Origin of the sequence: Methylosinus sp. KRF6 (genome assembly GCF_018887255.1) — a bacterium.
GTDB classification, from domain to species: Bacteria; Pseudomonadota; Alphaproteobacteria; order Rhizobiales; family Beijerinckiaceae; genus Methylosinus; species Methylosinus sporium.
In genome coordinates this window covers 3768004-3823653 of record NZ_JAHLJF010000001.1, presented here as the reverse complement: position 1 = coordinate 3823653, position 55650 = coordinate 3768004, and the positions used below count along the sequence as shown (strand labels likewise).

Annotated in this window: 55 protein-coding genes (1 of these 55 only partly in view); 32 read left to right on the top strand and 23 right to left on the bottom strand. The window is 66.1% G+C overall.

Annotated elements, in window-relative coordinates; translation table 11 throughout:
* Together KP010_RS18175 and KP010_RS18170 are read right to left on the bottom strand one after the other, a co-directional pair.
* Window positions 1-958: the 5' portion of a glycosyltransferase gene (locus KP010_RS18175; RefSeq protein ID WP_185966498.1), read on the bottom strand. Its footprint begins 41 nt before the window's first position; only the first 958 of its 999 coding nucleotides appear in the window; the start codon lies at window positions 956-958; its stop codon lies off the left edge, out of view.
* 236 nt (window positions 959-1194) lie between these two features.
* Window positions 1195-1662, bottom strand: coding sequence for a hypothetical protein (locus KP010_RS18170; protein ID WP_142863013.1), 468 nt, complete (start codon window positions 1660-1662; stop codon window positions 1195-1197).
* Window positions 1663-2149: 487 nt separating this feature from the next.
* Here KP010_RS18170 and minC point away from each other — a divergent pair, with 487 nt between their 5' ends.
* From minC to KP010_RS18150, 4 genes are all read left to right on the top strand, one after another.
* Window positions 2150-2929, top strand: coding sequence for a septum site-determining protein MinC (minC, locus tag KP010_RS18165; RefSeq protein ID WP_371824218.1), 780 nt, complete (start codon window positions 2150-2152; stop codon window positions 2927-2929).
* Between the two features lie 15 nt (window positions 2930-2944).
* Window positions 2945-3760: a septum site-determining protein MinD gene (gene minD, locus KP010_RS18160; protein WP_108916739.1), complete on the top strand. Its 816-nt coding sequence runs from the start codon at window positions 2945-2947 to the stop codon at window positions 3758-3760.
* Window positions 3757-4038 (top strand): cell division topological specificity factor MinE, encoded by a 282-nt coding sequence (gene minE / locus KP010_RS18155; protein ID WP_108916740.1) that lies wholly within the window; start codon window positions 3757-3759, stop codon window positions 4036-4038. Before minD ends, minE begins: the two co-directional genes overlap by 4 nt.
* Before the next feature lie 176 nt (window positions 4039-4214).
* Entirely contained in the window at window positions 4215-5378 is a 1164-nt protein-coding gene (locus KP010_RS18150) for an SGNH/GDSL hydrolase family protein (RefSeq protein WP_142863014.1), read from the top strand.
* A gap of 259 nt (window positions 5379-5637) precedes the next feature.
* Here KP010_RS18150 and KP010_RS18145 read toward each other — a convergent pair whose 3' ends face one another.
* Window positions 5638-6444, bottom strand: a complete 807-nt coding sequence (locus KP010_RS18145; RefSeq protein ID WP_142863015.1) for an ABC transporter permease — start codon at window positions 6442-6444, stop codon at window positions 5638-5640.
* Window positions 6445-6955: 511 nt separating this feature from the next.
* On the opposite strand from KP010_RS18145, the gene KP010_RS18140 reads away from it, so the two are divergent.
* From KP010_RS18140 to coaA, 11 genes are all read left to right on the top strand, one after another.
* Window positions 6956-7549, top strand: coding sequence for a prepilin peptidase (locus tag KP010_RS18140; RefSeq protein WP_246659851.1), 594 nt, complete (start codon window positions 6956-6958; stop codon window positions 7547-7549).
* 279 nt (window positions 7550-7828) lie between these two features.
* Complete coding sequence (locus tag KP010_RS18135) at window positions 7829-8344, top strand: hypothetical protein (RefSeq protein WP_142863017.1); 516 nt, start codon at window positions 7829-7831, stop codon at window positions 8342-8344.
* 104 nt (window positions 8345-8448) lie between these two features.
* A complete protein-coding gene (locus tag KP010_RS18130) occupies window positions 8449-9624 on the top strand; it encodes a DNA cytosine methyltransferase (protein WP_246659852.1) in 1176 nt (391 codons plus the stop codon).
* A complete protein-coding gene (locus KP010_RS18125) occupies window positions 9621-10064 on the top strand; it encodes a very short patch repair endonuclease (RefSeq protein WP_142863018.1) in 444 nt (147 codons plus the stop codon). The genes KP010_RS18130 and KP010_RS18125 overlap by 4 nt, the downstream gene beginning before the upstream one ends.
* A gap of 123 nt (window positions 10065-10187) precedes the next feature.
* Window positions 10188-10781 carry an imidazoleglycerol-phosphate dehydratase HisB gene (hisB, locus tag KP010_RS18120; RefSeq protein ID WP_142863019.1) on the top strand — a complete coding sequence of 198 codons (594 nt, stop codon included), beginning with the start codon at window positions 10188-10190 and terminating at the stop codon, window positions 10779-10781.
* A gap of 15 nt (window positions 10782-10796) precedes the next feature.
* Window positions 10797-11270, top strand: coding sequence for a DUF2628 domain-containing protein (locus tag KP010_RS18115; RefSeq protein ID WP_142863020.1), 474 nt, complete (start codon window positions 10797-10799; stop codon window positions 11268-11270).
* Window positions 11267-11914, top strand: coding sequence for an imidazole glycerol phosphate synthase subunit HisH (gene hisH, locus KP010_RS18110; protein ID WP_142863021.1), 648 nt, complete (start codon window positions 11267-11269; stop codon window positions 11912-11914). Before KP010_RS18115 ends, hisH begins: the two co-directional genes overlap by 4 nt.
* Window positions 11902-12663 (top strand): 1-(5-phosphoribosyl)-5-[(5-phosphoribosylamino)methylideneamino]imidazole-4-carboxamide isomerase, encoded by a 762-nt coding sequence (gene hisA / locus KP010_RS18105; RefSeq protein WP_142863022.1) that lies wholly within the window; start codon window positions 11902-11904, stop codon window positions 12661-12663. The genes hisH and hisA overlap by 13 nt, the downstream gene beginning before the upstream one ends.
* A 1-nt stretch (window position 12664) precedes the next feature.
* Window positions 12665-13438, top strand: a complete 774-nt coding sequence (hisF, locus tag KP010_RS18100) for an imidazole glycerol phosphate synthase subunit HisF (RefSeq protein ID WP_018264699.1) — start codon at window positions 12665-12667, stop codon at window positions 13436-13438.
* Window positions 13435-13761: a phosphoribosyl-ATP diphosphatase gene (locus KP010_RS18095; protein WP_142863023.1), complete on the top strand. Its 327-nt coding sequence runs from the start codon at window positions 13435-13437 to the stop codon at window positions 13759-13761. Before hisF ends, KP010_RS18095 begins: the two co-directional genes overlap by 4 nt.
* Window positions 13758-14723, top strand: coding sequence for a type I pantothenate kinase (gene coaA / locus KP010_RS18090; protein WP_142863024.1), 966 nt, complete (start codon window positions 13758-13760; stop codon window positions 14721-14723). The genes KP010_RS18095 and coaA overlap by 4 nt, the downstream gene beginning before the upstream one ends.
* 6 nt (window positions 14724-14729) lie before the next feature.
* Here the strand turns inward: coaA and KP010_RS18085 are convergent, their stop codons facing one another.
* Window positions 14730-16136: a PLP-dependent aminotransferase family protein gene (locus KP010_RS18085; protein WP_142863065.1), complete on the bottom strand. Its 1407-nt coding sequence runs from the start codon at window positions 16134-16136 to the stop codon at window positions 14730-14732.
* A 95-nt stretch (window positions 16137-16231) separates the two neighbouring features.
* Between KP010_RS18085 and KP010_RS18080 the strand changes: the two genes are divergently transcribed.
* From KP010_RS18080 to KP010_RS18060, 5 genes are all read left to right on the top strand, one after another.
* Window positions 16232-16651, top strand: a complete 420-nt coding sequence (locus KP010_RS18080) for a cupin domain-containing protein (RefSeq protein WP_142863025.1) — start codon at window positions 16232-16234, stop codon at window positions 16649-16651.
* Window positions 16648-17109 (top strand): carboxymuconolactone decarboxylase family protein, encoded by a 462-nt coding sequence (locus KP010_RS18075; RefSeq protein ID WP_142863026.1) that lies wholly within the window; start codon window positions 16648-16650, stop codon window positions 17107-17109. Before KP010_RS18080 ends, KP010_RS18075 begins: the two co-directional genes overlap by 4 nt.
* Before the next feature lie 83 nt (window positions 17110-17192).
* Complete coding sequence (locus tag KP010_RS18070; RefSeq protein ID WP_142863027.1) at window positions 17193-18551, top strand: anion transporter; 1359 nt, start codon at window positions 17193-17195, stop codon at window positions 18549-18551.
* Between the two features lie 108 nt (window positions 18552-18659).
* Window positions 18660-19706, top strand: coding sequence for a DUF3298 domain-containing protein (locus KP010_RS18065; protein ID WP_142863028.1), 1047 nt, complete (start codon window positions 18660-18662; stop codon window positions 19704-19706).
* An 84-nt stretch (window positions 19707-19790) separates the two neighbouring features.
* A complete protein-coding gene (locus KP010_RS18060) occupies window positions 19791-20159 on the top strand; it encodes a PRC-barrel domain-containing protein (RefSeq protein ID WP_166142997.1) in 369 nt (122 codons plus the stop codon).
* Window positions 20160-20421: 262 nt separating this feature from the next.
* On the opposite strand, the gene lpdA is transcribed toward KP010_RS18060, so the two are convergent.
* The 6 genes from lpdA to KP010_RS18030 all read right to left on the bottom strand — a co-directional run bounded on the left by lpdA (window position 20422) and on the right by KP010_RS18030 (window position 25344).
* Window positions 20422-21858, bottom strand: a complete 1437-nt coding sequence (gene lpdA / locus KP010_RS18055) for a dihydrolipoyl dehydrogenase (protein WP_142863029.1) — start codon at window positions 21856-21858, stop codon at window positions 20422-20424.
* A 102-nt stretch (window positions 21859-21960) separates the two neighbouring features.
* The gene (locus KP010_RS18050) at window positions 21961-23208 is read right to left on the bottom strand and encodes a hypothetical protein (RefSeq protein WP_142863030.1); all 1248 of its coding nucleotides are present in this window, start codon (window positions 23206-23208) and stop codon (window positions 21961-21963) included.
* Window positions 23209-23247: 39 nt separating this feature from the next.
* Window positions 23248-23613: a 50S ribosomal protein L20 gene (gene rplT / locus KP010_RS18045; protein WP_018264711.1), complete on the bottom strand. Its 366-nt coding sequence runs from the start codon at window positions 23611-23613 to the stop codon at window positions 23248-23250.
* A gap of 46 nt (window positions 23614-23659) precedes the next feature.
* The gene (gene rpmI / locus KP010_RS18040; protein ID WP_018264712.1) at window positions 23660-23860 is read right to left on the bottom strand and encodes a 50S ribosomal protein L35; all 201 of its coding nucleotides are present in this window, start codon (window positions 23858-23860) and stop codon (window positions 23660-23662) included.
* 178 nt (window positions 23861-24038) lie between these two features.
* Entirely contained in the window at window positions 24039-24794 is a 756-nt protein-coding gene (locus KP010_RS18035; RefSeq protein ID WP_142863031.1) for an esterase family protein, read from the bottom strand.
* A gap of 352 nt (window positions 24795-25146) precedes the next feature.
* The gene (locus KP010_RS18030) at window positions 25147-25344 is read right to left on the bottom strand and encodes a hypothetical protein (protein ID WP_024880697.1); all 198 of its coding nucleotides are present in this window, start codon (window positions 25342-25344) and stop codon (window positions 25147-25149) included.
* Window positions 25345-25467: 123 nt separating this feature from the next.
* On the opposite strand from KP010_RS18030, the gene KP010_RS18025 reads away from it, so the two are divergent.
* A complete protein-coding gene (locus tag KP010_RS18025) occupies window positions 25468-26259 on the top strand; it encodes a class III extradiol ring-cleavage dioxygenase (protein WP_142863033.1) in 792 nt (263 codons plus the stop codon).
* 42 nt (window positions 26260-26301) lie between these two features.
* Here KP010_RS18025 and KP010_RS18020 read toward each other — a convergent pair whose 3' ends face one another.
* From KP010_RS18020 to KP010_RS18005, 4 genes are all read right to left on the bottom strand, one after another.
* Window positions 26302-27219 carry a GNAT family N-acetyltransferase gene (locus KP010_RS18020; protein WP_216281279.1) on the bottom strand — a complete coding sequence of 306 codons (918 nt, stop codon included), beginning with the start codon at window positions 27217-27219 and terminating at the stop codon, window positions 26302-26304.
* A gap of 188 nt (window positions 27220-27407) precedes the next feature.
* On the bottom strand, window positions 27408-29420 hold the full coding sequence (locus tag KP010_RS18015; RefSeq protein ID WP_142863034.1) for an OmpA family protein: 2013 nt from the start codon (window positions 29418-29420) through the stop codon (window positions 27408-27410).
* Between the two features lie 166 nt (window positions 29421-29586).
* A complete protein-coding gene (locus KP010_RS18010; RefSeq protein WP_142863035.1) occupies window positions 29587-31353 on the bottom strand; it encodes an ATP-binding protein in 1767 nt (588 codons plus the stop codon).
* A 149-nt stretch (window positions 31354-31502) separates the two neighbouring features.
* Entirely contained in the window at window positions 31503-33041 is a 1539-nt protein-coding gene (locus tag KP010_RS18005) for a YifB family Mg chelatase-like AAA ATPase (RefSeq protein WP_142863036.1), read from the bottom strand.
* Between the two features lie 257 nt (window positions 33042-33298).
* Between KP010_RS18005 and KP010_RS18000 the strand changes: the two genes are divergently transcribed.
* Window positions 33299-34159 carry a lytic transglycosylase domain-containing protein gene (locus tag KP010_RS18000; protein WP_246659853.1) on the top strand — a complete coding sequence of 287 codons (861 nt, stop codon included), beginning with the start codon at window positions 33299-33301 and terminating at the stop codon, window positions 34157-34159.
* A gap of 22 nt (window positions 34160-34181) precedes the next feature.
* Here KP010_RS18000 and KP010_RS17995 read toward each other — a convergent pair whose 3' ends face one another.
* The gene (locus KP010_RS17995; protein ID WP_142863067.1) at window positions 34182-34835 is read right to left on the bottom strand and encodes a hypothetical protein; all 654 of its coding nucleotides are present in this window, start codon (window positions 34833-34835) and stop codon (window positions 34182-34184) included.
* A gap of 395 nt (window positions 34836-35230) precedes the next feature.
* On the opposite strand from KP010_RS17995, the gene KP010_RS17990 reads away from it, so the two are divergent.
* The gene (locus KP010_RS17990; protein WP_142863037.1) at window positions 35231-36004 is read left to right on the top strand and encodes a Bax inhibitor-1/YccA family protein; all 774 of its coding nucleotides are present in this window, start codon (window positions 35231-35233) and stop codon (window positions 36002-36004) included.
* Between the two features lie 72 nt (window positions 36005-36076).
* Here KP010_RS17990 and KP010_RS17985 read toward each other — a convergent pair whose 3' ends face one another.
* The gene (locus KP010_RS17985; RefSeq protein ID WP_142863038.1) at window positions 36077-36505 is read right to left on the bottom strand and encodes a DUF2794 domain-containing protein; all 429 of its coding nucleotides are present in this window, start codon (window positions 36503-36505) and stop codon (window positions 36077-36079) included.
* 534 nt (window positions 36506-37039) lie between these two features.
* On the opposite strand from KP010_RS17985, the gene htpG reads away from it, so the two are divergent.
* The 3 genes from htpG to KP010_RS17970 all read left to right on the top strand — a co-directional run bounded on the left by htpG (window position 37040) and on the right by KP010_RS17970 (window position 41545).
* A complete protein-coding gene (htpG, locus tag KP010_RS17980; protein ID WP_142863039.1) occupies window positions 37040-38959 on the top strand; it encodes a molecular chaperone HtpG in 1920 nt (639 codons plus the stop codon).
* Window positions 38956-39840 (top strand): peptide chain release factor N(5)-glutamine methyltransferase, encoded by an 885-nt coding sequence (gene prmC, locus KP010_RS17975; protein ID WP_371824217.1) that lies wholly within the window; start codon window positions 38956-38958, stop codon window positions 39838-39840. Before htpG ends, prmC begins: the two co-directional genes overlap by 4 nt.
* 745 nt (window positions 39841-40585) lie before the next feature.
* Window positions 40586-41545: a DUF4167 domain-containing protein gene (locus KP010_RS17970; RefSeq protein WP_142863040.1), complete on the top strand. Its 960-nt coding sequence runs from the start codon at window positions 40586-40588 to the stop codon at window positions 41543-41545.
* A gap of 21 nt (window positions 41546-41566) precedes the next feature.
* Here KP010_RS17970 and KP010_RS17965 read toward each other — a convergent pair whose 3' ends face one another.
* Window positions 41567-42886 (bottom strand): hemolysin family protein, encoded by a 1320-nt coding sequence (locus tag KP010_RS17965; protein WP_371824216.1) that lies wholly within the window; start codon window positions 42884-42886, stop codon window positions 41567-41569.
* A 244-nt stretch (window positions 42887-43130) separates the two neighbouring features.
* On the opposite strand from KP010_RS17965, the gene clpB reads away from it, so the two are divergent.
* Entirely contained in the window at window positions 43131-45746 is a 2616-nt protein-coding gene (gene clpB, locus KP010_RS17960) for an ATP-dependent chaperone ClpB (protein ID WP_142863042.1), read from the top strand.
* Between the two features lie 139 nt (window positions 45747-45885).
* On the opposite strand, the gene KP010_RS17955 is transcribed toward clpB, so the two are convergent.
* The 4 genes from KP010_RS17955 to KP010_RS17940 all read right to left on the bottom strand — a co-directional run bounded on the left by KP010_RS17955 (window position 45886) and on the right by KP010_RS17940 (window position 48731).
* Window positions 45886-46362, bottom strand: coding sequence for a GNAT family N-acetyltransferase (locus KP010_RS17955; protein ID WP_142863043.1), 477 nt, complete (start codon window positions 46360-46362; stop codon window positions 45886-45888).
* Entirely contained in the window at window positions 46359-47069 is a 711-nt protein-coding gene (locus tag KP010_RS17950) for an aminotransferase class IV family protein (protein ID WP_142863044.1), read from the bottom strand. The genes KP010_RS17955 and KP010_RS17950 overlap by 4 nt, the downstream gene beginning before the upstream one ends.
* Complete coding sequence (locus KP010_RS17945; protein WP_142863045.1) at window positions 47021-48220, bottom strand: aminodeoxychorismate synthase component I; 1200 nt, start codon at window positions 48218-48220, stop codon at window positions 47021-47023. Before KP010_RS17945 ends, KP010_RS17950 begins: the two co-directional genes overlap by 49 nt.
* A 76-nt stretch (window positions 48221-48296) precedes the next feature.
* The gene (locus KP010_RS17940; protein ID WP_142863046.1) at window positions 48297-48731 is read right to left on the bottom strand and encodes a MarR family winged helix-turn-helix transcriptional regulator; all 435 of its coding nucleotides are present in this window, start codon (window positions 48729-48731) and stop codon (window positions 48297-48299) included.
* Between the two features lie 79 nt (window positions 48732-48810).
* On the opposite strand from KP010_RS17940, the gene KP010_RS17935 reads away from it, so the two are divergent.
* The 4 genes from KP010_RS17935 to KP010_RS17920 all read left to right on the top strand — a co-directional run bounded on the left by KP010_RS17935 (window position 48811) and on the right by KP010_RS17920 (window position 53509).
* Window positions 48811-49572 (top strand): SDR family NAD(P)-dependent oxidoreductase, encoded by a 762-nt coding sequence (locus KP010_RS17935; protein ID WP_142863047.1) that lies wholly within the window; start codon window positions 48811-48813, stop codon window positions 49570-49572.
* Window positions 49573-49696: 124 nt separating this feature from the next.
* Window positions 49697-50572 (top strand): TIGR00282 family metallophosphoesterase, encoded by an 876-nt coding sequence (locus KP010_RS17930; protein WP_108918078.1) that lies wholly within the window; start codon window positions 49697-49699, stop codon window positions 50570-50572.
* Complete coding sequence (locus KP010_RS17925) at window positions 50569-51486, top strand: neutral zinc metallopeptidase (RefSeq protein ID WP_142863048.1); 918 nt, start codon at window positions 50569-50571, stop codon at window positions 51484-51486. The genes KP010_RS17930 and KP010_RS17925 overlap by 4 nt, the downstream gene beginning before the upstream one ends.
* Window positions 51487-51595: 109 nt before the next feature.
* Window positions 51596-53509, top strand: coding sequence for a S9 family peptidase (locus KP010_RS17920; RefSeq protein ID WP_142863049.1), 1914 nt, complete (start codon window positions 51596-51598; stop codon window positions 53507-53509).
* 371 nt (window positions 53510-53880) lie between these two features.
* Here the strand turns inward: KP010_RS17920 and KP010_RS17915 are convergent, their stop codons facing one another.
* The gene (locus KP010_RS17915; RefSeq protein WP_142863050.1) at window positions 53881-54411 is read right to left on the bottom strand and encodes a transposase; all 531 of its coding nucleotides are present in this window, start codon (window positions 54409-54411) and stop codon (window positions 53881-53883) included.
* 81 nt (window positions 54412-54492) lie between these two features.
* Complete coding sequence (locus tag KP010_RS17910; protein ID WP_142863051.1) at window positions 54493-55233, bottom strand: hypothetical protein; 741 nt, start codon at window positions 55231-55233, stop codon at window positions 54493-54495.
* Window positions 55234-55407: 174 nt separating this feature from the next.
* Between KP010_RS17910 and KP010_RS17905 the strand changes: the two genes are divergently transcribed.
* A complete protein-coding gene (locus tag KP010_RS17905; protein WP_142863052.1) occupies window positions 55408-55644 on the top strand; it encodes a hypothetical protein in 237 nt (78 codons plus the stop codon).
* Window positions 55645-55650 lie beyond the last annotated feature (6 nt).

The following is a 55650-nucleotide window of genomic DNA, read 5'->3' as shown; positions in this document are numbered from 1 at the left end:
AGAAAGAAAGCCACTTTCTCACCGTCGCTTCGGAGTAGAAATCGGTCGCTCGGTCGGCCTGCTCGCGAACGATATCGTTGCGCAACGTCTTGTCGCGACGCAACAGCTCCAGATAGCCCGCGGGGATGGAAGGATCGAGCGCGTCGAATTTGACGCCGGCCGGCCCCATTGTTTCGCCCACGGCGGTGCCCGCATAGGCGAGCACGGGACAACCGACGGCGAAGGCTTCGAGCACCGGCACCATGAAGCCTTCGTGCTCGCTCATGGAAAGGAATGCGTCGGCCGCGGCGAACAGCGTCTTGATCGTGAGTCCGCTCGCATTTTGATAGATTTTGACATCGGACAAGACGCCGCCTTGCACCGCCCGCGCGAGCAGAGCATGGAAATATTCGTCGCCCCAGATTTTGCCGGCCAGATGCAGCGACGCCGACCGCCCGAAGAGTTTCTTATAGGCCGCCAGAGTGTCGATCAGGAGGTCGTGCCGTTTATTGGGAACGAAGCGTCCGACGAATACGATATTGACCTCGGATGCGGCCTTTATGTCGAAGTATAATTGATTGTCGAGCTCGCGCGACGTGAAGAAAGCGTCGTTGAAGAAGACCGGGATCGTCTCCGGCGCGCGAAAGCCGAATTCTTTCAGTTCCGCCGTGTTGTAATCGGAATCGCCGACGCCTTTCTCGAAAGCGCTCGCGAAGCGCCGCATCTGCGCGCGGGAGTGGTCGCACATATCGCCGAGCCAGCTCATCGAGCCTTGGTTGCGGAAAAAATGGCCGGGAGTGACGTTGTGATAGATCAGAATCTTGCGAACAGGCAGGTCCAGCAGGCTTTCGAATTCTTCATTGAAAAACGAATAATGCAGCAATAGCAGGTCCGTGTCGCGCCAATCGAGGCGCTTCAACATGGAGAGCGAGAGCGTCGCATAATCACTTTTGGCCAGATTGGAATCTGCGCAGGCCACATAGGATGAAACGCCCCGCTGTCGAAGAAGTTGATGCAGGGAAGAAATGGAGGCTCCGATTGCGTCCGCGCTAATTACCGAGGGATGATATTGAACGACACGTGACATTCATCCTCACTGAGAAGATATTTTCGACATCGAGGCGCCAGGATATGGAGACGGCGTCTCGTTCGAAGTCCGGACGTATTCGAACGAGGCGAAGCATTTTGATTCGTTCATCTCGACGGGACGGCGCGTCACTGCCCGGAAGTCTCCTGCGCCGTCGAAGGGGAGGAGGAGCGCGCCAGAGGTTCGAAAACCTTCATCTGCTGCTCGAATTGTTGCGTCACTCCTGCGACGACCGCTTCGGCGACGTCGTTCATTTCCTGTTTGGCGTCCTCGACGGCCTGCTGCAGCGTCTCTCTTTCTCGCCGCAGGCCATCCACTTCGCCGCCGATCTTGGCGATTTCGGACGAAAGGCGATCGATCGTCGCCGAGAGGGTCGTGATCTGCGCCGAAACCTGCGCGGAAAATTTGAGGAGGTAATTTCTCTGCTCGGTCAAATGAAGCAGCAGGGAGTCCATTGTCGAAACGCCGCCGGTGAACGTAAGTGGCGGCAACTCGCTCGATGTTTCGCCCTGTGGTTGCGATCTCGCGCGTGTGACCAGAGCATGTGCGAATTCGGACAGTCGACGCTTTTCCGTCACCGACATTACTTTATTCATTGGAGCAGTCCATTTTCGTTGCTCTTGCAGCCGGATGTATAATGTGCGCACTCGATATGTCAATGAGCGTTCGGCTCTATGCCGATAGCGATAGACCAAATCTTCCGCGCACGGAAGATATCGGGCGCGACGCTCGAGGGCGAGGCGTTGGCGATGTTTCGGATCGCGAGCAGACGGCGCCGTCGGATTGAGCGCAGAGCGCTTTTTTTGCCATCTCGGCGCCCGCGCGCCAGGCAAACGCGCCAGGCAAATTGGACGCGCGCGCTCGCCCGCGCCGGGGACGCCGACATATTGTCATGCTCCGTGTCGTCGCGTCTCGAGATCGACAGCGCAGGATCGGCGGCGATCGATCCCGTGAGCGCGCCTTTCTCGAGCGTCCGGCGCCCGAGGCGCCCCGCCGGGCGGGTCCGAATTTACCTTTAGGTAATTTAACGCATTGTTAACCATGCGGGCGCGAAATATCGGCGCAGCTGGAGCCCCGTCCGCCGTGACCCGACCTTCGACCCATATTCGTTTTCGCGGCCGATCCTTTCCCGTCTTGGCGCTCGAGCCGGATGCGCCGATCGCCGGCTGGTTCGAGCGGCTCGACGCCTGCCTCGAACATTCGCCGGCATTCTTCTCCCGAAAAGCGATCGTCATCGACGTTTCGAGGCTCGGCCTCGATCGCGACAGCGTGTCGGAGTTCGTCGAGCAGCTGTCCGGGCGGGGCGTCCGCATCATGGGATTGACCGGCGTCGATCCTGGCTGGGCTTGCGACGATCTGCCTCCGATTCTCACCAATGGCCGGGCCATCGCGTCGGGCGAGGGGCCCGCCGAGGGCGTCGAAGGCGCGGCGACGCTGACGCTGGACGAGCGCGCCGCCTTCGACGAGATCGCTCAGACCCTCGGCGGCGGCCAGGCGGGCGAGACGGAGCCGGCCGATCCGGCGGCGAGGAGCGCCGCCCCGCTCGTCGTCGAGACGGCGGTGCGTTCGGGACAGTCGATCTTCCATCCGGACGGCGACGTGATCGTGATCGGCTCCGTCTCCTCCGGCGCCGATGTGATCGCGGGCGGCTCTGTCCATGTCTATGGAACCGTCCGCGGCCGTGTCATGGCCGGCGCCTATGGCGACTCCCGCGCCCGCATCTTCTGTCGCCGCCTCGAGGCGGAGCTTCTCGCCGTGGGCGGCTTCTACATGACCGCCGACGAAATTCGAGACGAGGTGCGTGGACGCGCGGTTCACGCAAGGCTCGAGGACGAAACGATCGAGATCACCAAGCTCGACTGAGAGGGACGGTAAAAAATGCCCAAGATATTGGTCGTCACTTCCGGCAAAGGGGGCGTCGGCAAAACGACGTCGACCGCCGCGCTCGGCGCGGCGCTGGCCCAGTCGAATCAGAAGGTCGCGGTCGTCGATTTCGACGTCGGCCTGCGCAATCTCGATCTCGTCATGGGCGCGGAGCGTCGGGTCGTCTATGATCTCATCAATGTCGCGCAGGGCGACGCCAAGCTGCATCAGGCGCTCATCCGCGACAAGCGGCTCGAAAATCTCTATCTGCTGCCGGCGTCCCAGACGCGCGACAAGGACGCTCTGACGGAAGAGGGCGTACGCCGCGTCATCGACGAGTTGCGCGAGCGGTTCGACTGGATCGTCTGCGACAGTCCGGCCGGCATAGAGCGCGGCGCGACGCTCGCCATGCGCTTCGCCGATGTGGCCGTCGTCGTCGCCAATCCGGAAGTCTCTTCCGTGCGCGATTCCGATCGCATCATCGGTCTTCTCGACGCCAAGACCGAGATCGCCGAGAAGGGCGGCCGCATGGAGAAGCATTTGCTGCTCACGCGCTATGACGCCGGCCGCGCCGCGCGCGGCGAGATGCTGAATGTCGATGATGTGCTGGAGATTCTGTCGATCCCGCTGCTCGGCATTATTCCCGAGAGCGAGGATGTCCTGCGCGCTTCCAATGTCGGAACGCCGGTCACGATCCACAGCGGCACGAGCGCGCCGTCGCGCGCCTACGCCGACGCCGCGCGGCGCTTGTGCGGCGCGCAAGTGCCGATGGACATTCCTTCCGACAAGAAGGGACTTCTCGTCAGACTCTTTGGACGGAGGGCGGCATGAAGCTGTTCAATTTCTTCAATCGCCGCACATCCGCGCCGGTCGCCCGCGAGCGCCTGCAAATTCTTCTCGCGCATGAGCGCGCGTCGGTGTCCAATTCCAACCTCGTCGCGCTGCTGCACAAAGAAGTGCTCGCGGCCGTCTCGAAGCATATAGAGATCGATCCGGACAAGGTGGAGATCAAGCTGCGCGAAGGCGACGCAGTGTCGCTGCTGGAGATCGACATAGAGATATCGGCCAATGCGCCGGCGCGCGACGCGCCCGCGGGAGTCGCTGCTTGAGACAGGCCGCGTGATTTGGAGCGAGCGGTCGTCGGCCGCTCGCTCGCTTCGACCGCGACAGCGGCCTTCCCCCGATGGCCCTCGCGTAATCTACGCAGATTGACGCTCGCCGTCGTCGTCGCCTAAGCCTCCTCGTCATCGACGTCAAAAGGCGTCCTCGTCGAGCGGAGGAAGCGATGGCGGTCTCGGCCGGAAATGCGCGCGCGTTGCGTCTCGCACGCGTCATTCTCGTCAATGTGGCGCTCGCGATCGCTCTGCTCGCCGCGACGGAATTCGTCCTCCATCGTCTCTATAATTGGACCAATCCGTTCCTCGATCACGGCGAGAATGCGCTGCGGTCGCGCGATCCCGTGTTCACCCATACGCTGCGGCCCAATTTCGACGGCTATGACGTCTGGGGGCCGGTCACGCCGCGGATTTTCACCAATTCGCTGGGCTTCAAGGATGGCGCGACGCGCAGCGTTCCCGCGATTTCGGATCGTAAGCGGATCGTCTTCATCGGCGATTCCTTCACCGAAGGCGTCGGGCTGCCCTATGAGCAGACCTTCGTCGGCCGCTTCGCGCAGGCGTTTCCCGAGCTCGACGTGCTGAACGCCGGAGTCTCGAGCTATGCGCCATCCGTCTATTACGAGAAGCTGAAATTCTATCTGGACAAAGGCCTGAAGTTCGACGAGGCGATCGTCTACATCGACATTTCGGACATTCAAGACGAGAGCATTTCCTATCGCTATGATCAGAATGGCGCGCTGGAAATCGGGGTTTTCACGCCAAATCCGGAGCAATGCCTGCCGAGCGCCTATCAGCTGCTGACGCGCTCGCCGCCGGGCTGGCTCGAGAAAAGGTCTTTCGTCGCAGAATTCGTTTCCAATCTCATATTCGTGAAAAAGGCCAATGCGGCGAACGCCGGCGCCAGCCTGCGAGAGCTGATGCAGCCGGGGCGCGTGTATAGTCGCGACTGGAGCCGCGCGGTCTGGACCTTCGACGATCAGGCGAGCTGTTATGGCGAGGCGGGCGTCGCCGGCGGCGTTCGCAAAGCGCTGCGGCAGATGGACCGTCTCCACGCGCTTTTGTCGGCGCAGGGTGTCGCGCTTTCGGTCGGCGTCTATCCCTGGCCGCACCAGCTGCTCTATGATGTCGAAAATTCACGCCAGGCGCAAATCTGGCGCGATTGGTGCGCGGGAAAATGCCGCCGGTTCTTCGATCATTTCCCGGCTTTTTTCCAATATAAGGACACGCATCCCGACTATGTGCGGGATCTGTTCTTTTGGGCCGACGTGCATTTCAACGATCGTGGAAACAGCCTCCTCGCGGATGACCTCGTCGCGCAATACCGCCGATGAGACCCCGGACGTCGGAACGCGAGGCCTCAGGCGAGACGCCGAGGCCAAATCCGCCATCCAAACAGCTTCGCGCGCGGCGCCGAGCTTTCCGAATGCGCGGTTTGAACGTTCGCGCCGCCCAACCCAAATCGCCCCGCCAGTTTCGTTCCCGCTTCCGTCGCGCCGGAACCGCGAGGCCGCGAAACGCCAATTCTTTTTTTTATCGCGGCTTTGATGCGGTTCGATGACGATCGGCGCCGGCTGTTTTTTTCCCGGGGTCTCAGCGCAGGGCCAGAAGGTGGCCGCGTGTCATGCGCTCGACCAAGAGGCTCATGAAGATCGCGCCGATCGCGAACTCCATGACATAGGCTCGGTCCAAGAATCCTACGCCCACTCCGTCGTAATAGGCGAAACGCATCCATTCGATCGACTGCGCGATCGGATTATAGGATTGCATCGTGCGATAGGGCTCCGGAAGATTGTCCGGCAGAAAAATCGTTCCAGACGTGAACCATAGCAGGATGCGGAAGAGCGAATAGACCAGCGACCACATGGGCACGGCCAGAGCCAGCGTGCCGTTGAAAAAGCCGACGCCGATGCCGAGGAGGATAGCGGCGGCATAGGCGTAAGCCGCTTGCTCTATGTCGCGCGGCGTCAGATTCTCGCCGACGGACCATCCGATGATGAGGAGGAGCAGGACGACGGCGCAGGAGGAGAGAACCTCCAGCACGATGCTCGCGAGCAGGACGTCCATCACCTTGACTTCCGGCAGGCTGAAGAGGGCGCGATTCTGAAGGACAGAAGTCATCATGAAGGTCGATAGATAGGCCTGCGCTTGGAATGGGACGGCGCCGGTCGCGATGAACAGCAGCGTGCTCTCTCCGACAGGGGCCATGCGGCTGTTGAATATGAATAAAGTAATGATCAGCAGAGTATGCGCGAGCGGCCAGGCGAGCGCGATCAGATAGCCGAGGCCGTGACCGAAAAACCGGGTGCGAATATTGCGCAGAATGACGGCGAACATGACGCGGCGTTGGCGCTGAAAGGCGTCCATGAGCTCCGATGTCGCGCTTTGCGTGGCGTACATGGGCTAGGCTCCACTCGGTTTCGGCGATGTCCCTGGTCGGGCGGACCGGGGCGAGGACTTGGCCCCGAATTGGATTCGGCCTCGAATAGGTTCCGATTGTGGCGCTCGTGCGGCGCAAATCGCGCGGGGCCGAGCTTCGACTTTCGCTCCCGGATTCCGGCGCCCCGAATTCCGCCGCGGGACTTCGTCGCGCGGCGAAATCGCCGATCGCCCGGCCGCGAGGCGCTGAATGGCGCGCTTTTTGTCGAGAGAGCTTCCTTGATCTGGCAGCGGCTTTCTCTTAAAAAGAATTCGCTGCGCGCTGGCGTCGCTGCGTCGGCGACATCGACTCGGAACGGGTCGTTTCGATGCGCCGCTCCGCGAGCATGACGTCGCGCTGCGCCCTCTCTTTCGGCGCCCTGTCTCGCGGACGATGCTGGAGCAAGATTCTCGACGAAGCGCGTCATCCGGTCTCGGCCTTCGGCTGCGAGATATTCGTCGATATTTGAATATTTCGGCGCGTCGCCGCGCCGTGCTCGCCGAAACAGCGGTCTCCATCGTCATCGCGCGCGGAGAGGGAGGCGCGCTGACGCATGTCGGCTGGCTCGCGCTCGCCGGTCTCGCCGTCGCCTGTTTCGATTTCGCGCAGCTCGGATGGTGGGCGGCGCCGACGCTGGTCTTGTTCGGCGCCTTGGCGCTCGCCGCCGTTTTCGATGCGCGTTTTCTCATCATTCCCGATGGGCCGCTGATCGTCCTGCTGCTGCTGGGCCTCGCCATCCTGCCCTCCGATGGCGGCGAGGCCGCGCTGCGTCTCGCGGCGGCGGCCGGCGGCTATGGGACATTGCGGGCGATCGACGCCGCCTATCGACTGCTGCGAGGACGCGCCGGGCTCGGCCTCGCCGATGCGCATCTGCTAGGCCTCGCCGGCTTGTGGCTCGGGCCGGCGGCTCTGCCCGGATGTCTGCTCATTGCGGTCGTTTCAGCGTTCCTCTCGGCCCTCATCGCGGCGCGGAATGGCGGGCTCGCGCAAATGGCGCAGCCGATTCCCTTCGGCCCGCATCTCGCGCTCGGCTTCTGGCTCGGTTGGAGCCTCGGGCCGCTCGAGGCGGCTCAGAGCGGGTTTTGACATGCTCTCGTGGAGAGCGGAAGAACGTCATCGGCGCCGAAGGCCCCGCGAAGTCGAACGAGGCTCTGGCGCAGCGCCGGGGCGGATGGTAGCCTCGCGTCGTTCCGGGCGCGATGGCGCCGAATAGCGAATGAGCGAGCGGTGATGTCATCGGCGTCGTTCCGGCCGGGGCGCCGCCTCTTCGGGAGGGCGGGGCGCAGGTCGCGTATTTTATGCGTTTTCGCAGCGGTCGCGCCGGCTTGCCTCGTCGCGTCGGCGGCAGATGCGGGAGCGTCCTATTTGTTCGCCACGCCGGGGGCCTGCATCGCTTCGGGGCGCTTCTCGCGAGACGGTTGCAAGAACGCTTTCGCCAATTCGCAGGTCGAATTGCGCGAGAAGGTCCAAAGCTTCGCGACGCGTCGGAAATGCCAGTCGAAATATCGTCTCTGCGAGAAGGACGCCGACGCCGGCGAGGCCTATCGGCCGACATTGCTCGGCGTCGAAATCGCCGTCGGCGGCCGCGAGCCGTCGGCCACGCCCATACTCGCGGTCGAGACGCCGCCGCGCATGTTCGCGGCGCTGCCGATTTCCCGCGCGATCGAGCCGGTGAAGCCTGTTTCAGAAGGCTTCGCGCCGATCGGTCCGGTCGGCCGCTTCCGGGCGAAGGCCGAGCGAGCGGCGGAAGTTTCGCACTCTCGCGACGAGGCGATCGTCGACGTCGATGCGTCGACGATGCGCGCGCCGGCGCCGCCGATGACGCGCGAGTCGTCGGCGGAGCGGCGCCGACGTCTGCGCGCGGCGCCATTCGTCGAGTGACGCGCAAAAACAGGAGAGGCAGGCTTTCCGTCGCGACGGAGGGCGGCTTGACAGCGCTTCGCCCTCGGCGGTCAACTCCGTTTCATGCACAGACGAATCGCCATTTGTCGCGTCTTCGGCCGCCCATGAAAATCGTCGGCCTCTTCGCCGGCGTCGGCGGGCTCGAGCTCGGCCTCGCCCGCGCCGGACATGAATGCGTCATGGTCTCCGAAAATTGGCCGCTCGCCGCGCGCGTGCTCGCGACGCATTTTTCGGAGACGCCCAATGTCGGCGACGTCGCCGCGCTGCGCGCGCTGCCGGGCGAGACGGAACTCGTCACCGCCGGCTTCCCTTGTCAGGATTTGAGCCAGGCCGGCCGCACGCAGGGCATCGGCGGGCGCAAATCCTCGCTGGTCAGCCACGTGTTCCGCCTGCTCGATGCGACGCGCGCGCCCTATGCGCTGCTCGAGAATGTCTCCTTCATGCTGAGCCTCGATCGCGGACGCGCCATGGCGCGGCTGGTCACGGCCTTCGAGGAGCGCGGCTATCGCTGGGCCTATCGCGTCGTCAACACTCTGGCCTTTCTGCCGCAGCGGCGCGAGCGCGTGCTGTTTCTGGCCTCCCGCCTCGCCGATCCTTCCGACATTCTGCTGGTGGACGAGGCGACGCCGCGTCCACGCGCGACGGCGCTGGCGACGCACGCCCACGGCTTTTATTGGACGGAGGGCGTGCGCGGCCTCGGCTGGGGACAAGATTGCGTGCCGACATTGAAGAACGGCTCGACGCTCGGCATCGCCTCGCCGCCGGCGATTCTCTTGCCTTCCGGCGAGGTGGTGACGCCCGATATTCGCGACGCCGAGCGGCTGCAGGGTTTTCCGGCCGACTGGACCGCGCCGGCCGAGGCGCTGGGCCGTCCCGGCTGGCGCTGGTCGCTCGTCGGCAATGCGGTGAGCACTCCAGTCGCGGAATGGGTCGGCGGCCGGCTCGAGGCGCCGGGGCGCTATGATCCGGCCCGCGACGGCGCGGTTTTGGAGGAGGGCGCCCGCTGGCCCCGCGCCGCGCGCTATGACGGCGAGCGGCGCATCGGCGTCGAGATTTCGGCCTTTCCCGTCTGGCGCGAGCGCGAGCCTCTGCATCTATTCTTGAAGCATGAGGGCAAGCCGCTATCCGAGCGCGCCAGCGCCGGCTTCCTCGCCCGCGCCATGCGGGCGAAGCTGCGATTCGAGCCCGGCTTTCGGGAGGCGGTGGCCGCCCATCTCGAGGCGATGCGCGTCCGCCCCGGCCTCGCCGCCGCCCAATGAGGACGCCGCCGGCTAGCGATCCGGCGCGCTCGGCGCTGATGAAGCGGGTGCGGCAGGCCCGCACCGGAGCGGAGGAGGCCGTCGCCGCGGCGCTGCGGCTGGCCGGGCTCCATTATCGGCGCAACGCCAAGGGCCTGCCCGGCGCGCCGGATTTCGCCAATCGCAGCCGGCGCTGGGCGCTCTTCGTCAATGGCTGCTTCTGGCACCATCACAAGAATTGCCGCCGTGGCACGATCCCCAAACAAAACAACGCCTTCTGGCTGGAAAAATTCGCCGCCAATCGCGCCCGCGACGCCCGCAAGGCCAAGGCTCTGAGGGCGTTAGGGTTTCGCGTCGCGATCCTGTGGGAGTGCGAGGCGCTGGACCCGCCCCGCCTGAAAGCGCGCGTCGCCCGGCTCGCCGGGCTGTGGGGGCGGGGACAATTGGACGAGACGCGGTAGAGGGCGGTTCACGCCGATCGCCCACGCTTCTGGCCATGCGCCCGCCGAATTGCTACAAGCCGCGCAGGGAGCGGTCTATATTCCGTTCCAGCCCCTCGAGATTCACCGCGAGCCAGTCGAGCCATGCGCAGCGCCAAATACGAGCGCGACACGAAAGAGACCCGTATCGCCGTCGCCGTCGATCTCGACGGCGAGGGCAAATCCGATATTTCGACCGGGATCGGCTTTTTCGACCATATGCTCGACCAGATCGCGCGCCACGCGCCGCTCGACCTCACCGTCGCGGCCAAGGGCGATCTGCACATAGACGGCCATCATACGGTCGAGGATGTGGGCATTGCGCTCGGCAAGGCGGTGGATCAGGCGCTCGGCGACCGCAAGGGCATCGCCCGCTATGGCGACGCCCATGTGCCGCTGGACGAGGCGCTCTCCCGCGTCGTGGTGGACGTCTCCGGCCGGCCTTTCCTCGTCTTCGACGTCGCCTTTCCGGCGGCCAAGATCGGCGAGTTCGACACGGAGCTGGTGCGCGAGTTCTTCCAGGCTTTCGCCACCAATGCGCGTATCGGCCTGCATGTGGAGGCGCTGCGCGGCGTCAATTCGCATCATATCGCGGAGTGCTGCTTCAAGGGCTTCGCCCGCGCCCTGGGCAAGGCGACAGCGCCCGATCCGCGCCGCGGCGGCGTGGTGCCCTCGACCAAAGGCACGCTCACCGGCTGAAAGGGAGGCGGGCCTATGGCCGTCTACACCGTCCTTATACCCAAGGCCGCGCCGGGCGAGACTCCGCCGCCGGAACGAATCGTCTTTCTGCGCGACGGTTTCTCGACGCCGGCCTTTCTCTTCGGGCCTTTATGGCTGCTGTGGCGGCGTGCGTGGCTGCCGGCCGTCCTATGGACAGCCGCGCTCGCGCTGATCCTCGGCGGCGGCGCGGCACTGGGGATCAATCCTGCGGCGGTCTCGGTCTTGCAGCTGGCGCTCGGCCTGCTGCTCGGTCTCGAAGGGCCGCGGCTCGTCGCCTGGTCGCTCGAGCGCAAGGGTTACACGGAGAGCGCCGTCATGGTGGCCGATAGGATCGACGAGGCCGAGGATGTGTTTTTCGCCAATTGGCGCCCCTCCGGCGTCCTGCCGACGAGCGTGACGCCGCCGCGCGGCGGCCGGGTGGCGATGCGTTCGGTCATCGGCGGCCTGTTCGAGGAGCCGCGCGCGTGACGACGGCGATCATCGATTACGGATCGGGCAATCTGCACTCCGCCGCCAAGGCCTTCGAGCGCGCGGCGCGGGAAGGCGAGGGCGCCGAGATCGCCGTCACCAACGACCCGGAAGTGGTGCGCCGCGCCGAGCGCATCTGCCTGCCGGGCGTCGGCGCCTTTCGCGACTGCCGCAGCGGCCTCTCCGCCCTCGCCGGGCTGGACGAGGCGCTGCGCGAGGCGGTGATCGAGCGCGGCCGACCGTTCCTCGGAATATGCGTCGGGATGCAGCTGATGGCGACGCGCGGCCTCGAGCATGGCGAGGCGGCGGGCCTCGACTGGATCGCCGGCGACGTCGCGGTCATCGAGCCCGCCGACAAGAGCCTCAAAATTCCGCATATGGGCTGGAACACGCTGGAGCTGGCGCGCCCGCATCCGCTCTTTTCCGGCATCCCCACCGGAAAGGACGGGCTGCACGCCTATTTCGTGCACTCCTACCAATTCCTGCCCGCTTCGCCCGACCATATCGTGGCGACGACCGATTATGGCGCTCCGCTGACTGCGGCGGTGGCGCGCGACAATCTCGTCGGCACGCAATTCCATCCCGAGAAGAGCCAGAGGCTTGGCCTCGCGCTCATCGCGAATTTTCTGAGGTGGCGTCCGTGATCCTGTTTCCTGCGATCGATCTCAAAGAGGGTCAATGCGTGCGCCTCGTCGAGGGCGAAATGTCCTCGGCGACCGTGTTCAACGATGATCCGACCGCGCAGGCGCAGGCCTTCGCCGCCCAAGGCTTCGAATATCTCCATGTCGTCGATCTCGACGGCGCCTTCGCCGGCGCGCCGATGAATGCGCTCGCCGTGGAGGGCATTCTCGCCAACATAAAGATTCCGGTGCAACTCGGCGGCGGCATTCGCGAGATGCGCACCATCTCGCGCTGGCTCGACAAGGGAATTTCGCGCGTCATCATCGGCACGGCGGCGGTGCGCGATCCGGCGCTGGTGCGCGAGGCGGCGCGGCTCTATCCGGGCCGCATCGCGGTCGGCATAGACGCCAAGGACGGCTTTGTCGCCGTCGAGGGCTGGGCGCGCCGCACCCATGTCTCGGCGCAGGATTTGGGCCGCAGCTTCGAGGACGCCGGCGTCGCCGCCATCGTCTACACCGACATCTCCCGCGACGGAGTCTTGAAGGGCCTCAACATAGAGGCGACGCTGGCGCTGGCCGAGGCGCTGAGCATTCCGGTCATCGCCTCGGGCGGCCTCGCCTCGCTCGCCGACATAGAGCGGCTGCTGCAGCCCGACTGCAAGAAGCTCGCGGGCGCGATCACCGGCCGCGCGCTCTATGACGGGCGGCTCGATCCGGCGGAAGCGCTGGCGCTGATCCGCCAGTCCCGGCAGGCGTCGACGAACGAGGGATAGAATGCTCAAATCCCGCGTCATCCCCTGCCTGGACGTGAAAGAGGGCCGCGTCGTCAAAGGCGTCAATTTCGTCGATCTGCGCGACGCCGGCGATCCGGTCGAATGCGCCATCGCCTATGACGCCGCCGGCGCCGACGAGCTGTGCTTTCTCGACATCACCGCGAGCCACGAGAATCGCGGCATCATGCTCGACGTCGTGCGGCGCACGGCGGAGGCCTGCTTCATGCCGCTCACGGTCGGCGGCGGCGTGCGCGTCGAGGACGATATTCGCAATCTCCTGCTCGCCGGCGCCGACAAGGCCTCGATCAATTCCGCCGCCGTCGCCGATCGGCAATTCGTGCGCGAGGCGGCCGAGAAATTCGGCTCGCAATGCATCGTCGTCGCCATAGACGCCAAGCGCGTCGGCGATCATTGGGAAATCTTCACCCATGGCGGCCGCCGCCCGACGGGCATAGACGCCGTGGAATACGCCAAGGAGGTCACGAGCCTCGGCGCGGGGGAGATATTGCTCACCTCCATGGACCGCGACGGCGCCAAAATCGGCTTCGACATAGAGCTGACCCGCGCCGTGGCGGACGCCGTCGATGTGCCGGTCATCGCCTCGGGCGGCGTCGGAACGCTGGATCATCTCGTCGAGGGGGTGCGCGAAGGCCATGCTTCCGCCGTTCTCGCGGCGTCTATTTTCCACTTCGGCGAGTTCACCATCCCGCAGGCGAAGCGATATATGGCGAAAGCGGGCATTCCGATGCGTCTCGACGGCCTGGAGCCCTCATGAGCGATTTCTCCCTCGCCGATCTCGCGAAGATCATCGCATCGAAGCGGGGCGCAGACGCCGCGCAATCCTACACCAAGAGCTTGTTCGAGGCCGGCACGCCCCGCATCGCCAAGAAATTCGGCGAGGAGGCGGTGGAGACCGTCATCGCCGCCATGGAGGGCGACCGCAAGAATCTGACGAGCGAGGCCGCCGACACGCTCTATCATCTGCTCGTGCTGCTGGAGGCGGGCGGCGTCACGCTCGCGGACGTTCTCGCCGAGCTGGAGACGCGCACCGTCCAATCCGGCCATGCGGAAAAAGCGTCGCGCGGAGAGCGGAAATGAACGCCGATGCTTATCTGGGGGCCGGCGTCGCGCTGTCGCCCTATCGGCGCTTCACCCGCGCCGAATGGGCGAGCCTGCGCGCCGACACACCGCTCACGCTCACGATCGACGATCTCACGCGGCTCAAATCGCTCGACGATCCGATCTCGCTGGAAGAGGTCATCGAGATTTATCTGCCGCTCTCGCGTCTGCTCGCGCTCTACGTCGCGGCGACGCAAGGCCTGTTCAAGGCGACGCAGCGGTTTCTGGGCGCCGAGGACGGCAAGATGCCCTATATCATCGGCGTCGCCGGCTCGGTCGCTGTGGGCAAATCCACGACGGCGCGCATCCTCAAGGCGCTGCTGTCGCGCTGGCCCAACACGCCGAAGGTGGAGCTCGTCACCACTGACGGCTTTCTCTATCCCAACGCCGTGCTCGAGCGCGACGGCCTCATGGACAAGAAGGGCTTTCCCGAGAGCTATGACAATCGCGCGCTGCTGCGCTTTCTCTCCGATGTGAAGGCCGGCCAGCGCAATGTCGCGGCGCCGGTCTATTCGCATCTGACCTACGACGTCGTGCCCGATGAATTCTTCTATGTCGATCGTCCCGACATTCTCATCGTCGAAGGCGTCAATGTGCTGCTCGCCAGCCGACCGCGCGAGGATGGGCGCGAGATTCCCTTCGTCTCGGATTTCTTCGACTTCTCGGTCTATCTGCACGCCGAGGAGAATGTGCTCGAGCAATGGTATGTGGAGCGTTTCCAGCGCCTGCGCGAGACGGCCTTCCGCGATCCGCTGTCCTATTTCAAGAAATACGCCGATCTCGACGATGCGGAGACCATGCGCGTCGCGAAAGATATTTGGACGCGCATCAATCTCGAGAATCTGCGCCGCAACATTTCGCCGACGCGCCCGCGCGCCAGCCTGGTGCTGACCAAGGGCGCGGACCATCGCATAGAGGAAGTCGCGCTGCGCAAGCTGTGACGCGCGTCAGCCGTCGCGCGCGAGCGCGAGCAGCCGTCGGCAATCTTCCGCGAGGCGGGCCTCGCGAATATTGGCGACGCCGAGCAGCAGGCCGCGCGGCCGCGGCTCTTCCGCATACCATGGCGACAGCGGAGCCGGCGCCAATCCGGCGACGACGGCGCGCGCGGCGATGGCGAGATCGTCGGCGTCCTCCGGCAGATCGAGCTTCAATGAGAGGGCGCAGGCGGAAATCTTCGCGTCTTCGCCCGCAGCTTCGCGTAGCATGATCGTCAACGCATGTCGTCGCGCTGCATAGAGGCGTTTCATGCGCCGCAAATGGCGCAGGAAATGCCCCTCGGCGATGAAGGCTGCGACCGCGCGCTGCGTCGCAGGGGCTGGCGCCGGCGCGAGGCAGGCGGCGATCTGCGCGAAGCGGGCGGCGAGCGCCGGCGGCGCGACGAGGAAGCCGAGCCGCAGCGCGGGGCTCATCGTCTTGCTGAATGTGCCGGCGTAGACGACGCGGCCGTCGCGGTCGAGCGAGGCGAGCGCCGGCGCGGCGCGGCCGTCGAGCTGCAATTCGCCGAGATAGTCGTCCTCGATCACATGAGCGCCCGTCTTGCTCGCCCAGCGCAGCAGCGCGAGCCGGCGCGGAAGCGACATGGCCATGCCGAGCGGCGCCTGCTGGCTCGGCGTCACCGCGGCGAGAGCGGCGCGCGGCGCTCGCCGGACGGCCTCGGCGACATCGAGGCCCTGCGCGTCGACCCGGACGGGGACGATCTTCAATCCGGCGAAACGCAGCGCCTCGCGCGTGACGGGAAAGGCCGGATCCTCGAGCCAGGCCTCGCGCCCTGAGATCGGCAGAGCGCGCAGCGCGAGGCCGAGCGCGCCGAAATAGCCCGTCGTCACGATCACCTGCGCCGGCGCGCAATGGAGTCCGCGCGCTACGGCGAGATAGGCGCAGATCGTGCGGCGCAGTTCCATCTCGCCGCGCGGGTCTGGATAGGCGAGCGGCGCGGCGGCGGCGGCGCGGGCGGCCTGCGCCGAGAGCCGCGACCATAGCGCATGTGGAAAGGCGTCATGCGCCGGAAGGCAGGGCCGAAAGAGCAGCGGCGCGCGCTCGTAATCCTGAAACGGCCATGACAGGGGCGGCGCAGCGGGCGCCTCGGCCTGCCTCGGGTCCAGAGGCGGGCGTTCGGCGACGCGGGTGCCGCGCGCGCCGTCGGCCTCCGCCAATTGCTCGTCGACGAGCCGCTCATAGGCCGCTCGCGTGGTGCCGCGCGCGACGCCGAGCTGAGCGGAGAGATCGGTCCAGGAGGGTAGGCGCGCGCCGGCCGCGAGCCGCTGCTCGACGATGGCCGCGCGAATGGCGGCGTAGATCTGCTCGGAGAGAGGCGTCTTCGCCTTGCGGTCAATGTCGATCGGCAGCGGCTGCATCGGCGAATGGTACAAGAATTTGCTCGAATCTCGATGCTTTTTTCTGGCTCGAATGGCGTGCATGGTCCGCTCGCCCCGAATGATGGAGCCCAGCCATGCGCCCTGTCGCATTTTTTCTCTTCGGTCTGCTCGCCCTCGCGCCGCCCGCCGCGGCGCATGACGCCTCCGGCCCGCAGGTCACTTTGCTGTCACGCGCGGAAATTCCAAATCTGCCCGGCAAGAGCCTCGTCAGCGTGATGGTCGTCTATCCGCCCGGCGGCAAATCGCCGCCGCATCGCCACGCCGCTTCCGGATTCATCTACGCCTATGTGCTCGCTGGCGCGATGCGCAGCGCCACGGACGCGGGCGCGGCGGAACTTTTCCGCGCCGGCCAGAGTTGGTTCGAGCCGCCGGGCGCGCGCCATGTCGTGAGCGAGAACGCGAGCGACACAGAGCCGGCGCGATTGCTCGCTATATTCGTCGTCGATTCGAGCGAGACGCTTCTGACCCTTCCCGATGCAGGAGAGAGAGAATGACCAGCCGCCTCGATTACAATCACGCTGCGCCCGAGGGCATGAAGGCGCTCGGCGCCGTGCATAGCTATGTCGGCGCGAGCCTCGGCAAGGCGCTCGCCGAGCTCGTCTATCTGCGCGTCTCGCAGATCAACGGCTGCGCCTATTGTCTCGATCTGCATACGCGCGCGCTCGTGGCTGAAGGCTTTTCCGTGGAAAAGCTCGCGCTGGTCTCGGTCTGGCGCGAGGCGGAGGCGCTGTTCTCGGAGCGTGAGCGGGCCGCTCTCGCCTGGGCGGAGACGGTGACGAAAGTCGCCGAGACCACCGTGCCGGACGCGGAATTCGCGGCGGTCTCGGCGCAATTCTCCGGGAAGGAGCTCGCCGATCTCACTCTCGCGATCAGCCTGATGAACGCCTATAATCGCATGGCCATCGCTTTTCGCGCGACGCCCGCTGCGGCGAAGCGCGCCGCGCAGGGGTGACGGCGCGGCCGACATACGCTCTGGCCCGGAACGGAGCAACGCGCTAAGCCCAGCGAGGCATTCCGTTCCGGCCTTGCGATATCATGCTCGATTCAGGCGACGAAAAAAGCTCGTCCTTCACCGCCGCGCTCGTCGCGGTGGCGCTCGTCTTCCTCGGCGCGCTCTTGGCCGCCGCGGGCGTGACGCTGCTCGCCCGGCTCGCCGTGCTGTTCTTCGCGGCTGCGCCGGATGGGACGCATGTCGCCGCCGTCATCGTCTTCGCGGCGACCTATTTCGTCATCGCGCTCGGCGAGGCGCCGGGGCTGCGGCTCGATCGCGCCGGCGCTGCGCTGCTCGGCGCCAGCCTGATGGTCGGGCTCGGCGTGCTGCCGCTGGACGAGGCCTATCGCGCCATTGATTTCGACACGATCACGCTGCTGCTCGGCATGATGATCGTCGTCGCCAATCTGCGCCTCTCCGGATTTTTTCGCTTGGCGAGCAATTTCGTCGTCGCGCGCGCGAAGACTCCGCTCGCTCTGCTCGCCGCCATCGTGCTGGTGACGGGCGCCTTCTCGGCCTTTCTCGTCAATGACGCCATCTGCCTGGTGATGACGCCGCTGACGCTCGAGCTGACGCGCCGGCTGAAGCGCGATCCGCTGCCCTATCTCCTCGCCGTGCCCATGGCCTCCAATGTGGGCAGCGTGGCGACGATCACCGGCAATCCGCAGAACATGATTATCGGCGGCCTGTCGCATATTCCCTATGGCGCCTTCGCCGCGGCGCTGTGGCCGGTCGCCGCCTTCGGCCTGCTCGCCACTTTCGCGCTGGTGGCGCTGTTCTACCGGGGCGAGTTTCTCACGCGCGAGAGACTGCCCGTCGCGGCGCCTGCGCCTGCGCGTGCGCGCGGCTTTCTCGTCGTCAAATCGGTGCTGGTGACGCTCGCCATGATGGCGCTTTTCTTCGCCGGCCAGCCGGTGGCGAAGGTCGCTATCGTCGGCGGCGCGCTGCTGCTGGTCACGCGCCATGTGAAGGCGGAGAAGGTCTATCGCGAGATCGACTGGCCGCTGCTCTTGATGTTCGTCGGCCTGTTCATCGTCGTCGAGGGACTCGAGACCACTGTGCTGACGCCGGAGGCGGTCGCTTCCGTCGGCCGCTTCGATCTCGCCAACGCCGGCGTTCTGGCGGTGGTGTCGGCGGTTCTCTCCAATCTCGTCAGCAATGTGCCGGCGGTGCTGGCGCTGAAGCCTTTCCTCGCCGGCGCGGCCGATCCGCAGCACGCCTGGCTCGTCGTCGCCATGGCCTCGACTCTGGCCGGCAATCTGACGCTCATCGGCTCGGTCGCCAATCTCATCGTCGCCGAGCGCGCCCGCGCCGCCGGCGTCTCCATCGGTTTCTGGGCCTATTTCAGGATCGGCGCGCCGCTGACGCTCGTCACCATCGCCTTCGGCGCGTGGCTGCTCTAGCGGAAGCTGTCGACTGCTTTCGCGAGACGACATAGGCTCGGCCGCGTCCGATGGTCCGGCGGACGCAATTATGAGGTGAGACTGCGGACTCGATAATCGGGAGCGATCATGAGCCGGGAGCTGTTATTTTGTTCACTAGGAATGCTCCTATGCGTCACGGCGATTCACTCTCGCGCCCAGGCGGCGAGCTTCGATTGCGCGAAGGCGATAACGACGCGCGAAAAGCTGATCTGTAGCGATCGGAATTTGTCGGATCTCGATACGCGGCTCGGCCGCGTCTACAAAGAACGACGCGCTTTGCTCGGTCGCAACGGAGTCGAGCAGCTTCGGCGTTCGCAGTCGAGTTGGATCGGCTTCATCGATATCGTCTGTCCGCTCGAAGCTCCCGAGCGCGCCATCAGATCGCAGCCTCGAGTAAAGTGCCTGGACGCACAATATCGAAAGCGGCTCGACCAGCTTTCCAAGGTTGGGCAGAAGCTCGGCTCGTTCGTTTTCAACCGCATCGATCTCTATGCCGCCTATCCGGCGCCGGTCTCGGACAGCACCGGCGACATGCCGGGTTTCTACATTCGGCATGTCGCCTATCCGCAGATCGACAATGTCGAAACGCCGATCACGGCCGCCTGGAACAAGAACGCGGAAGAGCTGGTGAGCGATGGCGAGTGCGGTCTGGACCAGCATTACGAATCCGACTGCGGCGCCGACTATGAGATCGGCTACGCCAGCGATGATCTGATCAGCACCGTGTGGATCTACGATGTATATGGGCATGGGGCGGCCCATGGCAGTTTCTGGGGTCATGTCGACAATCGGTTGTTGCGCGCCGCGCTGCCCGTGCTGAAGCCGTCCGATGTCTTCGGACCCGACGATCATTGGGTCGCCGGATTTCAGCGGCTGGTGTCGAATGCGCTGCGCGAGCAGCAGTGGAGCCCGCCTGATGGGGAGACCGAGACGGCGCTCCTCACGTCGAGCCTCGACCCCGGGAAATGGGCGTTCGGCGCGCAGGGGATTCGCATTGTTTTCAACGCTTATGAAGGTGGCTGCTACGCCTGCGCCCCCCGCGAAGCCGTCGAGCTGTCTTGGGCGGAGCTCGGGCCTCTGCTCGCGCGGGACTTGATCCTGTCTCGACGCTTCGGCGAGAGCGGCGGCCGATAGGAGTGAGCGTCGCGGCGTCGGCAACCTTTCGCTTCGCCAGACGTTTTGCCGAATGGGCCGGGGGCTCACGAGGGGAGGTCGAAAATGGCGACCGCAATCCCGAAGCTCCACATGATCTCGAGCGAGCATATCGTCGGCGCGAAGGTCTTCGATCAGAGCGGCAAGGAGATCGGCGAAATCGATCATCTGATGATCGATCCTGCGACCGGCCAGGCGCGCTACGCCATCGTCAACTTCTGCGGCTTCATGTGCCTGCGCAAGGGTCATCACGCCGTGCCCTGGAATGCGCTCTGCTATGACGTCGATCAGCGCCGCTATGTCACCTCGGTGACCGAGCATCTGCTCGAGGACGCGCCCGAATATGACGAGTCGAGCTGGGCCGATCGCGACTGGGAGACGCGCATCCACGCCCATTACGGCGCGGCGCCCTATTGGGAGGGCGCGGGGCGGTAGCGAGGCGCCGCACAGGCGCTACCCTCGACAATATCGGTCTTCGGGGTTAGCCGAGCAAAATGGCTAAACGCTCCTGTACGAAGAAGCAGCGTTCGACGGAGAATCGCGAACCCGTCCCGGATTGCCACGTCATCCTTTTGGATGCGGCAGGCCGGGACGCGCTCATGTCGGCGCTCGAGGGTCCCCCCTCGACTGCATCCTCGGCTGAAACGCTTGTTCGAGGAAGGTTTTATTTTCAGCACGAAACGATGACACGCTCCCATCAAATATGAATCGCCCGCCCGAAGGCGTCGAGCGCGCTCTCATGCATCGTCTCCGATAGCGTCGGATGCGGGAAAATGGTCTCCATCAGCTCGGCCTCCGTCGTTTCCAGATTCATCGCGATCACGAAGCCTTGAATCAGCTCCGTCACCTCCGCGCCGATGAGATGCGCGCCGAGCAGGCGTCCGCTCTTTGCGTCGAAGATGGTCTTCACTAGGCCCTCCGTCTCGCCCATGGCGATGGCCTTGCCATTGGCGATATAGGGAAAGCGCCCGATCTTCAGCTCATGTCCCGCCGCTTTCGCCGCCGCTTCCGTGCGGCCGACCGAGGCGATCTGCGGATGGCAATAGGTGCAGGCGGGAATGCGCGTGCGCTCGATCGGATGCGGCGACAGCCCGGCGATCGCCTCCGCGCAGACGACGCCTTCATGCTCCGCCTTATGGGCGAGCATGGGCGGGCCGGCGACATCGCCGATCGCATAAATTCCTGAGACATTGGTGCGGCCGAACCCGTCGGTGAGAACGACGCCGCGATCGGTTTTCACGCCCAGAGCCTCCAGCCCCAGCCCCTCGCTATTGGGAACGACGCCGACGGCGGAGATGACGCGCTCGGCCTCGACGCTCTGCTCGCCGCTCTCGGTCGCGATCGTCGCAACGACGCCATTGTCGCTCTTGTCGAGCTTCGCGAGCTTGGCGCTGGTGATGATTTTTATCCCTTGCTTCTCGAAGGATTTGTGCGCCAGCGCGGCGATCTCCGCGTCCTCCGCCGGCAGGATTTGCGGCAGCGCCTCCACCAGCGTCACCTGCGCTCCGAAGGTCGAATAAAAGGACGCGAATTCGACGCCGATCGCGCCGCCGCCGACGACGAGCAGAGATTTCGGCATGGCGGGCGGCAGTAGCGCCTCGAAATAGGTCCAGATGCGCTCGCCGTCCGGCTCGAGGCCCGGCAGGGCGCGCGGCCGCGCGCCGGTTGCGACGATGATGTGCTTGGCCGAATAGACGCCTTCGCCGAGGATATTCTTCGGCTTGGGGAATTGCGGCCGCGCGGTTCCCTTGGGCGCGGCGACGCGAATCTCGCCCGGCGCGGTGAGCGCGGCCTCGCCCCAGATCACATCGATCTTGTTCTTCTTGCACAGGAACTCGACGCCGGCGTTGAGCCGCCCGGCGACCGCGCGCGAGCGCTTCACCAGCGCTTCGGCGTCGAAGGAGACTTCGCCCTCTATGCGCAGGCCGAAATCCTTCGCATGTTTCGCGAGACGAAAGACATCGGCCGAGCGCAGCAGCGCCTTGGTGGGAATGCAGCCCCAATTGAGGCAAATGCCGCCCAAATGCTCGCGCTCGACAATGGCCGTCCTCAGCCCGAGCTGCGCGGCGCGGATGGCGGCGACGTAGCCGCCCGGTCCGCCGCCGATGACGATGAGATCATAAGAATTGGCCATGGAAGCCCTCGCGACCGCCAGCGCCGCTCGAATGATTCCCTTCGAGCCGCTGCGCTCTCATATGTGGCCGATGCGCGCGCCGGGCGCCATAGGCGCGAGGCGTCAGGGCCGCGTCAGCTGCCGGCGCCGCTCGGCGCGCCCGCGCCGCTCGAAATGCGCGCGGGCGGAAGAATAGCGGCCGCGCGCGATCAGAAAGGCGACGTCGGGATTGCGCGCGATGTAGGCCTCGGCGTCGAAATTCGCCGGCGTCGCGAGGATGTCGTGCGGAATCATCTGCACGCGTCCTTCAATGCGGCCATAGCGCGCAAAATGCGCGCGACCGGAGAGGATGCGGCCGCGCCGCACCGATTCGGCCACATCGGGATTGGCGTAGAGATAGGCGCGCTCGTCGAAATTCTCGCGCGTCGCGACTTCGGCGCAGGTCGCTTCGGGAGGCAGCCTGTGGGTGGGCTCCCCGTGGTGCGGCGCTACGGGCGCCAGAGCGCGCAGGCCGGACCAGAGCCGGCGCAGAGCGCGGCCGCCGGAATCGATGGCCGCTTCGAGCCGCAAGGGCGCCAGCGTCGCGGGACCAATGCGCTCGCCGTGCTCATGGGCGCGCGCGGCCATGTCGTGAAAGCGCAGAAAATGCGCATAGCCGCGCGGATCGCGCCGATAGAGCTGGCCGAGAAGATCGTCGCCGGGCGGCGCCGCCGCGAGACGGCGCGCATCCTTCGCCTTGGGGCCGTGGAAATGCACGATGGACGCGCCCCATTCGACGCCCCAATAGGGCTTCCAATGCATGGCGAGCGGCAGATGGTCCCAGCGCCCGGCGAAATGCGCGTTGAGCGCCTCTTGGTCATAGTGATGAGGCAGGCCGAGCGCGGCGCGCGCGCTCCGCATCAGCGGCTCATATTCGGCGCGCATGGCCGGGATGTTGAGGAGCAGCACGCCCGAACAGAATTGCGACCACTCATGCGGCTCGTGCTGGGGCGCGGCGGCGAAATAGCGCGGCCGCAGCGGCGACAGCTCGACCGGCCGGGCGAACAGCACGTCACAATCTGTGTAGAGGACGAATTCGTCCTTCGTCTCGATGCGGGGAATTTCGAGCCGCAGAAAGGCGCCGGCGGCGATGGAGCGGCTCCAGTCCGGCGTCTCCGGCGTCGCCTCTATGGCCTCGATGAGGCCGGAGCGCCGGCTGTGGATATGGACGGGCGCGTCAAGGCCGAGAATGGCGCGGAGCCGGTCCGCCTCGCCGTCGAAGACGAGATGCGGCTCGAGCCCCGCTATGTCGATCGCCGTGCGGACGGCGACGCGCAAATGCTCGGCATAGCGGTCGAGAGCCGACGCATTCAGGCAGGAATACCATTTCATCCGAAAGGATTCCCGCGTCGAAGCGTCGGCGCCGATGGATCAGGCGGTCTGCGGCAGCGCGGCCTTGGCCTTCTCGACGATGGCCTTGAAGGCCTCCGGCTGGGTGATGGCGAGCTCGGACAGAACCTTGCGGTCCACGGTGACGCCAGCCTTGGCGAGGCCGTCGATGAAGCGGCTGTAGGTCAGGCCCAGCTCACGCACGGCGGCGTTGAGGCGCTGAATCCACAGGGCGCGGAAGACGCGCTTCTTGGCCTTGCGGTCGCGCGTCGCATATTGCATCGAGCGATCGACCGCGGCCTTGGCGGCGCGGATGGTGTTCTTGCGACGGCCGTAGAAGCCTTTGGCGGCATCCAGGGTCTTTTTGTGCTTGGCGTGCGAGGTGACGCCGCGTTTGACGCGAGCCATGACATGATCCTTTCAGGAAATCCGAAATCGAGGGAAGGGTAGAAGCTCAGCCGTTGGGCAGGAAATACTTCTTGACGTTGTCGCCGTCCGTCTTGAACAGGACGGAGGTCCCGCGCAGATTTCGGATCTGCTTGTTGGTGCGCTTGATCATGCCGTGGCGCTTGCCCTTCTGGGCATAGACCACCTTGCCGGTGCCGGTGATCTTGAAGCGCTTTTTGGCGCCTGATTTGGTCTTCAGCTTGGGCATTTTGCTCTCCTGGGCGCAAGGCCCTGTTCTGCGCGCCGGCTTCCCGGCGCTTTATTCGCGCGAGCGAAAAGAACCGCCACGGCAGCCCATCACTGGCCGGGCGGTTCGGAAGCGCGGCTTATAAGCGGAAAGACAGGAGGTTGGCAAGCCCGTGCGCCAAAGCCCTTCGGCGTGGCGGTCAGCGATGCGACGCTGCCGCATTCGCGGGGTCGGGCTCGTTCCTCGTAGAAGGCAGCGCCCATCGCAGCGCATCTGGTAGCGTAAGGCTCCAGGCTGCGAAATCGTGACCTCCATCGAATTCGACATAATGAGGTTGGTAGCCGTGTCGCAGCAATGCGTCTCGAAATCTCTTCACCCCTTCGATCTGGGAGACTGCCTGAAAAACATCCTCTTTGTGCAGAATGTTTTCTTGCGTTTCTCTAAGACCGACATCCAAGTAGAATTCTGTTTTCGGCTTGGGATCCAATGTCTCGAAGTAATCCATAATCCAACAGTCGTTCGACCAGAACGAGGCGGACTGGGCGATTACCTTGGTGAATCGGGACGGGTACATCATAGAGACATAAGCCGCGGTCAGACCAGTATAGCTGAGACCGACGATCACGCGCTCCTGGGCTTCGAGCGCGCTCGGATAGGCTCTCTCCAGCCACGGGAATAGCTCTTCTTCTATGAAACGAGCGAACGGAGAATAGCAGGGGCATTCCACCCACCTGGATGCGGCGCTCTCCACAGAGACAAAGACAAAAAGTGAACTATCGATGTCACCCTGGGACTCGAGGGCGTCGATGATCGATATCGCCCCTACACGGTCTCGGTAAAGCTCTGCATCCAAAAACACCGTCACGTTCGAGGCTCTGTTCCCCGGCTCACGCACCCATACCGCGCGCTCATTCGCAAGATGGGTGCTCTTTAAAAAGTGCTGCGTTTCTTTCATTTCTTATCCAACTTTGTATCGGCGACTTGTCGATTCAAATTCCCGACGCCGTCTATGACCGAATCCCGGCGGCATTGTGCTTCTGGCGCGACCTTCGTGATCGCGAAAGCGAGTCGGAAGCGCGCTCGTCGGCCGGGCTCGAGAACCGGCTGCGCAGCGCCCGCGCGCCTGCTATGATCGAGCCGCCAAGCCGGGGCCGAGCGCGACTATGCGGCCGGGCCACCCGCCGCGACGCCTATGCGCGGGCGATGGAGACATGTCTCGCCACCAAGGCGTGGGCCGCCGAGGCCGCCGGGCGATGACGTCGTCGCCGAGATGCGAGGCGATCCGGCCTTCGTCCGAATCCGCGCCCTCATTGCGGCTTGGCCAGCCGCCACAGCCACAGGCAGAGGCCGAGCAGAACGATCAGCGCCACCGCGCTCGGCCATAGCGGCATGGAGGCGCCGCCGACCTGAATATCCGGCTGCGTCGCCAGCCGCCCCGCCTGTCCGAGCGCCATCAGGCCGAAGATGACCGCGGCCACTTTCAATCCGGTGATTTGGGAGTCCATCGCTTCGTCCTCCAGAAATCCTCAATGCGCATATAAAAGCGCGCGCGGCGGGGAAAAGGGCGCGCCGCATTGCGGCTGCGCCCCGTTGGTCCTATCTGCAGGCCATGTGCAGCGGAGGCTCAGATGCGGCAGCCGACGATTTTCATCTCCCATGGCGGCGGCCCCTGCTTCTGGCTCGACGGCTCCTCGGGTCGCGCCTTCGACGGGCTGAAGACCTATCTCAGCGGCCTGCTCGCCTCTCTGCCGGAGCGTCCGAGCGCCATTCTCATCGTCTCGGCGCATTGGGAGGAGAAGCGGGTCACTCTGGGCGCGGCGAGAGCGCCCGGCATGATCTTCGATTACTACGGCTTTCCCGAGCACACCTATCGCCTGAGCTATCCCGCGCCCGGCGCGCCGGAACTGGCCGAGCGGGCGCGAGGTCTGCTGGCCGCGGCCTGCGTCGAGACGGCGCTGGACGCCGCGCGCGGCTTCGACCATGGCGTCTTCGTGCCCATGCTGATCGTCGATCCCGGCGCGACGATTCCGATTCTCACTCTGTCTTTGCGCGACGATCTCGATCCCGCCTTTCACATCGGCGTCGGCGCGGCGCTCGAGCCTCTGCGCGATGAGGGCGTTCTCATTCTCGGCAGCGGCAACAGCTTCCACAATCTGCACACTTTCTTCGACGGCGAGGCGAAGGCCGCCGCCGGCTTCGACGCCTGGCTGACCGAGGCCGCGACGAAGCCGAGCGCAGAGGTGCGCAATGCGCTGCTCGCGCAGTGGAGCGCGGCGCCTTTTGCGCGCGCGTGCCATCCGCGCGAGGAGCATCTTCTGCCGCTGATGGTCGTCGCCGGCGCCGCTGGAGCGGACGCCGGACGCCGCGTCTTTCGCGATGCGGTCATGAGCAAGGCGATTTCCGGCTTCGCCTTCGGCTGAGAGCCATTCCCGATCGCGCGTCGGGAAGGGCCGCTCGACCGTTCACGCCGCGTCGCGCGCTTCCGCCGGTCCGAAATGATCGAGATAGCGCGCCTCGATCTCGGCGACGCGCAAGACGACGAACACATCCGTCGTGTTGAACTTGCGATCCACCACGGCGCCGTCGCCGAATTTGGCCCCGCAGCGCAGATAGCCCTTTATCAGCGGCGGCAGCGCGCTCATCGCCTTGCGCGGATCGACGGCCTCTTTCGCCAGCATCTCCATCGGCACATGCATTTCGCGCCGCGCGCTCACGCGCCAATCCTCGTCGGCGCGCGCATGATGCGCGAGAAAGCTCAGCGCCGCCGCATGGGCGAGCGGATTGGCGCCCTCGAGACTCGCGCAGCCGATCATCGCATCGATGCGATAATGCCGCACATAAGCGAGAATGCCGCGCCACAAGAGCTCGATCGTGCGCTTGCTGCGATATTGCTCGAGCACGCAGGAGCGGCCGAGCTCGAGAAAACGCGTTCCACCGTGGCGGGCGAGGAGCGGCGCAATGTCGTATTCGCCAGCGGAATAGAAGCCGCTCTTCTTCTGCGCGACATCGTCGCGTAGCAGCCGATAGGCCCCGACCACTTTGGGCTTGATCTTGCCGAAGCGCGTGCGCGCCGCATGATCGATGACGATGAGATGATCGCAGAATTTGTCGAAGCGATCGGCGTCGCGCCGCGTGATCGCGGCTTTGGCGTCGGGAATTGCGCCGCCCTTGCGAAAGAACACTTTGAAGCGCAGCCGCTGCGCCTTGCGGATTTCTTTTTTTCCGTTGGCGAGCCGCACCTCGAGCGAGCCGAGCCGCGCGAGCGCGCCGTCGAGTCCGCCATGCTTGTACTTTTTCGGCTTCAGGAGATTTTGCGGCTGCAGCAGGGGAAAAGCGCCGGCGATGATCTTGCGGCCGGCGTCGGCGTGGATCGCCCACATTTCGCGTATCGTCTCCGCTCGTGTCGCGCTCGCGCTTTCGAGCGCTTCGGATCAGCGCGTTAGATCACGAGCGGGCGAAGCTTTTGTGACGACGCGCGGCGTTTGGACTGCGAGCCTTCGGGCTCGCATCGCGCGGGCGGCTCATCGAGACGGCGCGCGAAGATGCGCGCCGTCTCTTTCGTCTTTCCTCAGCGTCGGTGCGTCTCGGCCTGCGGGCCGGAGAGCAGCGGCGTGATTCGACGCACGGTCACGCGGCGATTCTCGCGCGAGGGGCCTTGCGTCCGCACTTTGAGATATTGCTCGCCATAGCCTTGCGTCGTCAGATTTTCCGGCGGCACGCCGAAGTCGCGCGACAATATCGTCGCCACCGACTGCGCGCGACGATCGGAGAGCGACAGATTGTCGACGTCCGAGCCCACCGCATCCGTGTGGCCTTCGATGAGGAACACCTCGGCGGGATTGCGCTTGATCGCTTCGTTGAGCGCCTCTGCGACCGTTACGAGACGTTGTGCCTGATCCGGCGTGATCGCCCAGGAGCCCGTGTCGAAATTGATCGTGTCGATATCGACGCTGCGCGTATAGGCGCGCAGGGACGGGCTGTAGCGAATCTCGTCCAGCGTGTAGCGGCGCGGCATGGGCGCGAGCGGCGGCGCCGTCAGCGTCTCATAGAGCACGCGCTGGTCGGCGGCGCCGTAATCGACGACATAGGCGTCCGGCGCGATCTCCACCGGCGGCGGCGGCAGCACGACCACCTCCTCCGCAAAGCCGCGCGGCGGACCGCGGAAGCCATTGTCGATGAGAATGATCTCGCGGCCGTCGGGGAAGCGGCGCAGGCGGCGCAGCAGCACGCCATTGGCGTCGGTGTAGGTCAGCACCTCGCCGCCATCGCGGCGGGCGTAGACGCTCACAAACTCCTCGCCGTGACGCTCGCTGCGCAAATTGCCGCCGAGTTCGCGGAAACGTTCGTTCTCGTCGTGACGGATGAAGGCGCCGCCGCCTTCGCGCACGATGGTGCGGCCGGGCTCCTGCACGACGAGCACGCCGTCACGCTCGAATTGCTGGCGCCGGGCATGGACATCGTCGAGCCGATGCGCGCCGGGCTGGCTCAGCACGAAGCCGCCGACGAGGCCGGCCGCCGCGCCGATCGCCGCCGCAGCCGCCGGCGACACGCGTGGCCCGCCGCCGTGAGGCGGAGCCGGCGGTGGGCCGGGAGGCGGAGCCGGTTGTGAGGCGAGAGGCGGAGCCGGTTGTGAGACGAGAGGCGGAGCCGGGGCGGCGGCTCCATGAGCGCCGCCGGCCTGGGGCGGAATATGAGCCGCGCCCGCGGCGCCGGGGACTGCCGCACTGGGGACCATGCCGGTCGGGGCTGCGGCGGATGGTGTGGCGGGCGGAACGGCGCCGGAGCCCCCCGGGGGCAGGAAGCGTCCGCCGGCGCCCGCATGATCGGCCGGGCCTCCGGGCGGCGGGCTATTGGGCTGCGGCGCGCCTCCGCCGGGCGGAGCGGCGGAGGGCAGGAAATTGCCGCCCTGGTTTCCTACGGGCGGGGCCGCCGAATGCGGTCCGCCGAGATGCGCCGGCGCGCCGGCGGGTCCGGTCGGAGGGAGGTTATCGGCGCCATTGGCGGGCGGGGCCGCGGGATGGGACGGCGCCCTGGGGGCAGGGGGCGCGGATGGCGAAACAGAGGGCCGCTGCGCGGCGGATGGCGCGACCGCGGGCGCGGGAGGGCGCTCTGCGGAAGGACGCGGCGTCGGGACGACGGCCGGCATGGGCGCCGCATGAGGCGGCGGAGCTCGCCGGATCGGCGCGGCCTGCTGCGGCGCCTGGATGATCGCCGGCGCGCGCGGCTCTCGTGGGGGCGCCGCCCGCATTTGCGGATGCGCCATCGGCGGGACGCCGGCTCCCGGATAGGGGGCGGGCTGCGGCGCCGGGCGCGGTTCGGGCGGCGGCGCGGCGGGAGAATGCTGGATCGGCGCGGGATGGAACGGCGCCGCCGGCGGAGCCGTGGGGGCAGGCCGGGCTGCCGGCGGCCGAGGCGATTGCGGCGGCGAGCGCTTCTCGTGAGCGGGATCGAAGCCTTGCGGCGCGGCCTGCGCGAGCACGAGGCCTTGCGCCGCCGCGGCCGGCGCGACGCCGGCCTGCGGGCCGAGCGCCAATGATGGCGTCATCAGCCCCGCGAGCAGCAAATTTTTTCGTTTCGACATTCGGTTCTCCAAGATTCGCCATTCTCCACGATTTGCCGTGCGCCACGATCGTCGTTCTCGACGAGTCGGGCGTCCGTCGTCGCAATCCCCGCGCTGTGGTTGTGGCGCGGGCGCAGGGCGAAATTTTTTCTTTTTTGTGGCTGCGGCGAAGCGCGGGGCGGGAAAGTCAGATCGCCTCGCGCGCATCGTCCGACGGGCGGCGCGCGTCTTCGATCGCCTGGAGGATCGCCGCCGACAGCGCGTCGAATTCGACGGGCTTGGTCAGCAGGAAATCGACTCCGGCCCCGCGCGCGGCGCGCTCGTCCTCCTCGAGCGCGCTGGCGGTGAGCGCGACGATCGGGCGGCGCCGCGCGCCCATGCGGGCTTCCTCCGCGCGAATCAGGCGCGTCGCCTCGAGGCCGTCGAGCTCGGGCATGAACACATCCATCAAAATGACGTCGAAAGGCCGGATGCGCCCGCCGATCGCCGATCGCGCCAGCTCGACGGCGCGGGCGCCGTCTTCCGCGCGCGTGACCAGCGCGCCGAGCTTCTCGAGATGGCGGCAGACGATCAGCGCATTGACGTCATTGTCCTCGGCGACGAGCACCCGGCGTCCCGAGAGCGTCGGCGCCGGCGCGACGAAATCCGCGTCGTTGCGGGTCGGCGGCGGCGCTGTGGACAGGCGCTCGACGAGCGAGGCCGCGCGCACCGGCTTCACCAGCCATCCGTCGAAATGGCGCAGCGCCGCCTCGCCGAAAGCGCGCCGCTCCATGGGCGAGAACATCAGGAAGACGCGGCCGGCGCCGGCGCCGGCGCGTCGCGCCTCGTCGGCGAGACGTTCGGTCGCCGCCTCGCCGAAGGCGCAATCGACGACGACCGTGTCGAAGCGGCCATCCGGCTCCTCGCCGAGGCGGCGCGCGGCTCGCGTCTCGTCGTCGGCGATCTCGGCCTGCGCACCGGCGCCGCGCAAAATCTCGGCCATGAAGGGCCCTTCGAAAATCGTCGGCGAGACGATCAATGCGCGCGCTCCGGCGAGCGGCCGCTTGCGCTCGCGCGCGCGGTCGTCGAAGAGCGCGTGCGGGCCGCGCGGCAAAGTGAAGGCGAAGACGGCACCGCGGCCCGAACTTTCTTCTATCTCCAGTCGGCCGCCCATCAGCGCGGCGAGATGGCGCGAAATGGCGAGGCCGAGGCCGGTGCCGCCATGCCGGCGCGTCGAGGAGCCGTCGCCCTGCTCGAACTCCTCGAAAATAATGTCGCGCGCCGCCGGCGCGACCCCGGGGCCGGTGTCGGCGACGCGGAACACGAGCGCGCCCTCGGCGTCGCGCTCGACACGCAGGCCGACGCCGCCGCTCGCGGTGAAATTGACGGCGTTGCCGGCGAGATTGACCAGCACCTGGCGCACGCGCGCGGCGTCGCCGGCGACCGTCTCCGGCGCGTCCGGCGCGATATAGCTCGCGATTTCGAGATGCTTGGCCTGGGCGCGCGGCGCCAGCAGCTCGACGACGCCCTCGACCAGCGGCGCGAGCGCGAAAGGCTCGACCTCGAGCTCGATCTTGCCGGCCTCGATCTTGGAGAAGTCGAGAATATCGTCGATGAGCTGGGCGAGCGAGCGGCCGGAGGCGGCGATCGCCTCCACATAGCTCGCCTGCTCGGCGTCGAGCCGCGTCGCCGCCAGCAATTGCGCGAGGCCGAGCACGCCATTGAGCGGCGTGCGGATTTCATGGCTCACCGTGGCGAGGAAGCGCGATTTGGCCTGGCTCGCGGCTTCGGCGCGGTCGCGCGCGGCGGCGGCGGCGCGCAGCTCCCAGATTTCGTCGCGCAATCCCTCGAGCTCGGTCTCCACCGCTCGGCGCCGGCGCGTTCGGCGCGCGCGCGCGAGCCACAGCCAGCCGGCCGCGGCGAAGGCCGCGAGAGAAGCGAGCGCGATGAGAACGCAAGAGGGAACAGCAGGCATTCGGGCGGTCCAGAACCTTTTCGATCGACCTCGTTGTTTCACGACAATCGAGAGAAAGTATGAATTGGCGGGGGAAGCGCGAGCCGAACCTCGGCGCTTCGCTAATGAAGGCTTGCGCAGGCTCTCGAAAAAGCCGGACTTTTTCCGGCTCAGGCGGCGACCCGTGCGCGGGCGGAGCCGCCGCGATAGGCGAGCGCTTCGGCGAGATGGCGACGCGTCACGGCCTCGGAGCCGTCGAGATCGGCGATGGTGCGGGCGAGCTTCAGCGCGCGATGGAAGCCGCGCGCCGAGAGCGCCAGACGTTCGGCCGCATCGCGGATCAGCGCCGTCCCAGAGGCGTCGAGCGCCGCGATTTTCTCGATCGCGCTCGCCGGAGCGCTGGCGTTGGTGGCGTCGCCCGGAAGGCCGAGCTTCTCGTAACGTCGTCGCTGGCGGTCGCGCGCGGCGGCGACGCGGGCCGCGACCTCGGCCGAGCCCTCGGCCGGAGGCGGCAGCACGAGATCGGCCGCCGAGACGGCCGGAACCTCGATCCGAAGATCGAAACGGTCGATCAGCGGGCCCGAGAGCCGCGCCTGATATTGCGCGACGCAGCGCTCATTGGGCTGGCGGCGGCAGGCGAAGCCGGGGTCGAGCGCATGGCCGCAGCGGCACGGATTCATCGCCGCGACGAGTTGGAAACGGGCCGGATAGACGGCGCGGTGATTGGCCCGCGAGACGAGGATTTCGCCGGTCTCCAGCGGCTGCCGCAGGCTGTCGAGCGCCTGCGCCTGAAACTCCGGCAATTCGTCGAGGAACAGAACGCCATTATGGGCGAGCGATATCTCGCCCGGCCGCGCGTGGGAGCCGCCGCCGGCGAGCGCCGCCATGGAGGCCGAATGATGCGGCGCGCGAAACGGCCGCCGATCGGTGAGCTCGCCGCCGGCGATCTCGCCGGCGACGGAATGGATCATCGAGACTTCCAGCAGCTCCCGCGGCGACAGCGGCGGCAATATGGACGGAAGCCGCGCCGCCAGCATGGATTTGCCGGCGCCGGGCGGGCCGTTCATCAGCAGATTGTGGCCGCCGGCCGCCGCGATTTCCAGCGCCCGCTTGGCGCTCTCCTGGCCCTTGATGTCGGCGAGGTCCGGCAGGCCCGCCGCAATGGCGCGCACCGCCGGCGCGGGCCGGGAGAGAACCTGCGTTCCTTTCAGATGATTGACGAGCTGGATCAGCGACCGCGGCGCGACCACTTCCATTTCGCTGGACGCCCAGGCGGCCTCCGGCCCGCATCGACGCGGGCAGATGAGCCCTTGGCCGCGCATATTGGCGGCGACCGCGGCGGGCAGAACGCCGGCGACCGGCGCGATGGCGCCGTCGAGTCCCAATTCCCCGAGCACGGTGAAGCCGTCCAGCGCGTCCGACGGAATGGCGCCGATCGCCGCCATCACGCCGAGCGCGATCGGCAGATCGTAATGGCTGCCTTCCTTGGGCATGTCCGCCGGCGCGAGATTGACGGTGATGCGCTTGGCCGGCAGCGCGAGGCCGGAGGCGACGAGCGCCGCCCGCACCCGCTCCCGCGATTCGGCGACGGCCTTGTCGGCGAGGCCGACGAGCGTGAACACCACATTGCCGCTGGCGATCTGCACTTGAACGTCGACCGGCTTGGCTTCGATCCCTTCGAAGGCGACCGTCGAGACCCTGACCACCATGGCGACAGCTCCGAACCCGTTTTCCAATCGCTCTGACGCAAACGTCGCCATAGTAGACGCGTCGCCCCGCCTCGGCAAGAACAATATGAGAACGAAATTTTGCCGCGCTTCGGCAACGGCCCGCTAACCGGCGAGAGCTAGTCTCGCCGGCCGGACGAGCAGGATGGGTTTTTTGAGGATTTGAGAAACGACGCCATCGTGCGGCCGCGCTCGCGTGACCTAAAGAGCGCGAATTTCCCTGAACGCGGGTAGGCGAAATGGCTCGGAAAAAACGAAAGACGTCGGTCTTTGGCGTTGCGGCTGTCGTGGCCTGCGCCTCGGTTTTGGGCTTCGCGCCGGGCTTGGGCGCGGCGAGCGCGCGAGCGGCCGAATGCGGGCGCAATGGCGAGGGGTTCGAGGCCTGGCTCGGCGGTTTCGAGCGAGAGGCCGCGGCGGCGGGAATTTCAAAGCCGACGATCGATGCGGCGCTCGGCGACGTCTTCTATGATCGCTCGGTAATCTCGCACGACCGCGGGCAGAAGGTGTTTCGCCAGACTTTCGAGCAATTTTCGGCGCGCATGGCCAATTCGTTTCGCGTCCGCAAGGGGCGCTCGCTGCTGCAGAAACATGCGGCGCTGTTCAAGCGCATCGAGCAGAAATATGGCGTGCCGGGGCCGGTTCTCGTCGCCATATGGGGGCTGGAGACGGATTTCGGCGCTTATCTCGGCGATTTCGCGACGATTCGGGCGCTGGCGACGCTCGCTTATGATTGCCGGCGTTCGGAAAAATTCCGCGGCGAATTGCTCGACGCTCTGCGCATCGTCCAGCGCGGCGATCTCGATCCCGCGCAAATGCGCGGCGCCTGGGCCGGCGAAATCGGCCAGACGCAGTTCATGCCCTCGTCCTATTTGAAATTCGCCGTCGATTTCGACGGCGACGGCAAGCGCGATCTCGTTCACGACACGGCGGATGTGCTCGCCTCCACCGCCAATTTCCTGCAGGGCTCCGGCTGGAAGCCGGGCGCCGGCTGGAACGAGGGCGAGCCCAATTTCCCCGCGCTGCTCGAATGGAACAAGGCGAAGGTCTATTCCAAGACCATCGCGCTGCTCGCCGAGAAGATCGGAGGCGCCGGCGACTGAGCGGCCTTCGCCGCTCGGCGGATTATTCCGCCGGCTCGGCGTCCGCCGTCTTCAGCGGATGTATCGGCCGATGCCGCAGATAGACGAAGAACATGGCGACGACGCCTATGCCCATCAGCAGATAGAGGGGGAGCGTGCGCATGAAGCTCATTCCCACAGAGAAGGGAAAGCGCGACACCCATCGCTCGCCATGCTCGCCGGTCACGGTGACGATGCCGACGAAATAGCCCGCGTCGGGAAAATAGTGCTCGAAATTGATCGTGCCGGTCGGATAGAGGCGCGGACCGCGATAGGCGACAGTGACCGCGTCGATATCGGCATTCTCCTTCTCCTCGCCGCCGACGTCTTTGACGATTCGGATCTCCACCGCCATGTCGCGCAGCTCGTCCTGCTCGGCGTCGAGCGCGATGATGGTGTGGCCGGTCGCCGGAATATCCTCGCAGAACTCGTTTTTCGAGGCGTCGGGAAGATAGCCGGTGAAATTCATGATGTCGGGGCCGACGAACAGGCGGCATCGCCCTTCGGCGGAGCCGAGCCGGCCATGCGCCGAGGCGGGCGACGCCGCGGCGAGCAGCGTCAGCAGCAGGACGAGGAGAGCGGGCGGAGAGAAACGAGTCGCAGAGCGCAGAAACCCATCGATCGACCGCCAGAACGGGGCAAGACCGCTGTCGGGCATGATGATTCCCCCATGGAGCATTTTGTGCGCGCCTCGTTTCCCCGGACAGGCTCGCTTCGACGACGAAACGAGAGCCGGATCGCGAGACCCGGTCGCTCGCCGCCCGCGACAATGCGGCATGTTAGCGCATTCTCTGGGAGCGGCAAGAGCGCGAGCGGGCGGCGCGAGCGGCGAGTGGAGCGATCTGCGCTCTTCCCATCGCCCGCGATAGTTTTCGAACGCGGCGGGCGATCAATACTGCATGTTTTTCTTGAAGCTTGTTGGACGAGGCGCGGACTTCGCCGGATTTGCCGCACGGACTCTTGTTTTTCCTCCGCTCGCACGCCATATTCGGCGGCGAGGACCGCGCCGATTGGCCGGATGACCGGCCGCGCGGCCTTTTACGAGAGGATGCTATGTCCAATTTCGACCGCAACACGAGCTTCGGCTATCGGGGCGGCGTCTCCCGAGCCGGCACGGCCGAGATCGACCAGGGCCTGCGCGCCTACATGCTCGGCGTCTACAATTACATGGTGCTGGGTCTCGGCGTCACCGGCCTGGTGGCGCTGGGCACGCATATGCTCGCCGTCGCCAAGGAAGGCGGCCGGCAGATCGCGCTCACCCCCTTCGGCCAGATGCTTTACACGAGCCCGCTGAAATGGGCGGTGATGCTCGCGCCCTTGGCGTTCGTGTTCTTTCTCGGCTTTCGCGCCGACCGCGTCTCCGCTGCGACGGCTCGCAACCTGTTCCTCGCCTTCTCGGCGGTGATGGGCCTGTCGATGTCGTCGATCATGATCGTGTTCACCGGCGCGTCGATCGCCAAGGTGTTCTTCATCACTGCCGCGGCCTTCGGCGGTCTCAGCCTTTATGGCTACACCACGAAGCGCGATCTTTCGGCCTTCGGCTCTTTCCTGGTGATGGGCCTGATCGGCTTGGTGCTCGCGAGCCTCGTCAATCTGTTCTTCCAGAGCACCGTGATGCAGTTCGCTCTGTCGATCCTGTCGGTGCTCATCTTCGCGGGCCTCACCGCCTGGGACACGCAGTCGATCAAGGACGGCTATTATCAGAGCGCCGGCTATGGTCACGAGGTGGTGGCGAAGCAGAGCATCTTCGGCGCGCTGTCGCTCTATCTCGACTTCATCAACATGTTCCAGTCGCTGCTCTACCTCTTCGGCGAGCGCAACGACTGATCGCGCGATGCGCGAGCGACAGAGAATGAGAAGGCTCCGCTCCGGCGGGGCCTTTTTTGCTTCGGCGAAAGTTCAATCGCGCACCAATTCCAGCTTTTTCTGCAGCACGGCGACGACGCGCGCGAGATCGTGGCCGCGGCGCATCACCAGCCCGCCGGCGGCGACGACGCAGAAGGCGCCCTGGCGGCGGGCGAGCTCGGGGTTTTTCTCGATGCGATAGAGCGGCGCCTCGCTGGCGCGGCGAAAGATCGAGAACACGGCCTTGCCGGGAGAAAAGTCGATCGCATAATCGCGCCATTCGCCGGCGGCGACCTTGGCGCCGTAGAGATCGAGCAAGAGCCGCAATTCACGCCGGTCGAAGGACACGAGCGGAGCGCTTTTCTCGGGCGCGGCCCTGGGGCCATTCTTGTCGTTGCGATCCTTGTCGTTGGTCCCGCGGCCTGCCACGACGGCGAGCAGGCCGCGCCGCCTGCTGGGTTCGGTCGTCTCCGTCTCGCTCATGCCGCTGTCCCCATTTCTCGCGCATGATCGCGCGGCAAATGCGGGAGGGCAAGACAAAGATGACAATCCGGCGACGATCGGTCCTGCGCGCAAAAGACGAGATTTCACATTTTCGCCAATATCGAGCCCCTTGTCCGCCAAAGGAGGCGACCAATATCTAGCCTATTGCCTCGACAGGCTCGAGAAGTGGTTTTTCCGGATTTCGTCAGCCCCCCAGCCCCCCGGAAGGGCGCTTTTCGAGCAGCGTGAGTTCGTGGCGATGGACGGGCCGGCCGAGCACGCTCGGGCGGCCCGTCTTGTTTTGCGCGCGCGCCTTTCGTTCTCGCGCGCCGCTCATCGCGGCGAGCGATCTTGCAACTTCGCCGACGATCCCCGATATCAGCCGCGCGCTCCGCTCGAGGCGGCTCGGGCAGGGGCATTGCCGATCAATGACGATCTCTATATCCCGGCCAGCGCCCGCGCGCCGTCGGCCATGCTTCCATTTTGCGGGAAGCGGCGCGGGGCGAGGCCGACAGACAAGCGGAGACGACGCCCGTGAACGATCACGCCGAAACACATACGATCGACGCAGCCGAGCGCAGCGACTACGGCTTCCAGGCCGATGTCGCGCGGCTCCTGGAGCTGATGACTCATTCGGTCTATTCGGAGCGCGACATTTTTCTGCGCGAGCTCGTGTCCAATGCGGCGGATGCGATCGAGAAGCTGCGCTTCGAATCGGTGGCGAACGAAGCGCTGGCGGCGCAGGCCGGCGCGCCGCTCGTCACCATTGCGCTCGACAAGGAGGCCCGCACGCTGAGCGTCGCCGATAATGGCGTCGGCATGTCGCGCGAGGATCTCGTCGCCGCGCTCGGCACCATAGCGAGTTCCGGCACGCGCGCCTTTCTCGATGAGCTCGCGGCCAAGGGCGGCGATGAGCAGGGCGGCGAGAAGGGCGGAACTCTGATCGGACGTTTCGGCATCGGCTTTTATTCCGCCTTCATGGTCGCAGATCGCATCGAAGTGGCGACCCGCCGCGCCGGCTCTGCGGACGCATTTCTCTGGACGTCGGAAGGCAAGGGCTCGTTTCAGATCGCGCCGCTCGCCGTGGCGGACGCGCCCGCGGTCGGCACGAAGGTGACGCTGCATCTCAATGCGGAATCCGAGGAGTTCCTCGAGCCTTATCGCATCGAGCAGATCTTGCGCGAGCATTCGGGCGCCATAGCGATACCGATCGACCTCGTCGAGGAGAAGGGCAAGGAGCCGCGCCGCCTCACCGACGGCTCGGCGCTGTGGACGCGGCCGAAATCGGAGATCAGCGAACAAGACTATAAGGATTTCTATCAGCAGATTTCCGGCCAGTTCGATGAGCCGGCGCTCACCATTCATTGGCGCGCCGAGGGGCGCACCGAGTATACGGTGCTCGCCTTCGCGCCCGGCTCGCGGCCCTATGATCTCTTTGATCCGCAGCGCAAGAGCCGCTCCAAGCTCTATGTGCGCCGCGTGCTGATCTCGCGCGAGGCCGATCTTCTGCCGCCCTGGCTGCGCTTCATGCGCATCGTCGTCGACAGCGCCGATCTGCCGCTCAACGTCTCGCGCGAGATGGTGCAGAACAATCCGATCATCGGCGCCATCCGCAAGGCGATCGGCACGCGCGTGCTCAAGGAGCTTTCCGATCTCGCCGCCAATGATTCGGAGAAGTTCGCCGCCCTGTGGAAGAATTTCGGAGCCGTCATCAAGGAGGGCCTGCACGAGGACCCCGTGCGCCGCGACGAGATTTTCGCCATTGCGCGATTTTCGACGGCGCAGCATCCGGACGGCGGGCGCAGCCTGAAGGACTATGTCGAAAATCTGCGGCCCAATCAGACCGCGATCTATTACATCGCCGGCGACGACAAGAAGCGGCTCGCCGCCAGCCCGCAGCTCGAGGGCTATCGCGCCAAGGGCATAGACGTGCTGCTGCTCGACGATCCGGTCGACTCCTTCTGGGTGACGAGCGCCGTCGGCTATGACGGCAAGCCGTTCAAATCGGTGACGCAGGGCGCAGCCGACATCGACGCCGTGCCGACGCCGGAAGGCGCCGCCGACACGCCGCCGGCGGAAGCGAGCGCGGAGGTCGCGCTGCTCACCGCAATGTTGAAGGAGACGCTCGGCGGAGAGGTCGAGGATGTGCGCGTCTCGACGCGTCTTCGCGAGAGCCCCGCCTGTCTCATCGCCGCCGATCACGGCTTCGATCTCCAGCTCGCGCGCATGTTGCAGGAGAGCGGCAATAAGGGCGTCTTCGGCAAGCCCGTGCTGGAGATCAATCCGCGTCACGAGGCGGTGCTCGCGCTCGCGCAAAAGGCCAAGGCCGATCGCGCCGGCGCGGAGGACGGCTTCTGGCTGCTGTTCGACACCGCCCGCATCGCCGATGGCGAGGCGCCGCTCGATGCGGCTGCTTTCGCCAAGCGCGTCGCCGCTCTGCTCGCCAGAGCGTGACGCAGATCGCGGCTCTCGCGCTCGAGGACGCGACGCGCGCCGCGGCGCTCGACGCGGTCGCGGCTTTGCTCGCGCGCTGCGGCGTCGAGGATGCGCGCCGCGACGCGCGCGCGCTTTTGCTCGGCGCCGGCGGCTTCACTGCGGCGGAGCTGCTGCTCGATCCTGCGGCGAAGCTCGGCGCGGCGGCCTGCGCGCGGCTGCGCGATTATGCGCAGCGCCGCGCGGCGCGCGAGCCGGTGTCGCGTATTCTCGGCGAGCGCGGCTTCTGGACGCAGGATCTCCTCGTCGCGCCGCGCGTGCTCGATCCGCGCCCCGATACGGAAACGCTGATCGAGCTTTCGCTCGAGCTCATAGGCGAGCGGCGGCGCGAGCCTTTGCGCATTCTCGATCTCGGCGTCGGCTCGGGCGCCATTCTCTGCGCTCTGCTCGCCGAGCTCCCCGAGGCGGGCGCGATCGGCGTCGATCTTTCCGCCGCGGCCTGCGCCGCCGCCGCGGTCAATCTGTCGCGCTGCGGCTTCGCGCGGCGCGCTTCGATTCTGCGCGGACGTTGGGCGGATGCGCTCGCGGCGCGTTTCGATCTCATCGTCTCCAATCCGCCCTATATCGCCAGCGGCGAACTGGATGGGCTCGAGCCGGAGGTGCGTCTTCACGATCCGCGCCTCGCGCTCGACGGCGGCGCGGATGGATTGGACTGCTATCGCGAGATCGCCGAGCAATTGCCGCGTCTGCTCGCGCCATCGGGCGCCGCTGTGCTCGAGGCGGGCGACGGCCAGGCGCGCAGCCTCGTCGCGCTCTTGGCCGAGAAAGGCCTCGCTCCGGCCGGAATTCGCAAGGACGCCGGCGGACGCGAGCGCGCCGTCGCCGCGCGGCGCCGAGACTGACGCGCGCTCCGGTCGTGACATATTGGCTACACCTCCTATTTATATGAGCGACGTAACAACCGCGCCCTTGGCGAGCCTGCCCGGGTAGACTATAGTCGCCTGCGAAAACACGCTGATCGTCGTGAGCGACGCCGAGCGCGGATGTAGGGGGATACGGCCGGTCCCCGAATTTTTGCCGATGGCGCGCATCCCGCGCCGCAAGGGCCGGCGTCCGGCGCCGCCGTTCGAACCCGAAAAGACGTTGCATGGTCGGGCTCGTCCCGCGAGATGCGAGCAATCGACGGGCGAGCGTGAGCGGCGGTTTCGGCCACTGGGCCTCGGTTCGACCGACGGCGATTCGTTCGGCTGTGGTTAATGGCGTGAGGCGAAGCGCAGGCGGCGCTCGCGTCGAGTCGACGACTTCGAGCCTGTCTTGCTACGGGCCGAGACGAGCAGCCGAGCGTGCTCTCGTTCGGCGAAGCTTTCGAGCGTTGGCGGCGCTCGAGCGAAATTATGAATTCGGCGCGGTTCGTCCATAGGACGCGGCGCCGTGCGTGCGATCCATGCCGGGATCGTGCAAGCGACAGAACGGACAAACGCCGCTCGAGACCGAGCGGATCGGCTCCGTTGGATCGGGCTTTGCGACGATGGCCGCGCCCGGCTTCCGCCTCTGACGCAGTTTCGAGCGTTTGTCTCTTTCGGCGCGTTCGGCCGAAGCACGACGCGCCGAGCCGGCAAAGCGTAAGAACCTCTCTGGGGATATTCGATGAGACCAGGACAGAATAAACGCATCCGCGGCCGCAATGGCGGCCGAAAAGGACCCAATCCCCTCACACGCTCCTACGAATCGAACGGTCCCGACGTAAAGATTCGCGGCACCGCTCAGCATGTCGCCGAAAAATATCTTCAGCTCGCCCGAGACGCGCAATCCTCCGGCGACACGATCATGGCCGAGAGCCTGCTTCAGCACGCCGAGCACTATTTCCGTCTGATCGCGGCCGCTCAGGCCGCGCAGCAGCAGGCGCAGGGCGGCTATGGCGGTCGTCCTTATGAGGCCGCCGATTCCGACGTCGACGACGATGACGATTTCAGCGGCGTCTCGGACCGTTTCGCGCCGCTCTCCGAGCGCCTGCCGCAGACCGCCGGCTATCAGCCGCCGCAGCAGCAGCCCTATGCGGCCGCGCCCTATGCGCAGCCGACGCCGCAGCCGCAATTCGCGCCGCAGCCGCAGCCTTTCGAGGAACGCCCGATCGGCGATCGTCCGCTCAATGAGCAGCCGCGCTATGAGCGTCAGCCGCGTCAGGATCGTGGCGGGATGGATCGCGGGGATCGTGGGGGCTTCCGCGATCGCCGCGAGCGCGACCGCAATGTCGGCGAGCAGAACGCCGAGGGCGGCGGCGAGCGGCCGCATCGGCAGAATTTCGATCGCAATCGCGAGCGTCGCTTCCCGCCGCGCGCGCAACCGGCCGCGCAGGACGAGGCGCCGGCCGCGGCGCTGCCGTCCTTCATCACCGCCGCGCCGATTCGCACGGCCGGCGCCGATGAGAGCGAGGCCTTCGCGCGCACCGAGCGCGCTGCGGTCCGCGAGCATGAAGAAGCCGCCGCAGGCTTTCATCTGAACCAGCGCCGTCGCCGTCGCACGCGTCCGCCGGGCGATGAGGCCAATGGCAATGTCGCTTCCGGCGACGAGCAGCCGCGCACGGGCGAGCTGCCGCTCGCCGATTGATCGAAACGTTGCGGCGCGCCGTCAGAGCGCCGCGCGTCTTTGCCCGCGCAGCGCCCGCTGGGCGAGAATCTTGTCGATCCGGCGGCCGTCCTTGTCGAGAACTTCGAAGCGCCAGCCATGCGCGTCGAAGCTCTCGCCGATCTCCGGCAGATGGCCGGCATGCGCCAGAACGAAGCCGGCGGCCGTCTGATAGCTCCGGTCCTCGGACGCGGGCATTGCGAGCAGCTCCAGCATTTCGTCGGCGGGCATAGCGCCGGAAATGAGCCATGAGCCGTCGTCGCGCTGCACGGCATGAGGCTCGGGCGGGCCTTCCGCCGTCCCGAATCCGCCGGCGATCGCCTCGAGAATGTCGGCGTCGGTCACGATCCCCTGGAAGTGGCCGTATTCGTCGAAGACCAGCGCGACATGGACGGAGGCGCGCTTGATCATCTCGACCACGTCCAGCGCATCGGCGGAGGCCGGGACGATCGGGGCCTGGCGCACGAATTCGCTCGGCTGCGGGCTCTCGCCGCGCAGATAGGAGTCGAGCAGGTCCTTTGCCTGCAGCACGCCGAGCATGTTCTCGGTCTTGCCGCGATAGGCGGGCAGCCGCGAATGGACGCTGGCGATGATCGCCGCACGGATCGTCTCCGGCGAATCGTCGAGATCGATCATGTCGACCTCGCCGCGCGGCGTCATCACGCCGCGAACCGGACGATCGCCGAGACGCATGACGCCGGCGATCATCGCGCGCTCGCCCGGCTCCAGAACGCCGGCCGTCTCGGCCTCGGCTACGAGCGCCCTGATCTCCTCGTCCGAAACCAGATGCGCGCCCGCCGCGCCATGGCCGAGCGCGCGCAGAAGCGCGCGTCCAGAGAGATCGAGAAGGAAGACGAGCGGCGCGGCGATCCGAGCCAGCACGCTCATGACCGGAGCGACGGCGGCGGCGATCCGTTCTGGATCGCGCAGGGCGATCTGCTTGGGCACGAGCTCCCCGACGATCAGCGACACATAGGTGATCGCCGCGACGACGAGACCGACGCCGAGCGTCTCCGACAGAGCGGGCGACAGGCCTCGAGACGCGATCCATTCGGAGAGCCGCGCGCCGAGAGTCGCGCCGGAGAAGGCGCCGGACAGCACGCCGATCAGCGTGATGCCGATTTGAACGGCGGAGAGAAATTTTCCAGGATCGGAAGCGAGGACGAGGGCGGCGCGCGCGCCGGGAACCCCGCGCTCCGCCGAGGCTCTGAGGCGCGCAGGGCGCGCCGATACGACGGCGAGCTCCGCCATCGCGAGCGCGCCATTGACCATGGTCAAGGCGATGACGACGGCAATTTCCAAGTAAGGCATAAATGCGAGCATAGCCGCGCCGTCGCCGTCCCGCGAGTCCCCCCTTTCGGGTCGGCAACGATCGCGTGAGCGCAAACACGCCGCTTCGCCCTCGCTGTTCGAGCGGGAATCCTCGCGCTCCAGTCGTCGCACCCTCTTTTCGAGCGCGAGGGTCTTTCCCATATCGGCCGTGAAGGTCGCCGCAAGGGACCGTTTTCACGCCATATAGGGACGAGGCGCGCCGCTTTGCGTGGCGTCTCGAGACCGGAGGGTTTCCATGAATTTCGACAAATACACGACGCGCGCGCAGGGCTTCGTGCAGGCCGCGCTGTCGCTCGCGACGCGTGAGGGCAATCCGCAGCTCACGCCCGAGCATGTGTTGAAAGTGCTGCTCGACGATGAGCAGGGCCTCTCCGCCGGTCTCATCGATCGCGCCGGCGGCCGCTCGCGAGAGGCGCTCGCCAAGACCGAGGCTGCGCTCGCCAAGCTGCCGAAAGTCTCGGGCGGCGGCGCCGGACAGCCCTCGCTCAATCAGGCCACCGCGCGGCTCTTCGACAATGCCGAGAAGCTCGCGCAAAAGGCCAGCGATTCCTACGTCACCGTCGAGCGATTGCTGCTCGCCATCGCCCTCGAGAAGGGAACCGACGCGGCGCGCATTTTGAGCGAGGCGGGCGTGACGCCGCAGACGCTCAACTCCGCCATAGAGGATTTGCGCAAGGGCCGCACCGCCGATTCCTCCTCGGCCGAGAGCGCCTATGATTCGCTGAAGAAATATGCACGCGATCTCACCGAGGCCGCGCGCGAGGGCAAGCTCGATCCGGTGATCGGCCGCGACGAAGAAATTCGCCGCACGATTCAGGTGCTGTCGCGCCGCACCAAGAATAATCCCGTGCTGATCGGCGAGCCCGGCGTCGGCAAGACGGCGATCATCGAGGGTCTGGCGCTGCGCATCGTCAATGGCGACGTGCCCGAATCGCTGCAGGACAAGAAGCTGCTCGCGCTCGACATGGGCGCGCTGATCGCCGGCGCGAAATATCGCGGCGAGTTCGAGGAGCGCCTGAAAGCGGTGCTGAACGAGATCACCGCCGCGCAGGGCGGGATCATATTGTTCATCGACGAGATGCACACGCTGGTCGGCGCCGGCAAGGCGGATGGCGCGATGGACGCCTCCAATCTGCTGAAGCCCGCATTGGCGCGCGGCGAGCTGCATTGCGTCGGCGCGACCACGCTCGACGAATATCGCAAGCATGTGGAGAAGGACGCGGCGCTGGCGCGGCGCTTCCAGCCCGTGTTCGTCGATGAGCCGACTGTGGAGGACACCATCTCCATTCTGCGCGGGCTGAAAGAAAAATACGAGATGCACCATGGCGTGCGCATCACCGACGCCGCGATCGTGGCGGCGGCGACGCTTTCCAATCGTTACATCTCCGACCGTTTTCTGCCGGACAAGGCGATCGATCTCGTCGATGAGGCGGGCTCGCGCCTGCGCATGCAGATCGATTCCAAGCCCGAGGAATTGGACGAGCTCGACCGGCGCATCATTCAGCTGCGCATAGAGCAGGAGGCTCTGCGCAAGGAGACCGATCCGGCCTCGAAGGACCGGCTCGCCAAATTGGAGACCGAGCTCGCCGAGCTGACCGAGAAATCATCGGCGCTCACGCAGCGCTGGAAGTCCGAGAAGGACAAGCTCGGCCATGCGCAAAAGCTGAAGGAGCAGCTCGAGAACGCCCGCAACGAGCTGGCCCAGGCGCAGCGCCGCGGCGAGTTTCAGCGCGCCGGCGAGCTCGCCTATGGTCTGATCCCCGATCTCGAGCGCAAGCTCGCTTCGAGCGAGAAGGAAGGCGCGCAGAAAATGCTCGAGGAGGAGGTCACTCCCGAGCATGTGGCGCAGGTCGTCTCGCGCTGGACCGGCATTCCCGTCGATAAGATGCTCGAAGGCGAGCGCGAGAAGCTGCTGCATATGGAAGACGAGCTGGCGCGCCGCGTCGTCGGGCAGAAGGAGGCGGTCGCGGCCGTCTCCACGGCGGTGCGCCGCGCCCGCGCCGGTCTGCAGGACCCCAACCGGCCGATCGGCTCCTTCATCTTCCTGGGGCCGACCGGCGTCGGCAAGACGGAGCTGACCAAGGCGCTGGCCAATTTCCTCTTCGACGACGAGACCGCTTTGGTGCGGCTCGACATGTCGGAATATATGGAGAAGCACTCGGTCGCGCGTCTGATCGGCGCGCCTCCCGGCTATGTCGGCTATGAGGAGGGCGGCGCGCTCACTGAGGCCGTGCGGCGCCGGCCCTATCAGGTCGTGCTGTTCGACGAGATCGAGAAGGCGCATCCCGATGTGTTCAATGTCCTCTTGCAGGTGCTCGACGATGGTCGCCTGACCGACGGCCAGGGCCGCACGGTGGATTTCAAGAACACGCTCATCATCATGACGTCCAATCTCGGCGCCGAATTCCTGGTGATGCAGCAGGAGGGCGAGGATTCCTCCGCCGTGCATGACGAGGTGATGCAGGTGGTGCGCGCGCACTTCAGGCCGGAGTTCCTGAACCGAGTCGACGAGATCATCCTGTTCCACCGCCTGCGGCGCGAGGATATGGGCGCGATCGTCGATATTCAGATCCTGCGGCTGCAAAAGCTGCTGGACGATCGCAAGATCACGCTGAAGCTCGACGAGAAGGCGCGCGCTCTGCTCGCCGCCAAGGGCTATGATCCCGCCTATGGCGCGCGGCCGCTGAAGCGCGTGATCCAGAAGGAGCTGCAGGACCCGCTCGCCGAGGCGCTGCTCGGCGGCGACATTGTGGACGGCTCGACGGTGTGGGTCTCCACCGACAGTCAAGGGCTGACGCTGGACGGGCGGCCGATCGGACGGCGGAGCTTCGGGGCTGAAAAGGCGGCGTGAGCAATGAGATGAGGTGGGGGCGCCGAGCGCGCCCTCATCCGACCTCGCCATTAGCCCGGCGCTTGCGACGGGCGTCCTCTCGGACGCCCTATGGCGAGGCCACCTTGTCCCACGAGTGGGAGAAGGAAGGGATGCGGCGTCATTTTTCCGCGAGAGTTTCCAGAGCGGCGCCGGTCATGCGGCAGATTTTCCATTCATGCATCAGCTTTGCGCCCTGCGCCTCGTAGAAGGCGATGGAGGGCGCGTTCCAATCCAGCACCGACCATTCGAAACGGCCGAGCCCTTCCGCGACGCAGCGCCGCGCGAGATGGGCGAGCAGCGCCTTGCCTATGCCGGCGCCGCGAAATTGCGGGCGCACGAAAATATCCTCGAGCCAGACTCCATGCCGGCCGCGAAAGGAGGAGAAGGTATAGAACCACAGCGCGAATCCCGCCGGCGCGTCGCCCCATTCGGCGATATCGCAAAAGACGCGCGGATTTGGCCCGAACAGCGCCTCGGCGAGCATTTCCTCCGACGCTTCGACCTCATGCGAGAGCTTTTCATATTCCGCGAGCTCGCGTACGAAAGCGGCGACGAGCGCGCTGTCGTCGCGCGCGGCGGGGCGGATGTGGATCACGCCTCCGGTTCCTCGGCGATCTGGTCTTCGGCGATCTTGTCCTCGGCGATCAGAGCCGCGCGAACGAGCCCGCGCACGGAATTGCCGAAATAAAATTCCGCGTCGCCAGAAAAATCCTCGAGCCGCAGCAGGCTCTCGCGCGCCTTGCCGCTCGCGAGAAGATGCGCGCGCAATGTTCCCGGCAACAGCCCGCTGGAGAGCGGCGGCGTCAGCAGCACGCCGTCGCGTGCGAGAAAGACATTGGTGCGCGCGCCCTCGCAAACCTCGTCGCGCTCGTTTCGGAACAGCACTTCATCGGCGCGGCAGCGCATCGCCGCTTCGGCCAGCTCGCGCTCATAGAGCTCGCGCCGCGTCGTCTTGTGGCGCAGCATCGGATCGTCTGATTCGAATCGCGCCTCCGCCACGGCGACGCGCCAGATCGTTTCCGGCGCGATCGCGTCGATCGGCAGCGAGCTGGCCTCGAAACGGCCGTCGCGGCCGAGCGCATAGCGTACGCGCAGACGCTCATCGAGCGGGTCGGCGACCTCCTCCTTCAGCGCCGCGAGAAAGGCCTCGTCGCTATGGAGAAAGCCGAGCGCGCGCGCCGAGGCGGAGAGCCGCGCGACATGCTCGCTCAGATAGAGAAAACCGCCGTCCTGCGTCCACAGCAGCGTTTCGATCAGGCCGAAGTCTTCGCTCCGGTCAGGAATTTCGCCTTGATCAGACATTCCTCATATTCCTCGCGCGCCCGCGAATCGGCGACGACCGCAGAGCCGACGTTGCAGACGAGCTCCCCATCGGGGAAAAGTGTGAGCGTGCGGATCGCCACATTGAAACGGATCGCCCCGTCGGGCGCGATGAGGCCGAGCGAGCCGCAATAGACGCCGCGGGGCGCGCATTCGAGATCGCGAATGATCTCCATGGCGCGGATTTTCGGCGCGCCGGTCACGGAGCCGCAGGGGAAGAGCCCGGCGAAGAGATCGGCGAGCGTCACGCCCGCGCGCAGCTTCGCCTCTATGCCGGAGGTCATCTGATGCAGCGTCGGATAGGTCTCGACGGTGAAGAGATCGGTGACGCGCACCGAGCCGACCTCCGAGAGGCGTGAGAGATCATTGCGCAAAAGATCGACGATCATCAGATTTTCGGCGCGCGATTTCTCGTCCTGCGTCAGCAGCGCGGCGCGCGCCATATCCTCGGTCGGAAGAAAGCCGCGCCGTGCGGTTCCTTTCATCGGCCGGGCGCGGATCACGCCTTCGCAGGCGTCGAAAAAAACCTCCGGCGAGAGCGAGACGATTTTCTCCTCGCCGAGCGCGACCACGCCGCCATAGGCGACCGGCTGGCGTTTGCGCAGTGCGCGATAGAGCGCCGTCGCCTCGCCCTCGTAGCGGCCATGCATGGGGAAGGTCAGATTGATCTGATAGACGTCGCCCGCATAGATGAACTCGCGGCAGGCGTCGAAGCGCTCGGTATATTCGGCGAGGCTCCAGGCCGGGGTCAGCGCGATCTCGACCGGCGCGGTCTCGGTCGCCAGCGAGGCGGCGTTGCGCCACTCATATTGGCGCGGCGCGCGAAACGCGCCGAACAGCAGCAGCGGCGTGCGCGCCTGGGCCACGGGGCCGCCCGCGAATTTGGCCTCCAGCGCATAGCCCAGCTCATAGCCGGCGTAACCCGCGAGAAAGAGCCCGCGCCGCGTCGCCGCCTCCATGCGCGCGAAAGCCTGCGGGACCTCCGCCGCCGTATCGGCGCGGATGATCTCCTCCGGCTCGTCGAAGAGCAGGGCGGCGCCGTTTCGTCCGTCCTCGAAGACGACGAAGGGGCCATCGGGCGCCTTATTGGGGTCGAAAGGCTCGCGCCCGCGAAGCTCGGCGATATGGAACATGAGGGACGCGGCGCTCCGGTTCGGAAAGCGCATCTTATATCAGCCGGGCCTGCGGATGAAGCCGCGAGTTGGAGCTTCATGGTGAAGAGCCCGAGCCTCTCGACGGCGCGATTTTGTCGAGCAGGCGGATCAACTGCTCGATCTCGGCCGCGCTCAGCTCGGAAAAGGCGCTCTGCAAGGCTTCTGCAAGCAGAGGCGCCGCGCGTTCGAGCAGCTCTCTTCCCGAATCTGTCAGATGATGGCGGATCGCGCGGCCGGGACCGCTCACCCGCTCGACGAGGCCGCGTTTCGCCAATTTGCTCACCAGCTCGCCGACGGATTGATCGGTCATCAGGCTCGCCTCGGCGAGCGCATGGGTGGATAGGGCCGGATTGGCGCGAATTCGTTCGAGGACGACCCAGAGCGCCATCGTCAGGCCGATGCTCGCGAGACGTCGGTCGAGAAGCGCGCTCTTTGCGGTTTGCGCGCGCTTCAGCCCGAGCGCCGCCGCCCTCAATCGGTCATCGACCATATAAGGCTCCTTGTATAATGACCTCGATCGCTATATAATGGTCCTTGTATAAGGGACCTTTAATTTCGGGAGAGCGCTCATGTCCATCGTCGAGTCCGCCGATTCCACGGGCGATACCGCCCGCGTCGCTCTTATAACCGGAGCCACTGCCGGCATGGGGCTCGAATTGGCTCGTCAACTGGCGGCGAAAGGGTTGAAGGTCGTCATCGGCGCGCGCGACGTCGAGCGCGGCGACTCGATCGCGACGGAACTCCGCGCGGGGGGAGGGGATGTCGTCGCGCTCGCGCTGGACGTCACCGACTCCGCCGGCGTCTCGCAGGCCGCGATCCGGCTCGCCGGCGAGATCGGCCGGCTCGACGTGTTGATCAACAATGCGGGGATCGCCCGGGACCAGCACAAGCGCCCGACGGAAACGACATTGCAGGATTTTCGCGAGACCTATGAGACGAATGTCTTCGGCGTGGCCACGGTGACGAACGCGTTTCTGCCGTTGCTCATGAAGTCGGATGACGGCCGCATCATAAATCAATCGGCCGCGCTCGGCTCGCACAGCATGACGGCGCGCATGGAGCCGCCGCTGGTGAAGCTCAATTGGCTCGCCTACAACAGCTCGAAAGCGGCGCTGAATTCGATCACTTTGGAATATGCCAAGCATTTGAGAGAGACCTCGGTCAAAGTCTATGCGACCTCGCCGGGGCAGGTCGTGACCGCACTCAATGGTTATCGCGCGGGCGGGGTGACGCCGGCGGAGGGCGCCGAAGTCGCCGTGCGTCTCGCGACGCTGGACCCGCCGCCGCCGAGCGGCGGCTTTTGGGGGCCCGCCGGGCGACTGGACTGGTAGCGTCGACCCCCTGCGGAAAATTGCTCCGCGCCCCATTGCGCTATATGGAACATCGGAGCTTTCCCTCCGGTCCCGCGAGCGTCTCATGCCCCATTCCTCCGATCATTCGCCGAGCGAGCGCGGAATGCGTCTGCTCTTCATCGGCGATGTGGTGGGGCGGGCCGGGCGTAAAGCGATACAGGAGCGGCTGCCGGAGCTGCGCCGTCGCTGGGCGCTCGATTTCATCGTCGTCAATGGCGAGAACGCCGCCGGCGGCTTCGGCATAACCGAGGCCATTTGCGACGAGATCCTCGCCGCCGGCGCCGATTGTGTGACCACCGGCAATCACGTGTTCGATCAGCGCGAGGCGCTGGTCTTCATCGAGCGCCAGCCGCGGCTGCTGCGCCCGGTGAATTATCCGCCCGGCACGCCCGGCCGCGGCGCCAATCTCTACACGGCGGAGAACGGCCGCCAGGTGCTCGTGGTGAACGTCCAGGGCCGCGTCTTCATGGATGCGCTGGACGATCCTTTCGCCGCCATAGAGCGGGAAGTGGGCGCCTGTCCGCTGGGCATGGCTTGCGACGCGCTCATCGTCGACATACATGCCGAGACGTCCAGCGAGAAAATGGCCATGGGCCATTTCGTCGATGGACGCGCCTCTCTGGTGGTGGGCACGCACACCCATGTGCCGACGGCGGACGGGCAGATCCTGCCGCATGGCACGGCCTATATGACCGACGCCGGCATGACCGGAGACTATGATTCGGTCATCGGCATGGAGAAGGAGGAGCCGTTGCGCCGCTTCACCCGCAAAACCCCGGGCGCCCGTTTCGAGCCCGCCCAGGGCGAGGCGACGCTCTGCGGCGTCGCGGTGGAGCTTTCGGCCGATGGCCTCGCGCGGCGCATCGCCCCGGTGCGGATCGGCGGTCGGCTGGCGCAGGCCGAGCCGGACTTCTGGCAGGAGGAGGACGAGGCCCGGGCAGGGCGGCTCGTCGAAGCGATCGGAGCGCCAAGGCGATGAGATGGGATCAGCTCGGCCAGTCCGACAACATTGAGGATCGTCGCAGCCAGGACTACGCCGACGCCGGCGCGGGGCCGAGCTTCGGAGGCGGCGGTGGGCTCGGGCTGGGCACGATCGTCATTCTCGGCGTCCTCGCCTATGCGTTCGGCATAAATCCGGCGCTGCTGATCGGCGGCGCGGAAGTGCTCAACAATATGCGCGGCGGCGGACAAGTGGCGCAGCAGCGGCTCGATCGCCCGACGCGTCAGGCGCCCACCGGCGCGCCGGCAGATCGGCAGGGTCAGTTCATCTCCGCCGTGCTCGCCGGCAATGAGCGCGTGTGGTCGCAGATTTTGCCAGAGCAGAAGGGCATTCGCTTCGACCCGGCGCGGCTCGTTCTGTTCAACGGCGTCACCGGTTCGGCTTGCGGCCGCGCGCAATCGGCCATGGGGCCTTTCTACTGCCCCGTCGACCGGAAAATCTATCTCGACACATCGTTTTTCCGCGACATGGATCGGCGCTTCGGCGGCGGCGGCGATTTCGCCTATGCCTATGTGATCTCCCATGAGATGGGCCATCACATCGAGAATCTGCTCGGCATTCTGCCCAAGGTTCAGCGCGCGCAGCAAATGGCGTCGAGCCGTTCCGAGGCCAATAATCTCTCGGTCCGCGTCGAACTGATGGCCGATTGCCTCTCCGGCGTCTGGGCGGCGCACGCCGATCAGAATTGGAAGATTCTCGAGAAGGGCGACATAGAAAAAGCCATCAGCACCGCGCAGGCGATCGGCGACGATCGTCTCCAGCGTTCGGCGCAGGGCTACGCCGTGCCGGACAGCTTCACCCATGGCTCCTCGGCGCAGCGCGTCGAATGGTTCCAGCGCGGTCTGCAGACCGGCAAGATAGACGCCTGCAACACATTCACGGCGCAGCGTTGAGAGTTTGGATTCTCGATGCGCCGCAGGGGCGCGTTCTGACATCGATCGAATGAACGCCGTCATTGCGTGCGGCGCCGGAAAGCATCATTTCGAATTGCGGAGTTTTCCTATGCCCGACCAGCTCATTCCCAGAGCGCATTTGTTCGGCAATCCGACCAAGGCGAGCGCGCGGCTCAGTCCAGACGGACGGAGGCTCGCCTGGCTGCAGCCCGACGCGGGCGTGCTCAATATTTTCGTCGCGCCGCTCGATCGCCTCGAGGACGCGCGCGTCGTCACCGATGATCGCAAGCGTGGCGTGAGATTCTTCCTCTGGGCCTATGACAGTCGCAGCCTGCTCTATATGCAGGACGAGGGCGGCGATGAGAATTTCCACGTCTATGTCGTCGACTGCGAGGGCGGCGCGGCGCGCGATCTCACGCCCTTCGAGGGCGTCGCCGCGCATATCCACAGAACCAGTCGCAAGCTTCGCGACCGTGTCCTTCTCTCCATCAACCGCCGCGACAAGCGCTTTCATGATCTCCATTCGGCGGACATCGCGACCGGCGAGTTGACGCTCGTCCAGGAAAATCCGGGCTTCGCCGGCTTCATCCCAGACGATCACTTCGTTCCGCGTCTCGCCATTCGCAACAACAAGGACGGGAGCAGAGAGATTTTGCGCCCGGACGCGGGCCGCAGCGCTTGGACGCCGTGGATTCGCTTCTCCGCGGAAGATTCGGGAACCTCATCGGCGCTCCATCTCGACGTCGCGGCGAAGACCTTGTTTCTGCGCGACAGCCGCGGGCGCGACAAAGCCGCGCTGGCTCGCGTCGATCTTTCGTCGGGTGAGACGAAGCTCATAGCGGAAAGCGACAAGGCCGACATCGGCCATGTCATCACCGACCGCGACACTTATGAGCCGGTCGCCTATAGCGTCGAGCGCGAACGCCTCGAGCATGTCGCGCTCGACGACCGCGTGAAGGCCGATATAGATTTCTTGAATGGTCGCGACATAGGCGATTGGGGAATCGCCAGCCGAGCCGAGGATGATTCGCTCTGGATCGTCTCGGCGCAGTCCGACACGCGCCCGCATGTCGATTATCTCTACGAACGGCGCGCGAAGACCTTACGCATCCTGCACCAGGCGCGGCCGCAGCTCGTCGGCGCGCCGCTGCGTCCGATGCGGCCGGTGACGATCAAATCGCGCGACGGGCTCGATCTCGTCTGCTATCTCACCTCGCCTCGGGCGGCGGAGGCGAAGGCGCCGCAGCCCATGGCGCTCGTCGTGCACGGCGGGCCATGGGGGCGCGATTCCTTCGGTTACAATGCGACGCATCAATGGCTCGCCAATCGCGGCTATGTCGCGCTCAGCGTGAATTTCCGCGCTTCGACCGGATTCGGCAAGGCGTTCGTCAACGCCGGCGATCACGAATGGGGCCGGCGCATGGACGATGATCTCAACGACGCCGTCGATTGGGCGATCCGCCAGGGGATCGCCGATATGAGCCGCATCGCCATAATGGGCGTCAGCTATGGCGGCTACGCGACGCTCGTCGGTCTCACGCGCAATCCGCAACGCTACGCCTGCGGCGTCGCTGTCGTCGGCCCGTCCAATCTCGAGACGCTGCTCGCGACGATCCCGCCCTATTGGGAATCCTTGCGCGCGCAATTGGTGAAGGCGCTCGGCGATCCGGCGACGGAGGAGGGACGCGCGCTGCTGCGCGAGCGCTCGCCGCTCCATGCCGCCGATCGTCTCGCCAAGCCGCTGCTGATCGCGCAGGGCGCCAATGATCCGCGCGTGAAAAAGGCCGAGGCCGAGCAGATGGTCGCGGCCCTGGAGGCCAAGAAGATTCCCGTCGCCTATCTGCTCTATCCCGATGAGGGACATGGCTTCGCGCGGCCGGAGAATGCGCTCTCCTATCACGCCGTCGCGGAGAATTTCCTCGCCCGCCATCTCGGCGGCCGCGCCGAGCCGGTGCGGGCCGAGGAGCTTTCCGCGAGCAGCCTGAAGATCGAGAAGGGCGCGTCGGAGTTGGCGCTGCCGTAGGCTCGCGAGCGTTATCTGCGCAAGCTCGCCGAGCGAACCGTCGCTGGCCTGATGATGCACGCCCTCGAAACCTGCTCGCACATCTTCCCCCTATGGAATGCGCAAACTATTTCAGGGCCTGCAGCTATGACATAAATCGAAGTCGGAAACGGCTCCAGACCCCGTGGGCAGTCGCTCGCTAGGCGGGCGAGCGACTCCATGGATCGCGAACCTGCGGCGGCTGCCGCGTCACTGCGCAATGCTACAATAGGAGTCGCCTGTGATCGGGTTCACCGAACGCGAGTTTTGTCCGACCTGCGGCGCTGGCGTCGCCCGCAGCAATGAACTCACATGCATCGCCATCATCAGCGGCTCGAAATGCGGATGCGCGATCAGATGGCGCGTCGCGCCTTCGTCGTCAGTTCGGTCGCGCGCAGCTTTTTGGCGAGCGTGGCCAGATCGCCGGCGGCGCCGAAATCCTCGCGCCGCGCGACGAGACCGACCGGCTCGGCGAGCCGCGGCGCGAGCCGCGTGAGCAATGAATTCGGGGCGGCGCGCAGCACCATGGCGCGGCCCTGCTCGCCATAGGCGAGAGCGTCGCGCAATTCGTCGACGAAGCCGCGCTCGGGGGAATGGCCGGCGCGCAGAACCAGCACGTCGGAATAGCGCATCGCCGGCAGCGCGCGGGCGAGGCCGGAGCGCGCATCGACAGCCTCCACCAGACCGCAGCCGGCCTCCTCGGCGATGAGCCCGAGGCCGGAGTCGGGTGGACCGACCAGAACCGCATCGGCGACGAGGCCGGCGACGCAAGCGTCCACGAGCGAGGCCAATGTGCGCACGATCGCCTCGCGCTCGGCCGATTCCCGGCCGCGTCCGGGCGTCGCCTGGGGCGTGTCGAATGCGAGGATGACGGCCGAGAGCATGAGCGTCGCCAATAAGTGGGTGCGCCTATCGTAAGACGCCCATATCCCACATTTTCGCCCCGCACGCCAAATGCCGGCCGCTCACGCCCGCAAGGCGTCGAATGTCGCGCCGATTTCGGCGGCGTCGAAATCCGCTATGGCGGCTGGAAGAAGCGGGTCGTCGCCGTCGATCCAGCGCCGCTCGGCCTCGGCGTCGCCGAGCGCCAGCGCCACCGCGCCATTGATCTCATAGAGGCGCCAGGCGAGGCCGGCCGAGCGCAGCGACGACATCATCGCATTCTGCACCAGGCTGCGGACCATGAGATGCGGCGTCGAAACGGCGGTGTCGGCGTCCTGGCCGCTGGTCGCGGCGAGGCAGGCGTTTTTGTCATAGGAGGCGTGGCCGCGGCAGGCGAGCGGCCGCAGCCGATAGAGCAGGCAGAGGCCGGCCTCTATATAGGGACAGGGCTGGCGCAAGGACATTCGCGCGCTCTCCGAGCAGCCATTGGCGAAGGCGTTGATCGCCGCTATGCGTCCGGGCAGATCGACGCCGCGCTGCGCCAGCGCGCGCTGATTGGCGTTGACGAAACGCGCGATGAGAAACACTTCCGGCGCTGTGGCGACGACACGCAGCACGCAGCAGGCGGGACAATCGCCGGCGCAGGCGATGGCCGGCGCGCCCTCGGTCTGAATGGCGAGATTGCCCTCGAAACTGTCAAAAGCCTGGAGACAGAGCGCGCCGATGAACTCCGGCCGGGCGCGGCGCTCGCTGATCGTCGCGTCGAAAGCCTGCGCCATAGCGTTGAAGAAAGAGGAGGGGCCGTCGGATTTCGGGTCGGTCATGGGCGCGCTCGGGTCTCGTTCATATTATGTAACCATGATACATAACGATGAGCAAGCCGTCGAATTTCCCCGAAGCCGGCGGCCGGAGCGCCGGACGCTCGCGACGCCCGGAACTCGCATCCTGCTCGCGCGTTTTCTACGCCTTTGGGGCCGGGCGCGCAAAGGGAGGCCGTGATGGGACGAAACGCATCGAAGCTGGCCGCGGCCGCCGCCCTGGCCTTCGGCTTCGCCGGCGCCGCGCGGGCGCATAATGATTTCACCGATCGTGCGGAATATTACGCCGCCACGCCGCGGGCTCCGGCCTATTACGAGCCGCAGTATTATTACTATTATCCGAGCTATGTGGAGCCGTATTATTCAGGACGGTCGATCTATGTCGCGCCCCGGCGCAGGTGGCGCGACAGGCGATGATCGAAA

What these genes read in the sequence shown, in the direction of transcription:
- KP010_RS17945 (WP_142863045.1), bottom strand. Translation starts at nt 48,220, where the DNA reads ATGTTCCATATCGCCGAGCTTCGCGGGCGCGAGCCTTTCGACCCCAAT.
- KP010_RS17915 (WP_142863050.1), bottom strand. Translation starts at nt 54,411, where the DNA reads ATGCTCTCGGCCGTCATCCTCGCATTCGACACGCCCCAGGCGACGCCC.
- KP010_RS17965 (WP_371824216.1), bottom strand. Translation starts at nt 42,886, where the DNA reads ATGCTCGCATTTATGCCTTACTTGGAAATTGCCGTCGTCATCGCCTTG.
- KP010_RS18125 (WP_142863018.1), top strand. Translation starts at nt 9,621, where the DNA reads ATGAGGACGCCGCCGGCTAGCGATCCGGCGCGCTCGGCGCTGATGAAG.
- rpmI (WP_018264712.1), bottom strand. Translation starts at nt 23,860, where the DNA reads ATGCCCAAGCTGAAGACCAAATCAGGCGCCAAAAAGCGCTTCAAGATC.
- KP010_RS18020 (WP_216281279.1), bottom strand. Translation starts at nt 27,219, where the DNA reads ATGTGGGCGATCCACGCCGACGCCGGCCGCAAGATCATCGCCGGCGCT.
- KP010_RS18025 (WP_142863033.1), top strand. Translation starts at nt 25,468, where the DNA reads ATGCGGCAGCCGACGATTTTCATCTCCCATGGCGGCGGCCCCTGCTTC.
- KP010_RS18030 (WP_024880697.1), bottom strand. Translation starts at nt 25,344, where the DNA reads ATGGACTCCCAAATCACCGGATTGAAAGTGGCCGCGGTCATCTTCGGC.
- KP010_RS17930 (WP_108918078.1), top strand. Translation starts at nt 49,697, where the DNA reads ATGCGTCTGCTCTTCATCGGCGATGTGGTGGGGCGGGCCGGGCGTAAA.
- lpdA (WP_142863029.1), bottom strand. Translation starts at nt 21,858, where the DNA reads ATGGCCAATTCTTATGATCTCATCGTCATCGGCGGCGGACCGGGCGGC.
- KP010_RS17910 (WP_142863051.1), bottom strand. Translation starts at nt 55,233, where the DNA reads ATGACCGACCCGAAATCCGACGGCCCCTCCTCTTTCTTCAACGCTATG.
- KP010_RS18080 (WP_142863025.1), top strand. Translation starts at nt 16,232, where the DNA reads ATGCGCCCTGTCGCATTTTTTCTCTTCGGTCTGCTCGCCCTCGCGCCG.
- KP010_RS18095 (WP_142863023.1), top strand. Translation starts at nt 13,435, where the DNA reads ATGAGCGATTTCTCCCTCGCCGATCTCGCGAAGATCATCGCATCGAAG.
- minD (WP_108916739.1), top strand. Translation starts at nt 2,945, where the DNA reads ATGCCCAAGATATTGGTCGTCACTTCCGGCAAAGGGGGCGTCGGCAAA.
- KP010_RS18065 (WP_142863028.1), top strand. Translation starts at nt 18,660, where the DNA reads ATGAGCCGGGAGCTGTTATTTTGTTCACTAGGAATGCTCCTATGCGTC.
- minE (WP_108916740.1), top strand. Translation starts at nt 3,757, where the DNA reads ATGAAGCTGTTCAATTTCTTCAATCGCCGCACATCCGCGCCGGTCGCC.
- KP010_RS17970 (WP_142863040.1), top strand. Translation starts at nt 40,586, where the DNA reads ATGAGACCAGGACAGAATAAACGCATCCGCGGCCGCAATGGCGGCCGA.
- KP010_RS17940 (WP_142863046.1), bottom strand. Translation starts at nt 48,731, where the DNA reads ATGGTCGATGACCGATTGAGGGCGGCGGCGCTCGGGCTGAAGCGCGCG.
- KP010_RS18115 (WP_142863020.1), top strand. Translation starts at nt 10,797, where the DNA reads ATGGCCGTCTACACCGTCCTTATACCCAAGGCCGCGCCGGGCGAGACT.
- KP010_RS17990 (WP_142863037.1), top strand. Translation starts at nt 35,231, where the DNA reads ATGTCCAATTTCGACCGCAACACGAGCTTCGGCTATCGGGGCGGCGTC.
- clpB (WP_142863042.1), top strand. Translation starts at nt 43,131, where the DNA reads ATGAATTTCGACAAATACACGACGCGCGCGCAGGGCTTCGTGCAGGCC.
- KP010_RS18170 (WP_142863013.1), bottom strand. Translation starts at nt 1,662, where the DNA reads ATGAATAAAGTAATGTCGGTGACGGAAAAGCGTCGACTGTCCGAATTC.
- hisB (WP_142863019.1), top strand. Translation starts at nt 10,188, where the DNA reads ATGCGCAGCGCCAAATACGAGCGCGACACGAAAGAGACCCGTATCGCC.
- KP010_RS18060 (WP_166142997.1), top strand. Translation starts at nt 19,791, where the DNA reads ATGGCGACCGCAATCCCGAAGCTCCACATGATCTCGAGCGAGCATATC.
- KP010_RS18145 (WP_142863015.1), bottom strand. Translation starts at nt 6,444, where the DNA reads ATGTACGCCACGCAAAGCGCGACATCGGAGCTCATGGACGCCTTTCAG.
- KP010_RS18005 (WP_142863036.1), bottom strand. Translation starts at nt 33,041, where the DNA reads ATGGTGGTCAGGGTCTCGACGGTCGCCTTCGAAGGGATCGAAGCCAAG.
- KP010_RS18035 (WP_142863031.1), bottom strand. Translation starts at nt 24,794, where the DNA reads ATGAAAGAAACGCAGCACTTTTTAAAGAGCACCCATCTTGCGAATGAG.
- KP010_RS17925 (WP_142863048.1), top strand. Translation starts at nt 50,569, where the DNA reads ATGAGATGGGATCAGCTCGGCCAGTCCGACAACATTGAGGATCGTCGC.
- KP010_RS18150 (WP_142863014.1), top strand. Translation starts at nt 4,215, where the DNA reads ATGGCGGTCTCGGCCGGAAATGCGCGCGCGTTGCGTCTCGCACGCGTC.
- coaA (WP_142863024.1), top strand. Translation starts at nt 13,758, where the DNA reads ATGAACGCCGATGCTTATCTGGGGGCCGGCGTCGCGCTGTCGCCCTAT.
- KP010_RS17935 (WP_142863047.1), top strand. Translation starts at nt 48,811, where the DNA reads ATGTCCATCGTCGAGTCCGCCGATTCCACGGGCGATACCGCCCGCGTC.
- KP010_RS18050 (WP_142863030.1), bottom strand. Translation starts at nt 23,208, where the DNA reads ATGAAATGGTATTCCTGCCTGAATGCGTCGGCTCTCGACCGCTATGCC.
- KP010_RS17950 (WP_142863044.1), bottom strand. Translation starts at nt 47,069, where the DNA reads ATGTCTGATCAAGGCGAAATTCCTGACCGGAGCGAAGACTTCGGCCTG.
- KP010_RS17905 (WP_142863052.1), top strand. Translation starts at nt 55,408, where the DNA reads ATGGGACGAAACGCATCGAAGCTGGCCGCGGCCGCCGCCCTGGCCTTC.
- KP010_RS18000 (WP_246659853.1), top strand. Translation starts at nt 33,299, where the DNA reads ATGGCTCGGAAAAAACGAAAGACGTCGGTCTTTGGCGTTGCGGCTGTC.
- rplT (WP_018264711.1), bottom strand. Translation starts at nt 23,613, where the DNA reads ATGGCTCGCGTCAAACGCGGCGTCACCTCGCACGCCAAGCACAAAAAG.
- KP010_RS17985 (WP_142863038.1), bottom strand. Translation starts at nt 36,505, where the DNA reads ATGAGCGAGACGGAGACGACCGAACCCAGCAGGCGGCGCGGCCTGCTC.
- hisF (WP_018264699.1), top strand. Translation starts at nt 12,665, where the DNA reads ATGCTCAAATCCCGCGTCATCCCCTGCCTGGACGTGAAAGAGGGCCGC.
- KP010_RS18010 (WP_142863035.1), bottom strand. Translation starts at nt 31,353, where the DNA reads ATGCCTGCTGTTCCCTCTTGCGTTCTCATCGCGCTCGCTTCTCTCGCG.
- KP010_RS17920 (WP_142863049.1), top strand. Translation starts at nt 51,596, where the DNA reads ATGCCCGACCAGCTCATTCCCAGAGCGCATTTGTTCGGCAATCCGACC.
- KP010_RS17995 (WP_142863067.1), bottom strand. Translation starts at nt 34,835, where the DNA reads ATGCCCGACAGCGGTCTTGCCCCGTTCTGGCGGTCGATCGATGGGTTT.
- KP010_RS18070 (WP_142863027.1), top strand. Translation starts at nt 17,193, where the DNA reads ATGCTCGATTCAGGCGACGAAAAAAGCTCGTCCTTCACCGCCGCGCTC.
- KP010_RS18075 (WP_142863026.1), top strand. Translation starts at nt 16,648, where the DNA reads ATGACCAGCCGCCTCGATTACAATCACGCTGCGCCCGAGGGCATGAAG.
- KP010_RS18085 (WP_142863065.1), bottom strand. Translation starts at nt 16,136, where the DNA reads ATGCAGCCGCTGCCGATCGACATTGACCGCAAGGCGAAGACGCCTCTC.
- KP010_RS18015 (WP_142863034.1), bottom strand. Translation starts at nt 29,420, where the DNA reads ATGTCGAAACGAAAAAATTTGCTGCTCGCGGGGCTGATGACGCCATCA.